The organism is Telluria sp. RB2R28 (assembly GCF_059685835.1).
On the sequence record NZ_JCASIK010000008.1, the window covers coordinates 115343 to 172749 of the forward strand.

Sequence of the window (57407 nt, forward strand, 5' to 3'; positions counted from 1 at the left end):
GGCGGCGGGACGGATGTGCGACAGGTCCGAGCGCAGCGTCCAGGCGCCGACGGTGATGCCGTCTTCCCCGACCGGGGCGCCGCCACGGCGCCGGAACAGGATCGCGGCGGCCTGCTGCACGGCCAGGTTGTAGTAGTCGCGCACCTGGGTCTGGCGGTCCTCGAAGGCGCGTTCGCCCGGCTGGCGCTCGGAAAAGAACAGATAGGCATAGGCATGGCGCGCCGTCTCCAGCCATGCTTCGAGCGGCGCGTGCGAGGTGGCCGCGTCGGGGCTGGCTGCGGCGAGCAGCGCCTGCTGGGCCCAGAGTTCGGCCAGCGCCGACAGTTGCCGCTCCGCGCGGATGCCCTGGGCGGCGGCCAGGGCGCCGATGCAGGCCGGCGCCGCCGCTTCCGAGCGCGCCTCCAGGCGCGCGCAAGGACCGGCGTCGAGCCCGGCCACCTTGACGGCTTCCAGGGCGGCCGCGCTTGGCACGCCGCTGGTCAGGATGTCGGCGCGCTTGGCGGCGGCGTATTCGGCGGGCTTGACCGCACGCACCGCGACGCGCGCTTCGAACTGCTGCAGGACCGAGCAGCCCCCGAGGAGGAGCACGGACAGCAGCGGCAGCAGTGGTAGCAGTGGTAGTAGCTGCAGCTGCAGCCGCAGCGGCGGCCGTCCGGGCGCTGGTGTGGAACGAAGATTCATTGCGGCTCCTGCGCCCCCGCGCCGGGAATCCCGGCGCGGATGGCTTGTGAAAAAGCGGTCGAGTAGGCGCCACCGGCAGCCTGCGCGCACGCTTTGATGTAGCCCGGCGCCCGTAGCCGGGGGGAGGGCAGCCTCGACGCCAGCGCGCCCTGCTCATAGGCATAGTCGGCGTAGTGCCCGCACAGCAGCAGGCGGCAGTCGAGCGGCAGGGCCGGCGCGATCTGGCATGCCGGGTCGAATATGATGATCGTGCAATTGCTGGTCATTGTATTAACATGCGGGACCCGTCCGCAGCGCGGTGGCGCCGTCAATCGCCATTGCCGCCAGCGGGCGGCGCTGCGCGTTCGCCCAAAAGTTGCTCTTTCAATAAGCGACGGTGCGCTTCGCGGATGGCGACGATGTCTTCGCTCAGGCCGTCCCCGCTGCCATGGATCAGCTGCAAGACCAGCGCGTGCAGCAGCGGCGACAAGGTCAGCTCGGTATGTTCGGCAAGGGTACAGCGCCGCACTTTTCCTTGGGCGACCAGGGCGTCGGTGACGCGCTTTTGTTCGGCACGCCGCGGATCGACGACATTGCGCCGCCATTGCCCCGCCAGATGGCGGACGCGCTGGCCTTCCGCAATCAGGATGCGAAAAACCGACTGGATGACCGGATCGTCAAGTTTCGCATAACTGCGGTCGATCCAGGCATCGATTGCCGCGCCGGAAATCGTTTCGCCTTCATCCATCCAGAGTCCCCACTCCGGCTCCAGCAAGTCCTGGAACAGGGTCACCAGGATCGCATCCTTGCTGTCGAAATGGGCGTACAGCCCCGCCTGGGACAGGCCGGCCCGCTGGGCGATCTTCTCGGTACTCGTAGCGCCGAAGCCGTTGGCGGCAAATTCGGCCAGCGCCGCATCGAGGATGAGGCGTTTGCGGACGGCCGGTGCGAGGCGCACCCGCTTCTTGGACGGTGTCGGCGGGGAGTCGGTCATGTAGTCGTTCCAAAAGTGTAAGAGAGCGTTGGCGAGCCGCCGCATTCAGCAAGATCCCGAGCGCGTCCAATTATAACGTTAGGTCTACCGGTAATATGGTAGAGTTCGACCCATTAACGATAGAATACTCGTTAATGAGGGCCCAACCCATCGTTTACTTCGGCTCGGCGATTCACGGGCGCGAACGCAGTGCGCCCGGCAGCCGCCGCGACAATAGGAAACCCCACATGGCGACACCGCAGTACCTGAAACCCCCTCCGAACTGGGAGGAGCACGAAAAACCCTCGATTCCCGGTTCGGCTTCGATGCCATGGCATCCGCCGCACACGCGCTTCGCCTACGCCTGCATTGCCGTACTCATCGGTATCACCGGCGGTGTCGGCAATGCGCTGGTCTCAGTCAATCTGGGCGCCATCCAGGGCTCGCTGGGACTGACACCGGCGCAAGGCGCCTGGCTGCCTGCCGCGTACGTGATGGCGAACGTGACCTCGAACCTGCTGGTGTATAAATTCCGCCAGCAGTTCGGCATGCGTGCATTCGCCGAAATCGGCCTCTCCCTTTACGCGCTGCTGGCCTTGCTGCACCTTGTGGTGGGCGGCTTCGAGATGGCTGTCGTCTTGCGCGCCGCCAGCGGCCTGGCCGGCGCCGCCACCAGTACCCTGGCCACCCTGTACATGCTGCAGGCGCTGCCCAAGCAGTACACCGGGAAGATGCTGGTGCTGGGGGTCGGCATCTCCCAGCTCGCCACGCCGCTGGCCTGGCTGATTTCGCCGACCCTGCTCGAATTTGGCCAGTGGCACAACCTGTACCGGTTCGAAGCGGGCCTGGCCTTGCTGTCGCTGGCGGCGGTGGTGGTGCTCAAGCTGCCGCCAGGCGTGCACATCAAGGTGTTCGAGAAACTCGATTTCCTGACCTTCGCGCTGATGGCGCCGGCGGTGGCGATGCTCGTCGCGGTGCTGGCGCAGGGCGTCAACCACTGGTGGTTCGATACCCCGTGGCTGGCATACATGCTGGTGGCGGCCGTCTTGCTGCTGAGTGTTGCGCTGTTGGTGGAACACCACCGGGGCAACCCCCTGGTGCAGACGCGCTGGCTGATGAAGGGGGCGACCTTGCGCTTCCTGGTGGGCGCCCTAGTCATTCGCCTCCTGACCGCCGAGCAGTCTTACGGCGCGGTCGGCATGCTGCGCAGCCTGGGCATGGGGCCTGAGCAGATGCAGCCGCTGTTTGCCGTGATCCTGGCCGGTACGCTGTGCGGCATTGCCGCCAGCGCACTCACGTTCGGGCCTAAAACACTGATTCCGCAGCTGATGCTGTCGATCTTGCTGCTTGGCCTTGCCGCTGGCCTCGACTACGGCCGTACCAACCTGGACCGGCCGCATGATTTCTTCGTCAGTCAATTCCTGGCATCCGTCGGGGCGGGAATCTTCATGGGTCCCCTGATCTTGATCGGGGTGATGCAGGCGCTCAAATTCGGCGCCGACCATATCGTCACGTTTGCCGTGATGCTGTCGATCACCCAGAGCCTGGGCGGCTTCGTCGGGGCCGCCGTGCTGGGCACCTATCAGGTACACCGCGCGCATACCTATTCGACCGCGCTGGTGTCGCACGTCAACCCGGCCGATGCGGTCGCCGGGCAGCGCTTGCGCCAGCAGCAGCAGATTTACCAGTCGACCATCGGCGACCCGGTGTTGCGCGCCGCGACCGGCATGTCGCAGTTGGCGCAGGCCAGCCGGCGCGAAGCGAATGTGCGCGCATTCAACGATGTGTTCGCGCTGTGCGGCGCCGCGGCCATGCTGTTCCTGGTCTGGAGCCTGGCGCTTGCAATCCGTGCGGCCCTGGCAAAAAAGAACGCTCCGACTTCTCCAACCCCGGCGTCAACGGGCGCCGCAATTTAAATCCATGAATAGCCCTGTCATTCCACCTCGCGCAGAAGCCCCTTCGGACAACCCGAATCCGCCGGTCCCCGGCGATTCGAGCGATAGCGCGCCGGCTTCCACCGAGGCGCCTCCGAAGTACATCAAACCCAAACGTTGGACCGTCTTGCTCATGGCCGGCGTCGCGCTGGCCGCGATTGTCCTGATTCTGTCCGCCTGGAACCTCGGTCCGTTCAAGACCGCGGTCGTGGAAACCGACAACGCCTATGTGCGCGGCGCCGTGACGGTGCTGGCGCCGCAGGTGAACGGCTATGTGGCCGAAGTGCTGGTCAAGGATTTCCAGCACGTCAAGGCGGGGCAAGTACTGGCCCGGATCGACGACCGCATCTACCGGCAACGGGTCGAACAGGCGGCGGCGCAGCGCGAGACAGCGGTCTCGGAACTGAACAACGCGACCCAGACCGAGGCCCAGAACGCCGCCTCGCTGGCCGCGGCGCGCGCCAACCTGGTGGCGGTGCGCGCCGAAGAGGCCCGTGCCAGGGCCGAGCTGGCGCGGGTCGAGGAACTCGCCGGGCGCGGCTCGGTGTCGCTCAACGAGCGCGACAAGATCCGGACCGCCGCGCGGCTGGCCACGGCCAACGTCCTGAAAGCACAAGCCGAAATCGATATCGCCGGGCAGACCGTCAAGTCCACGCAGGTGGCGCGCGGCGGGCTCGAAGCGCAAGTCAAGACCGCACAGGCGCAGTTGGCGCTGGCACAAATCGATCTCGACAATACGTTGATCAAGGCGCCGCGCGACGGCCAGGTGAGCGAAGCGTCGGTGCGCCTGGGGCAATATGTGACGGCCGGTTCGCAGCTGCTGTTCCTGGTGCCGGACAGCCTGTGGATCGTCGCCAACTTCAAGGAAAACCAGACCTGGAACATGCGCATCGGACAAACCGCCAGCTTCGCGGTCGACGCCTTCGAAGGCGCGGTGTTGACCGGCCGCGTCGAACAGATCGCGCCGGCGACCGGGTCCGAGTTCAGCGTGCTGCGCCCTGACAATGCCAGCGGCAACTTTACCAAGGTCGTGCAGCGCCTGCCGATCCGAATCGCGATCGACCCCGGCCAGCGGCTTGCCGAGCGCCTTCGTCCGGGTATGTCGGTGCTGATCAAGGTCGACACCGCGGCCGGCCGGGAGCGCGCCCAATGAACGCGCCCGGACACAGCGCCAGCGCACTCCAGCGTCTGGCGGTAACCGCGCTGGCGGTCGCCGCGCTTGCGGGCTGCGTGCCGGCCCAGCGGCCGGCGCCGGCGTTGTCTCAGTTCGCCGTTCCGGACGGCTGGCGCGATGGTCCCGCCGCGCCGCAGGCGGTCGATCCGCAATGGTGGCGCGGCTTTGGCGATCCCGCGTTGGACGCCCTAGTGCAGGCAGCCTTGACGCACAACAGCGATATCCTGGTGGCGGTGGCGCGGGTCGATGAAGCGCGCGCGCTGTCGCAGGTAGCGCAAGCGGCCGGCCGGCCGGCACTCGACGCCGTGCTGGGCGCCCAGGCCGACCGGGGTCCTGGCGCAGCCGGTCCCGCGACCACGCGTGCGGCGCAGGCCGAACTGCGGGCTAGCTGGGAAATCGACTTGTGGGGCCGCCTGAGCCAGCAGGAACGCGCGAGCGCCCTGCAGTATCAGGCGACCACGGCCGAACGCGACGGCGTGGCGCTCGGCGTCGCTGCCGCCACCGCCGAGGCGTATGTGGGCCTGCTGGCGCTGGACGCGCAGTTGGCCATTACCCGCGCCACGGCCACATCGCGCGCCGAGGCCTTGCGCCTGGCGCAAGACCAGGCCCGGATCGGCTATACCTCGCAGCTCCAGCTGACTCAGGCGCAGGCGGAATACGAAGCCGTAATGGCCGCCATTCCCGAGCTGGAGCTGGCATTGCGGCGCCAGGAAAACGGCGTGAGCCTGCTGGCCGGGGAGATGCCGGGCGCGGTGGCGCGCGCGGCGCGCCTGCAGCAGTTGCGCACGCCGCCACTGGCCGCGGCGCTGCCTTCCGACCTGCTGGCGCGCCGGCCCGATATCGCCCAGGCCGCACTACTGCTGGCCGCAAGCGACGCAAGCCTGGCGGCGCGCCGTGCCGAGTTCCTGCCGCAAGTGGCGCTCAGCGCCAGCCTCGGCAGCCTGTTCGCGAACGGCCTCGACTACGATCCGGTGACGTTGTGGAGCGTCGGCGGCAGCGTGCTGGCGCCCATCTTCTCGAGCGGTCGCCTGACGGCCCAGGTTGATGCCGCCACGGCGCGCCGTGACCAGGCAGCGTTTGCCTATCGCGGCACCGTGCTCGCGGCCTTTAACGAAGTCGAGGATGCGCTTGGCGCCGTGGCGCGCCTGGAGCAGAAGATGCAGCATGTCCAGCAGCGCCGCGCCATCCTGGAACGCTCGCTCGGATTCGCCCGCGACCGCTACGACGCCGGCTATGTCGCCTACCTGGAAGTACTGGACGCCCAGCGCAACCTGTATCAGGCCGAACTCGAGGAACTTGGGCTGCGCCAGAACCAGGCCGTGAACATGGTCGCGCTGTACCGGGCGCTGGGGGGCGGCTGGTCGGCGCCAGACAGCGCCGTGGCTGCGGGCATGCCGTAGCACGCCTATAAACCAACATCCTAGTAGGCCTCGATGGTAGTGCCTTGTCCGGGCTGGCCCTGGCGCGAGCCGCCGGCCTGGTGCCGGCCGTACCCGCCTCAGTGCGCCGGCCCACGCGTCAGGCGCGCTTCCGTCAGGTCGAGTTCGCGCACCAGTTCCCCCAGCACCACGTCGTCGATGTCGCGCGCGCGGCGCAGGCGGTACAGTTCGTCGCGCTCGGCGTGCAGTGCCGTCAGGCGCAGGCTGCGCTCGGCCTCGGCTTGCCGCCGGAAGTCGGCCACGCTTTTGGCCGACGCTTCTCCATAATCGAGCCGGCTGCGATACACGTCGAGGACGCGCATCGCCGCTTCGGCACGCATGGCGTCGGCGTGGGGATCGGCCAGCGGTTCGGCGACCAGCGCTTCGATATGGCGGATCGCCGCCTCGGCCGCGGCAATCTGCACGTTGCTGTCATGTTTGGCCGGGGCCGAGGTCGGCAGGTCGCCGCCCAGGCCACGCGCCAGCAGCGGCAGGCCGACGCTGGCGGCCAGCAGCGAGAGCAGGATCACGCCCATCGCCAGGGTGATGGCCAGGTCGCGCCCGGGGAAGGGCGTGCCGTCGGCCATCGCCAGCGGCAGTGTCAGGATACCGGCCAGCGTGATCGCGCCGCGCACCCCGGCCATGGCCGTTACCGCCATCAGGCGCAGTTCCGGCATGGCGTGCGTCTTGCCGTGGCGCGCTGCGTGAAAAACCGTCAGCTTCAGTGATAGCCAAACCCAGGTGAAGCGCAACGCGGCCAGCATGACCGTGATGACCGCTGCGTAGCCGAGCAGGCGCCAGGCGCTGCCGACCCCGGCCGCCGCCGCCACCTGCGGCGCACTGGCCAGCATGTGCGGCAACTGGGCGCCCAGCAGGACGAAAATGGTACCGTTCAGCGTGGCCTGCACCGTGTCCCAGACCGCGGTGCGCTGCATGCGGGTAGCGGCCAGCCGCGGACCGGCGAGCTCGCCGTAATGCATGCCGATGCCGGCCACCGCTGCGGCCAGGATGCCCGACACGTGCAGGTGTTCGGCGGCCAGGTAGGCGGCAAAAGGAATAAGCAGGCTGATCAGGATCTGCGTGGCCGGGTCTTCGCCCGCGCGCCGCACCAGCAGGCGGTTGAGACGGGAGACGGCCCAGATCACGGCCACGCCCACCAGCAGGCCGCCGCCGGCGACGGTAACGAAACTGAGCGAGGCCTGGGGCAGCGAGAAGACGCCTGTCAGAGCCGCGGTGACGGCGAAGCTGAAGCAGACCAGTCCACTCGCATCGTTGAGCAGCGATTCTCCTTCCAGGATGTGCATCAGGCGCGAAGGCAGCGGAGCATTCGCAGTCATGGCGCCTACCGCCACTGGATCGGTCGGCGACAGGATTGCGGCCAGCGCAAAGGCGACCGCCACCGGCAGCGCGGGAACCAGCCAGTGGACGAAGTATCCCAGACCGACGACGGTAAACGCGACCAGGCCGATGGCCAGCGCGAGGATGGGCTTCCAGTCGTGGAAGAAGGCGCCCTTGGGAATGCGCCAGCCGTCCAGGAACAGCAGCGGCGGGATGAACAGCAGCAAGAAGACGTGCGGATCGAAGGTGATGGCGACATTGAATCCGCTGGCGAGCAGGGCGCCGACCGGAATCTGGACAAGGGGCGCGGGGGCCTTGAACGGCAACAGCCGCACGATAAAGGCACTGGCAACGACGGCCAGCAGCAGCGCCAGGACGATGGTGATGATATGCATGAGAAACCTCCTGACGCGCATCATAACAATCCGTAGCGAAGCATGGGCTTCAGCAGCATCCTTCACCCGGCGCTACCCCGTTGCTGCCGGGTCGACCGGTCTGCAATGCACGCGCCTTAACGTTGATCAACCGGTCGGCAGTCTGCGTTGTGTATGTCGGCTTGGAAGCCTCAGACCTTATCGGGTTCTGTCAGCGCCGTTTCCTGTTGGCCATCATGCGGCTTGTCATGCAGTTTTGGTTCGGATACTTCTTCAGTACATTTACAGTAGTGCTTATGCGGCTTGAGGTTGGTAATCGGTTCCTTTGGTCAGCATTGCCCAAGCGATGCGCGGGGTCTTATTCGCTAACGCCACTGCGGCGATATTCGGGTGCCAGTGGCCGGATCGCGTGGGTTGATGTCAGGTTGGACATCGGCCAGGTTATTGAAGCCGACATACATGTCCACGGATTCCGTGAGTTTGTAATTGAACCGGAGGTCGACATAGGTCGCTGAATCGAGCTTGTTCAAGTCCGGGGACAAGTTGTTCGGTTCCAAGAACGCCTTTGTCGCCCTGCGGTAGCGAAGTTGCGAGAACACATCGAACCGCTTCGTCACGTTGTACGTCCCGTTGACTGAGATGCGCCATTTGGGAAAGAGCGGACGCTCCACGAATTTTTCGATAGCGCCGCTCGAGTTCTTGACGTCGTAGCGTTCCAAGTAGTTGGCGAAAAAGGAAAGGTTCAGGCCTGTCCGCGAGTAGTCGAGCCCTAGGTCAACGCCAGGTTCTGTCGCATTAATTTTTTTAGCAGAGTTGGCATACGACATGTGAACTCGTGCTCGTGATTCGACACGACCTGTTGTGGTCCAAATTTCAAGATTTTGCTTAATGCGACAGAACCTTGTTCGTAGGCCTTCGTTTTAGCGTTCGGACGCCAATGTCCAGCCCAAGGACAGACCCTGTACCTTCACCGCACAGCATTCTTCCCCGATCAATGCTGAAAGGTCGCGCAGGAGTGCATCGCATAAAGACATACCAAATCCAAATGAATGTTGGAGTGCCTGCTGTGACAGTCGACTTCTGGCCGAAATCGGACCTTCAGCCTAAGCAGTGTACGAGTGTCGTTAGCTGTTCGGCAAGGCCCTGGCAAAGAATCGGAAATGGTGGAACGAGAGTAGGGGATGGGTGTGAGGTATAGTTATCCACATTTTCTGTGGAAAACTTAGGTTCGTGGAGGGTACGACCCGGTCTGCATGCGGATGTTGTCGGAATGCCTGCGAAACGAGCAGGGTACTTAGGTAAGCGGGTTCTAAGCCAGTATGTCGTCCCAGTCATACGTTCGGCGGCCCGAGGTGCTGCTAAGCGCAACCCGACGCGTTGAGATCGACGCACAAATCTCGTTCATGTCTGATAGTGCTAGCCGACGGGTCTGATACCAGAGCCAGTAAAATACCTTGCCTCTACTCGACATTAGCAAAACTATTGTCGATTTAGAGTAGTTTTCCGCCACCAATAAGCCCAAGTTGTTGCGTCGCCTGGCAATTCCAGGCCAAGTTTCGATGAAACAGCAGTCACGTTTTCTCCCGTCGCCGCTTCTCTGCTGCATCCTCGTTTCGTGCGAACTGCTTCGCTGCTTCCTGTGCAATGCGGCGCTGGCGCGTCTTCGCATACAATTTCGTAGTCATGATATTGACGTGTCCGAGAACGTCCTGGACCACTTCCATTGGCACGTTGTCTTCGACGGCGTTGGTGGCGTAAGTGTGCCGGAAAGCATGCGGCGACGTTCGTTGTAGCTGAATGATTTCGTCCTGGGAAAACGCCGGCATTTCGTATAACGACAGCGCAGCAGCGAATGTGCGTACACGACGCAATGCGGCGTCGACGACATAATAAAGCGAGTTGACATGATAGCTGTTGCCCTGCTCGAGCTCGGCCAAGGCTTCTTCGGTTCCCATCTCCTTGGCGCGTTGTTCGCGTGCCTGCCTCTTTGCCTCGGCCTTCGCTACCGGCGTGACGATTGGTGCGATCAGGTAGCCGCGTCTGGTCGGGTCGTCGAAGTTAAGGTGTCGGTCGCACCAGTGCGCGCGCAGAGCCTCTTCAGTACGGCTATTGACCGGGACGTCGCGCTCGACCTTCCTCTTGCCTTCGACAGTGAGCATCCACACGCCGGCCGCATCTGGACTAGGGATGAAGTTGGCACGCAGGGCGCTGACGACTTCTGCTCTGCGCAAGCCGGAATCGCCCATCAGCAGCAACGCCGCCAGCGCGACTCGGTCTTGCCGGTTCGCTTCGACTTCCACCAGTCGCTGCAAGATTTCGACCACGGTTTCCCAGGTGTCGCGGCGCAACGCCCGGTCGATCTTCATCAGGTGTTTTCGCTTCGTGACTGCGGGATCCTTCACGGTCACCCACGGGTTGCCTCCCAGGTAGCGCACTTTGATTAACCAGTCGAAGGCGCTGCGCAGGATAACGACCGCCAGGCGTTGCGATTGCGGCTGCATGGGCTTTTCGTCGAACGGCCGCCAGCGCTCGGTGTTCCTGGGCGCACGCGGGCCGCAAAACCGAGGATCACGGTGCTCATGCAACGTCGGTGCTAAACTCTTGAACAGCAGTACCAGTAGTAGGAACGCCAAAAGAAGCGAGCCTCCGACAGTGCTGCTACGCTTAAGCAGTCCTCTCAAGCCGGTGGGGAACTGGATGTTGGAGCGGGCAATTAACAGCGATGGCAGCATGCCGAGCAAGCCGATCCTAGTTGCCATCTGCCAGCTAATCAGCTCAGCCGCTTCGCGGGTATCGGTTTCAAAGACGTTCTGGATCATCGCTTTATCGATCACGATACCGTAGGTCGCAATGAAGTGGCCTGTCGCGGAAGCCACCAGCACGAGGGCCATCAGCACCGGCTTAGCGACATAACGGAAGCTAACCAGTGTCAAGCAGGCATTGAAAAATAGGACGACGATTAGGAACGTGCCCACCAGCATGGGAAGGCTGGCCAGCGAGACGCCACCGACAGCGCGTGCCAACACGGCCCAGAACGTTACGTTGCCGAGGCTTGCTAGCAACAGCGCCACGACCAACACGAGCAGGGACGCATCGATACGTTTGGCAAATAATTTGTCCAATTCACGTCCTTGTTAATGGTGCAGCGGAGGCCACTGCAGTGCTTCAAGGATAGAAAGGACGACCTCAAGTCACTGTCAAAGCGACGTTAGGGTGGCGTGAACGGCATAGAAAAAGTAATCGTGATGCGACTGCTCCATGTGGCCGGGTTTCGTATACGCGCGACGCGTTCAAGTATTAGCAGAAGCCCTTGACCGGCGGCAGCCCTAGTCGGTGCCGACCAAAACCGCTCGATGGGATTTGCAGCGTGCCCTCGATCGAGCCCCTTCGAACGTAAGGACATTAGCTATATTTTGTTCATCTGGTATATGAACTTCTCCCAGTTGCCTAGGGAAGCACTGGTTTATTCTGGTGATGGAATTGGTAAGGTAAAAAAGCGGCCGGCATGGCTTCGGCGGTCGCAGCTGACCACAGCTATACCGGGTGGTATGTCGAGGATTTAGAACGAAGCAGGGTGTTTTAATACAGGCCAAGACCGCCGCCTTGAATAGATTAGTTCTCCCCTAGGGACGAAATGATCAATTGAGAATCTGGGCTACTCGGGTTTTCAGGTGGCGCGATAACTGCCCAGTTTCGATCTCGTTTTCAAACATCGAAACAGCCAGTCTTGCACCAACGTGGTCGCAAACCCAAGGCTGCGCGGTGTTGTTCGAAGCGGTCAGTGCCATTGTTCGATCAACGAGTCGGCGCGCCGTATCTTGGATATCGTTTGCGTTATCGACTGCATCGCCCTCCAGGCCAAAACCTTGCCCTGAATGCCACTGTCGAGGCAGTCTAGGCCGGCGAACAGAGCTGTGGTCTCGCCGTCGTTGCCAGCGAAGTGCGAAATTTGGTCCGGCGCTCGACACCGGTGGCCCGAAAAATCAAAGGATTTGTTGCAATCGCGAATGGCGCTGGGTCAATCAGGTAAACTGCGGTGCTCAAACCGAGCACAAACCGATATGCTGAGCTTCAAGAGATGATTTTTCGAGGGATGTCATCTTGATCTGCATCCATTGGTATTCGGCCTACCCGTAGAGTTATCGGCACATCGAGTTGATGATCGTAGAGCGTGGCATGCCAGCCGAGCATTTATTGATCAACGGATTGGCAATTCATTTCCTCCGGATCATCGAAGAGACTGGCAGCGGTAACCGCGGTCAGCAGACGATGACATTTGTGAAGGCGGGAAGTATTGGTGAATTTGCAAACCTGACGTATTCATGGCGGGCAGCTATCTATATGTCAGCTTGTCCGGGAATCTCAACACGACCGTGCTAGCCTGAGGTGATTGCGGCTGCATCCCGTTGCCTGATCTGATTGGAGTTCGTGCCAAGCCATTCCAGATCATATTCGCGCCTTTGCTCGGCGTGGAACTGTGGTTACTCCACCTATATTTGCCATAGAAAATTCAACTGGCATTGGACACTAGGGCTGCCACGCACAGCAATCTGGGATAGATGGCGTTGGTCATCCATGCCGGCAGCGGACTCACCCGGCCGGCCCTGCTCGACCGGGATTTTTTCGTCTTACAATGCATGGATGCATATCCTAATCGTAGAAGACAATTCCGATATCCTCGCAAATTTGTATGGCTTTCTAGAACCAAAGGGATATACGGTCGATTCCGCCCGTAATGGCTACGGCGGGCTCGCCCTCGCCTCTGAAAACCTGTATGACGTCATCATCTTGGATGTGATGCTTCCCGGGTTGAACGGCCTCGAACTGTGCCGGAAGCTGCGTTCCGAGCTCCGTGCATCGACACCGGTCTTGATGCTCACGGCGCGTGACAGCCTGCTCGACAAGGTTGCCGGCTTTGACAGTGGTGCAGACGACTACCTAGTCAAGCCTTATTCCTTGGTAGAGCTCGACGTTCGGCTGAGAGCCTTGGTGCGTCGTGCCGGCGGCTCGGTTCCGGTCAACCGCGCGCTGCGCTTTAACGGACTAGTCTTCGATCCCGATATGCTCGATGCTTCTCGCGACGGCAAGAAAATCGTGCTTACCAAGACAGGGTATGTCTTGCTACGCTGTCTGATGAGTGCCGCGCCGCGGATCGTGCCACGCGAAGTTCTCGAGCAAGCTATCTGGGGCGATAACCGCCCTGACAGCGATGCCTTGCGTACGCACATCCACGCGCTGCGCCAGGCGCTCGACAAACCTTTTGCTTTCCCCATGGTCCATACTGTTCCTGGAGTCCGCTACAGGCTTATTCTTCCCGATGCGCCAGGCTGATTCGTTAAGCAGGCCGATCGTCGCACTACCATCGATGTATTGCGCGACATCGCGGGAAGCGGGGCCTCGATATGGCGATGCTGTATTTCTCCGATCACGCAGATTCTCTCGGAGAAAACAACATGTACCGCCTCTGGTGACGAGCACTAGGTACTCGTCGTTCGCCTTAATTCACTCGAGGATATCTTTCTTCACCGGTACGTATCGGTAGGGCGCGCGATCAGCGGCCTCATCGCAGCTTTTACGTACCGACGAGGCATCGAGCAGAACCCAGCTGCGCCGATGGGCTTCGCCGAGAACCCGTTTCTTCGTCAGGTCGAAGCAGCGTATCGCTAGGTCGTCAGAGAGCAACAGCACACGCGTCGGATCGGCGCGCATCCAGCGCCACGCATTCCATTCCTGCCGGGGCAGAGGCGCCAGATAGCTGAAATGGACCAGGGGCCGTTCTGCGAACAACAGGAACTGTTCTTTGAACTCGAGCATGCCTACTTCCGTTTCGGGAGGAACGCGCCGTTCGAGTTCCTGCATGATTGTACGCGGCGTCCGATGTGTGTTTAGGATGGGCCATAGCCAGAAAGAGACGAACAGCCAGACCAACATGCTAGCCAGGGCGAGCTGTTCGAACAATGCACGTTTGCGCAACAGCCAGACGCTGCCAGACAGCGCCAGTCCAAGTACCAACAAGCCCGGAGCCAGCACCGCGACGGCGTCGGCATAGTCGTCCGCCCGGGAAGGCAGATGCTCTGGAGCAAGCAGCGCGACCGTCGCGAGCAGGATCAGGAGCAGACCCATGAGCGCTAGCGCCGCACGCAACAGAACAGTCGCCATGTGGCGCCCTTCTGCGGGTGCCTGTTCCCATACATAGGCGAGCGCCAAGGCGAACATCGGCAGCGCGGGAAGGATGTAGACCTCGCGCTTGCCGGGGCTGATAGAAAAGAAGAGCAACACTAGCGCAACCCAGCTCAGCAGTACGCGCAGTGCGGCGCTAGACGTCCAAAGCGTCCTAATGCGGCGCTGCTGCAGCAGGAACAGCGCCGCCAGCGGAAACCACATGCTCGGCGCCGCAATTGTCAGGTAGTAGTGCCAAGGCTTGATGTGATGCCAGGCATTTGCATAGCGTTCAGCAGTTTGCCTGAGCAGGATATTGTCGCGGTAGGCCAGTAGTTCCGGACTCTGGATGCGTTCGACTGCCATCCACATCGGCACCAGCCAAAGCGCCACAGTGGCCAGCAATAAGGCTGGCCCCAACCACGCGCGCCTGCACCAAGCCTGCTGCCCAGACACAGTGGCAGGGATGCGCCAGATCGCCAGCGGTATCAGCATCAGCACCGGCAGGAAACCAACACCCTTGGTCACGATGCCCAATGCCATGGCCACCCAGCTGGCGGCATACCAACCCCAGGCCGGACCGAGCAGAAAATGACGGAGCAGTCCGTAGCATCCGAGCGTGATCCAGAAGCAGACTGTCGCATCGATTTGCGCGCCCTTAGCCTGGAGCAGGAACTGTGGCGTGAACGCGAGGGCAAGCACTGCCGAACGCCCGACCTTCTCTCCCCACAAGCGGCGACCCAGGTCGAATACCAGCCACAGCGTGCCCAGCCCCGCTAGCGCACTGGGCATCAGGAAAGCGATTTTCAGCTGTCCGGTCAGTTGGTAGAAGATCGCGATCAGCCACATGAAAACTGGCGGCTTGTCCGGATAAAACTCGCCGCCGCGCGTGGGGAACAACCACTGGCCCGATTCCACCATTTCGCGGGCGACTTGGGCAAAGCGCGGCTCATCGGCAGGCCAAGGGTCGCGCAGGCCAATTCCGGCGAACAGTACTACGATCAGTAGGGCTGTGATCCACGGCCACCAGCTTGTGTCTTGCCTAGCATTGAGATTGGATTGGACTTGCATGCATTTGTCCTCGGATTTCTTGTAGCCGCTGCTTGAAGCCATGATGGTAGAGATAGAGCACGAGCGCCGTGGACAGCACCAGCATCAACAGGCTGATCCAGAGCTGCTGCTCGTCCTGCACCGCCAGGCCTGCGCCGACAAAACTGAACAGCAGCATTTGCGGCAGGTAGCCTAGAAGGCTGCCCCAGAACACTGCCGGTATGCTCAGCCTGGCCAAGGCCACTGCGATATTGGTCGCCAGGTTGCTGCCGATTGGCATCAGGCGCACCGTGCAAATCCACAGCCAAGTGTCCTGCGCGAGTAGCCGGCGGATGAAAACCACGTGTTCGCCGTGGCGCTTGAGCATGAGCTCCATGCCGATATTGCGCACCCAGTAGATCGCGAGCAAGGCGCCGAATCCCGTGAGGGCGGTGCTCAGCAGCGCACCTGCTAAGCCTTCCATCAGGTAACCGCAACTGAAGGCGAGCAGCTGGCGCGGACCACCGAGTGCAGTATAGACGACGCCGGTGATCACGAAGATAGGCCAAGCGACCGCCCAATGCCGCTCGAACAGCCGGTTCAATAGGTCCATTTCGGAGAATGATCCCCACCAATGGAAATGGAGCGAGGCAAAGCCCAGCGCTAGCAGGCAGGTCAGAAGCAGCGGCTTGAACAGCAGATTTAGTTCGGTTTTCACTGTCGTACTTCCATGCGTTCGATCAGCGGCAGCTTGCTGCGTCGGATTAGCCAGCTCACGCCCCACATGTCGACGATACCGACCCACAGCCGGTTCCATGCAGTGTATTTCGATACACCAGCGGTGCGGTGCCGATGGTGTACCGGCACTACCGCGATCGCGCCGCCTAGGCGCTTGACCATCGCCGGCACAAACCGATGCATGTGATCAAAGTAGGGCAGGCCAAGCCAAGTTTCGCGCGGTACCAGCTTGAGGCCGCAGCCAGTATCCGGTACGCCGTCGTCGAGTATAAGGCGGCGCACGGCATTGGCGATGCGGGACTGAACTATCTTCCAGCGCGTGTCACGCCGGTTCTTGCGGAAGCCCGCAATGCAGAAATGCCGGTGCTTCCCTTCTAACGTCAGCCCCTGCGCCACCAATGCCGGAATGTCAGCTGGGTCGTTTTGACCGTCACCGTCTATCGTGACGAGAAAATGCCCGGCAGCGTGATGCGCGGCTGTCCACAGCGCCGTGCTCTGCCCGGCACTTTGCGCGTGGCGGATTAGCCTCGCAGGCGTGCCTGATTGCTGGCAATGTTGCAGGAACACAGCACCGGTGTCGTCGGTGCTTCCGTCGTCGACCAGTACTACCTCGTGGGAAAAACGACCGGCGAGGACGCGATGAATCTCGTTCACCAGATCCCCGATGTTGCCAGCCTCATTCTTCGCTGGAATCAACACTGAAATAAGGAATGGCTGCTTGTGGTTTTTTTCATCACACATGTTATTTGATGGTCTATGGAGAGAATTTTGGTCGCAAGTCGATCAGCATATGGCTGAATCAATCTTATATTTACCATCAGTATTCTGCACTAGTTCCGTTAAAACTATGTTAAATCACATTGCGAACACCAACTATTGTGACTAGCGCCCCCGCGCCGCACAAAGGAGGACAAGTGAGGACAACGGCATGCCTTAACATCCGTTACTGAGTATTGCATTAACGCAACTATGACGATCGACATTATTTAAAATATTGCCAAGTTAGCAATAAATCTAACATGGCTTGGTGATGTGACCATTTCTGTACTGGCTTTGCTCGCTTTGAGCCGGATTGCGTACGTGCCTGATTGCTTGGTCTGTTGCTTACCATGCGAACGCATCAGACTCAACTGACGGCACCAGTCCGTTGCAGAAAAAATGCTACGGCTTGTGTAGTGAAAATTTCACTCGGCACGAGTCCGTGGGATGTAATGGCCACTCGTACGATGAAGTAAAAATAAGACTTCTCGAAGATATGAAGCAAAGTGCGATTTCTAGCGTTGCGCGCTCCCCTACGTTTCAGGCAAAAATGCCGATTAGCAGAAAGGGCTCGAGTGGCTTACAGAAACTACTCGCCCGAGGACCAGCCTCGACCCAAAGCGATCGCCCGAGAACTGATATTTCTCGAATGCTACACTGCAGTTTTATTAAGCATAAATGGTCTCCTTGTCGAAGTTCAGCGCTCGATCCTAAAGAAGATTTACTCCAAAACGTTTGACTACAAATGCGAACGTACCAAAACAGATCAACGTGATCAATGCACACGCCCCCAAGGCCCCCCAGAACCCAAAACGTTGCAGCAGCCATGGGAAGGCCAGGAACATCGGAAGGGTTGGTACAACATACCAGAACGTGTACCAAGCGTGATTCGCAAGCTTGGTGTCCGGCTGGTTTTCGAAATGGAGCCAGAAAAGGGTGAGCAGCGTGATCATCGGAAGGGCTGCGATGAACCCGCCAAAGCGATCGCTCCGCTTTGCGGCCTCCGAGACCAGCACGACAACTGCCGCGGTAATCATGTATTTTGTGATAAGCCACTTCATCATCTGTCCTTAAGCATCGTTTTTCAAGAACTTCGTCGACATCTTGCTCCGCTGGACGTTGATACGGCAACGGGCGTGGCGAGTACTTGACGGAGAAACGGACGGTGATGGCCTTCTTGTCCGAAAACATGATGACCGCGACCGCTTGCTGCCTGGTGCAAGTTTAACGTGCCCCTTCACGACCACCGTGATGTTCGCGCCTGCCCGAGCGGCAGTCCGTCTTTTCCGTGCCTTTCAACAAAGTTCAGGTACCGGCTGCGCCTGCTTCTGGGCTTCCGTATACTAAATCCTGGCTCTCTGCTTCATCCGTAACACTCCTTTTGCTTACCCTGAGTTTAGTGTGATGCGTCGACCGGTTGAATCCAAGACCCGAAGCAATGGGATGGACTCCTCCTCCCCCTGAGGGCACGTTAGTGCCAAACTGGAGTCTCCACAGAACCGGTTTGGAAGAAGGAGTCCGCCATGAAGCTTATCCGCGTTGGAGTCGATTTGGCAAAGAATGTCTTTCAACTGCACGGCGTAGACCGCTCGGAAAAGACGGTCTGGCGGCGCAAGCTGGTCCGTGGTGATTGGATCAAGAAACTGCTTAAAAGGATTGAGCCGGGTTGCGAGATTGGGATGGAAGCATGTAGCGGTGCACACTACTGGGCCAGGATGCTGCAGGCACAGGGATATACGGTGAAGTTAATCGCTCCGCAGTTCGTTAAACCCTACGTCAAGAGCAACAAGAACGACGCAAACGATGCAGAAGCGATCTGTGAGGCGATGAGTCGGCCGAGCATGCGTTTTGTGGCCATCAAAACCGTCGAGCAGCAAGACATCCAGGCCGTACACCGGGTGCGCTCAGGTTTGATGGATCAGCGCAAGGCCAAGGCATACCAGCTGCGCGGCTTAGCGTCTGAATATGGATTGGTGGCATCGAAAGAACTGCTGCACCTGAGGTCAGCAATCCCGCGCTGGCTTGAGGATCAGGAAAACGGTTTGACCGAACGTTTTCGCCGGCTCTTGCATGGGCTGTGGCGAGATCTGAAGGCACTCGATGAAAGAATTGAAGAACTCGATCGGGAGATTGAACAGATTGCTCGAAAAGACCCGGCTGCTATACGCTTGCAGCAAGTACGTGGTATCGGGCCGCTGACCGCAACGGCTCTGCTGGCTACAGTAGGTGACGCCAAGCAATTTGCTAGCGGGCGCGAGATGGCTGCTTCGTTTGGGCTCACGCCCAAACAGAACAGCTCAGCTGGAAAAGAGCGATTGCTCGGCATTAGCAAGCGCGGCGATGCTTATCTGCGCAGTTTGCTCGTGCATGGAGCCCGAGCGGTCATCCGAACCGCACAAGCGAAGACAGATCGATTGAGCATATGGGTAATCCGCATTGCCACGGCCCGCCACCCCAATATCGCCGCAGTGGCGTTAGCGAATAAGACTGCGCGCATCGCTTGGGCAATGCTGACCAAAGGGACCGATTACCAACCTCAAGCCGCGTAAGCACAGCTGTAGAAGTACTGAAGAAGTATCCGAACCACGATTGCATGACAAGCCGCATGATGGCCAACAGGTCGAACCGGCGCTGATGAAACCCGATAACGTCTGAGGCCTTCGAGCCCGTCGAAGCGATAGGGAGTCAGCGCGCGAATAGCCCATCAGGGTCCAGCGCCTGAAGCAGGTGCAGTAGTACGAGACCGGATATACGTGAGCAGTCGTACCTCACGGCCTGAAAACGGATTGTTTGCAAACGAGGAGGAGTCCATATACGGACGGTCGCCTGACACTGGTCGAGAGAAACATTTGGCGTGCCCTTGCACCATGAGTTGAAGATTGCAACAGCCAAGCAGTGTCCGGGAAAAAAGCCTTGTTGACGTTCCGAAATTTTAGGGTTACGAGGGGACCCAGGAAGTTACCACGCACGACTATGTCGCAACCGGATCGCGCAGCGCCTGCTCCAGCGATCCGAGTTCCTGATCACTGCTGCAGACGCTGGCGGATCGAAACGGTTTCCATCTTGGACGTTCGGATATCGCGACCTGGGGGCTGGCCGAATACGCGCCCATATTCGCGCGTGAATTGCTGGACGCTTTCATAGCCCACGGCGAACGCTGCCGTGGCGATCGCTGCGCCATCTGCCAGCATGGTTCGCCGCGCTTCAATGAGCCGCAACTGCTTCTGGAACTGAAGCGGTGACAGTGATGTGGCCGAACGAAAATGAACATGGAAAGCAGAGACGCTCATGCCCGCTGCGTCGGCAAGCTGCTCCATGCGCAGCGGTATCCTAAAATTTGAACGAATCATCTCCACTGCACGCGCAATGCGTCCTGCATGGCTGTCGGTAATGCCGAGGGCACGGATCGCTCCGCCATGCTGGCCAGACAGCAGCCAGTAGTGTAATTCGCGGATGTGTTGATCACGCAGTACGGGAAGCGCTACTGGACGATCAAGCAAACACAGCAAGCGACGAGCAGCGTCACTAACTTCTACCTCGGTCGGATCGACGCGGATCGGCATTCCAGCAAGGAAGGGCGTGGATCCAATGTCCTCAACCAAGGTGCTAATCACCGCAGGATTAAGTTCCACGACAATGGGGTAATACGGTCTGTCGAGAGAGGCGCTGGTAATTTGACTGACCGTGGGCACATCAGCCGTGATGATGAGGGATTCGGCCGCACCGAAATCGAAGTCGCGCGCTCCCACGCTGACGCGTTTGCTGCCCTGCAGGACCAACGCGACCAATGGTTTCGATATCGCATATTGGAGCGACGTGGGGGCCGTTTCACGCAGGAGTACCAGCCCGGGAATGGGCGTTCGGGCAACCCCGTCGGCATCCACGTGTGTGTCCGCATAAAGACTTGCCACTTTCAATAAGGTCTTATTCATTCCTTCAGCTTAGCGAAGGCGCCCGTGGATGACAATGGAGAGCGCATGAATATGCACGTGTTTGATCCGGAATTGGACGATTGGGCAAAAAATGCGGCCAATTGCGCAACTTGCTCGCCTGGTCGGACGCCATGATGAGCATCTCTTAATACTCGATCTGAAGGGATCTGCCGATGTCCACTATTTCACTCGTTACCGGTGCAAGCCGCGGCCTCGGCCGCAATACCGCTCTTAGTATCGCCGGCCGGGGCGGCGACGTGATCGTCACGTATCGTTCGGGCGAGCGCGAAGCAGAAGCTGTCGTCGCCGAAGTCGAAGCACTGGGCCGCAAGGCAACCGCTGTTCAACTGGATGTGACCGATATTGCGTCATTCAACCGATTTTCCGAACAGGTCCGCGCCGCACTCACGTCGATCTGGGGCCGTACCAATTTCGATCACCTTGTTAACAATGCCGGACAGGGCGATATGGCAAGTATTACCGACACGACGGAAGCCCAGTTCGACGCCCTGTTCGACACGCACGTGAAGGGCGTTTTCTTCCTGACCCAGGCGTTGCTGCCGCTGCTGTCCGATGGCGGACGTATCGTCAATTTCTCCTCGGGTCTGACCCGGGTGTCATTTGCCGGCTTTTCTGCTTACTCTGCGGCGAAGGGCGCTGTCGAAATTTTAACTTTGTATATGGCCAAGGAATTTGCCAGCCGCGGCATCACGGCGAACACCGTTGCGCCAGGCGCGATCGAGACCGACTTCCTCGGTGGCGCCGTGCGCGATCTGCCGGACCTCAACAAGCAATTCGCGGGCATGACGGCACTTGGACGCGTCGGCGTGCCCGACGATATCGGGCCGATGGTGGCAAGCTTACTCGGCCCGGACAACCGCTGGGTCACAGGCCAGCGCATCGAAGTATCGGGCGGCCAGACCATCTGACCGTTCAACAATAGAGACCAGACGCTGCTGCAAATGCAGCAGCGTCGCTTGTTCATCAGGAGAATGACGTGCCGAAAATGTTTATTCATGCTCCCGCAGGCACCTTCGATCCAGCCGCGTGCCAGCGTATTGCAGCAGCCTTGACCGACCTTGGGCTCGCATGCGAACAGTTGCCTGCGTCGCCGTTCGTGCGCAGCACAGTTTGGACCTACTTCAACCACTACTCAACCGATGCCGTTTTTATGGGCGGAGAACCCGCGACATGCAGGATCGTCACGCTTCAGATATATGTGATCGCGGGCGGCCTGGATATGACTGCAAAAAGCAGGTTCATTCAGGAAGCCACTGCAATACTGGGCAAAGACACGAGAACAGGAAACCTGGCGCCTGTCTATATTCTGATTAATGAAGTTGCTGAAAGTAACTGGGGTATTTTTGGTGCCAATGCCGATCTCGTTGCTTTGCGCGCTTCGCCACACGATGCACCTGCCATTTAGTAATCGGCGCGGGAAGCCAACGTGTTGTTTAAGCAAGGTCTCAACGTCTGGTTCTGGCCGAACTCGGACCTTCACCCGATGCAGTGTACGAGTGTCGTTAGCTGCTCGGCAAGGCCTTGGCAAAGAATCGAAAATGGTGGAACGAGAGTAGGGGATGGGTGTGCGGTATAGTTATCCACATTTTCTGTGGACAACTTAGGTTCGTGAAGGGCGCAAGCCGCTCTGCATGGGGATGTTGTCGGAATGCCTGCGAAACGGGCAGGGTGCTTAGGTGAACCGCTTCTAGGCCAGTATGTTGTCACAGTCATACGTTCCGCGGCCCAAGGTGCTGCTAGGCGCAACCCGACGTCTTCAGATCGACGCACAAATCTCGTTCATGTCTGCTAGTGCTAACCGTCGGGCTTGATGTCAGAGCTGGAAAAATACCTTGCCTCTACTCGACATTAGTAAACCTATTGTCGATTTCGAGTAGTTACCGCCACCAGTAAACCCAAGTTGTTGCGTCGCTTGGCACTTCTAGGCCAAGGTTCGATGAAACAGCAGTCACGTTCTATCCCGTCGCCGCTTCTCTGCTGCATCCTCGTTTCGTGCAAACTGCTTCGCTGCTTCCTGTGCGATGCGGCGTTGGCGCGTTTTCGCATACACTTTCGTAGTCATGATATTAACGTGTCCGAGGACGTCCTGGACCACTTCCATTGGCACGTTGTCTTCCACGGCGTTGGTGGCGTAAGTGTGCCGGAACGCATGCGGCGACGTTCGTTGTAGCTGAATGATTTCGCCCTGGGAAAACGCCGGCATCTCGTTTAACGACAGCGCAGCAGCGAAAGCGCGTACACGGCGCAATGCGGCGTCGACGACATAATAAAGCGAGTTGACGTGATAGCTGTTGCCCTGCTCGAGCTCGGCCAAGGCTTCTTCGGTTCCCATCTCATTGGCGCGTTGTTCGCGTGCCTGCCTCTTTGCCTCTGCCTTCGCTACCGGCGTGACGATCGGCGCGATCAGGTAGCCGCGTCTCGTCGGGTCGTCGAAGTCAAGGTCTCGGTCGCGCCAGTGCATGCGTAGAGCCGCTTCGGTGCGGCTGTTGACCGGGACCTCGCGCTCGACTTTCCTCTTGCCCTCGACGGTGAGCATCCACACGCCGGCCGCATCCGGACTGGGGATGAAGTTGGCACGCAGGGCGCTGACGACTTCTGCTCTTCGCAAGCCGGAATCACCCATCAGCAGTAACGCTGCCAGCGTGACCCGGTCTTGCCGGTTCGCTTCGACTTCCCCAAGTCGCTGCAAAATCTCGACCACGGTTTCCCAGGTGTCGCGGCGCAACGCCCGGTCGATCTTCATCAGGTGTTTTCGCTTCGTAACTGCGGGATCCTTCACGGTCACCCACGGGTTGCCTCCCAGGTAGCGCACTTTGATTAACCAGTCGAAGGCGCTGCGTAGGATGACGACCGCCAGGCGTTGTGATTGCGGCTTCATAGGCTTTTCGTCGAACGGCCGCCAGCGCTCGGTGTTCCTGGGCGCACGAGGGCCGCAAAACCGGGGATCGGGAACCGCTAGGAACGTTCGATAGGCCAAGCAGTCCTCCGCTAGCATTGAAGAAAGGGGCTTGCGGGCAACGAGCGCGCACCAAAGGAGCAGGCGCTCAAGCTCCTTGCGGTAGGAGCGCTGAGTCTCTGGGGAGTCGTCGTAGCGAGCCAGAAAGGTGTCGACGGCTTCGAGGTCGTCGCGGGCGGCGATGAAGCAGAACGCGGGCGCGCGATTGATGCCGTCTACGCCAGCCAGGTACGGGGGCAGCTGGAACGTGCCCAGCGGCGCAATCGGGTTTAGTGCGCGCGGGTCCAGGAGTGGGCGCACTGCGGACACGGCGTTTGCCGGCGCTCGCAACTGGTGTGCGTCGATCTGCCCGAGATGCTCGGGCCACTTGCTTAACCATCGCACGATCGCGTCTGCGCGACGGGCACCGATCCGCGGTAAGGCGCGCCACCAGCCGGCGCCGCGGCGTTCGATGCGATTGACCAGCTCGCCGATCGTCGTGATGCCTTCTTCCCGTAGCAGCCTTGAAATCGTCGGCCGGAACCACTGCCCAAGACGGTGGTCGCGATGCGGTCCTGGGTTAGTCGCTTCGGCTGCCTGTACCAAGATGCCAAGCTGAGAGGTCGAGATATCGCGAGTCAAACGTGCCGTCTGCAAGGTCTTCGCGAACTCAGGGTTTCGCTCGATCGAGCGCTCGACGATGTGGTCGCGCATCCGCTTTAGATGGCGTTCCAATCCGTTTTCGACCTCGGGACTATCGGACGCGTAATACAGGTCAGCGATACGCGCAACCGGGATTCCGCTGCAGTAGGCGCGCAATGCGGCGTAGTCAGTGCGGTTGTAGTCAATGTCGGGAAGCGCGATTTTGCTGTGCTGTGCCATCTGAATCTTGGTATGTGGGTCGGGGGTTATGACCGTCTGGCCAGCAGAGCTGTCTGTTCGAAAGCTATGTCGGTTGTGTTGTCAGCGCATGCCGACGCTGCGCGCATGTTGTCCGCAGCGTCATTGTTTCACGAATAGTTCTTCATAGTTATCAATCACTTGCGACAGACACAGGTCACCAGCAACTGTTTCACGTGAAATTTTTGACCAAAAGTGCTTACGTGATTATAACAATAATCACGTAAGGGAAGTGCCTAACCGCTACGAGAAAATGCGCAGTGTGCGAGCGCTCGTACCTAAAACTCCGTACTCGGGGTACCTAAACCTACCGACTCTGCGTATAAGCCCCGTTTTCGCCGTCGAGTCTATATGTTTAGGTAAATCTTCATGGCTTACTCATCACGTCAACAGCTTTAGGTACAACGGAAGTGTTTTTGGATACGGAATCGCGTCGGACGTTCAGTTATGACAGACGAAACAACTGGGTGCAGCTCGCGGATCGGCGTGTGGGAATCGGGCCGCTAGCGTCAGGCCTGGCCTATTTGTCTGGCTTGCTTCGTGCGGGTCGCCGCCGACGAGACGCTGCGCGTGCCGAACCCAACTCTTCTCTGGCCGATGCCGATTTCAGCGCCTTTTGCTCAAGCCGTCCACGAAGCTCGGTCACTCTGGCGCGCTCGGCGGCAAGCTGGCTGCCTAGCGACGCACTCTGGTTCGCGCTTTCCGCAGCTTGGCGGGCGGCTCGGTCGCGTTCGTCGGACAGTAGTTCAGTCTTTGCTATATAGCCGCCGAGCTCCTGACTTTGTCTCGCAAGCTGGAACTGCGCCGCTTGCACCTGGTTCTGCATTCCTTCGATTCGGGCGGCAGATGCCTTGCGCTCTGCATCGAGCTGCTTCTGTAATTTAGACGTCGTCGTGCGCTCACGGTCCAGGTCAAGCAGTGTACGTTTTTCCAAGTCGGTGTAGCGTCTTTCGGCTTGGACAACGCGCCCCGTTATTTTGTCGATCTCGGTCACGTGTGCTGTGGACATTGAATCGATGAGGCCTTGCAGCCGTTCGATTTCTGCCAGCGATTCGACAAGCCGCTTCCCCGTCTCCCGCTCGACTGCTGCCCTCGCGCCTAGTTCTTCTCGCTGTTGCGCAACTGTCGCCTCAGCCGACGCAATCTGAGCGCGAGCGTTCTCGAACTGTGATAACAGTTGGGCGAATTGGTTTTCCAGTGTCGCCTTCTCGGCCAGTGCCGCTTCGCGCTCGACGACCACGCTCTGCTGCAAGGCTGCGATTGATTCGTCAGCCGCCTGGCGGGCCAACGACCAGATTTCCCCGACCAGTTGGCCGGCTGAATGCTTGACCTGGTCCGGCAAGTCCGCGTGCTGTAGGTCGACCCTGGCCCGTTCCCTGAGGTCGCTCCAGAACCGCCTCAGTGCTTCGTTTGGCACAGACATGCTTCCCTTACGAACGAATTGGTAGAGCGCGTTCGTGGTCGGCGTTAGGCCGTATCTAAAGAACATGATGCTGCAGGCTTCCCGATACAGATCCGGTAATCCCCCCATTTTAGGGTTCTACGCGGATAACGGGGGAAGACGGGGTTGACGATCTGAGCAGATGGTGGCGGCGGAGGTTTGATGTTGGTAGATTGATAGTCGCCAAACAAGTCAATCTATCAAACCACCGCCATGCTCAATGCTATGTCGTCTCTCCCGTTTTGGGAAGGTCATATTGTCGATGCCGTCGAGGAACAGGAAGATGGGTCGCTGTTAATCATTCTTGATACCTGTCCGGCAAGTGATGCCGTCTGCGGGGCGTGTCGCCAGCCTTGTGCCCTAGTGCATGAGCGCCGAAGGCGTAAGGTGCGCGATCGCGACGTTCTGGACAAGCGTGTCTGGCTCGATGTGCCGGTGCGGCGACTGGACTGCCATCACTGCAATGCACGGGTGGCCGAGCACATTGTTTGGCTCGACCGCCGGTCGCGCATCACGCACCGCGTGCGCCTCTGGGTCGAGGCGCTGGCGCAGTTGCTTCCCATTGCCCATATAGCCCGGCTAACTGGCCTGCACTGGCATACCATCAAGGACATCGATCACCAGCGCTTGAAACACCTGCATGGTGACTTTTCGGCAGAAAGCGTACAGCGCCTGGTCATGGACGAATTCGCCCTGCACAAGGGACACCGGTATGCCACTGTCGCCCTCGATGCCGAGAGAATGCGGGTGTTGTGGGTTGGGGAAGGCAATAGCCGGGAAGCGATCCGACCATTCTTCGAGCTGCTGGGAGAGCAAGGCTGCCAGCGCATCAAAGCCGTCGCCATGGACATGAACACGGCCATGGACCTTGAAGTTCGCCAGCAATGTCCGAACACAGAAGTCGTCTATGACCTGTTTCACGTGGTAGCGCGCTTCGGCCGCGAAGTGGTCGATCGGGTTCGTGTCGACCAAGCCAACACCTTGCGCGCCGAACCAAAGGCCCGCCAGGTCATCAAGCGCAGTCGCTGGCTGTTACTACGCAACCGCGACAACCTTAAGGCCGAACAGGCCATCAAGCTCGAAGAACTGCTCGCTGCTAACCAGCCCTTGGCAACGGTCTACCTGCTCAAGACCGAACTGAAGGAAATCTGGTATTCGCCATCAGTTCGGGAAGGTGCTCGTCGATGGAAAACCTGGCTCAAGCTCGCCTTGGAAAGCCAGATCGCACCGTTGATCCAGTTTGCCAAACGCCTGGCTAAATACCGACGTGGCATCCTCGCTTCTGCTATCTATCCGATGAGTTCATCGATCCTGGAAGGCGTCAACAACCGCATCAAGGTCATTAAGCGCATGGCCTACGGATTTCGGGACGCATCATATTTCTTCTTGAAGATCAAGGATGCGTTCCCCGGTAAAGTGCGATGAACCATTTTTAGAGCACGCTAAAAGTAGAGGTTAAGCGGCAAGTGCCAGTTTCTGTTTTGGCGTGATACCGCCGAGCGCCATGTTAGGCCGTTCGTAATTGTAGGTCCACAGCCAGTTGGTGGCAAATTCCTGGATCTCGTCGAGGCTTTCAAACAGGTGATGGGCAAGCCAGTCATAGCGAACCGTCCTGTTGTAGCGTTCAACGTAAGCGTTTTGCTGGGGCTGCCCGGGCTGGATGAAATCAATGCGGATGCCTCGCTTGGCCGCCCACGCCAAGGTCACTGCGCTGATGTATTCAGGACCGTTGTCGCACCGGATCGCTGCCGGCTTGCCGCGCCATTCGATGATCCGGTCAAGTGAGCGTATCACGCGTTCGGACGGCAGCGAGAAGTCGACCTCGATGCCCAGTCCATCGCGGTTGAAGTCATCGATCACGTTGAACAGACGGATGCTGCGCCCATCGGCGAGTTGGTCGTGCATGAAGTCCATCGACCAGCTCTGGTTGATCGAGGTCGGTACCGCCAGCGGCAGCGGTTTTTCGCGCACCAGGCGATGACGCGGCTTGATGCGCAGGTTCAGCTCGAGCTCCCGGTAAATCCTGTAGACGCGCTTGTGATTCCATTTGAAGCCTTTAACGTTACGCAGATACAGGAAGCACAGCCCGAAGCCCCAGTTGCGCTGGTTGTTCGTTAGCCGCACGAGCCAGTCGGCAATCAGGACGTTTTCCGCGTCCAGCTTAGCCTTGTAGCGGTAACAGGTCTGGCTGATGCCAAAGGCGTGGCACGCCAGCTTGACTGTGGCTGACCGCTCCAACACGGCCCATTGCGCCATCTCCCGCCGCTGAGATGGCGCTACCATTTTTTTGTGAGTGCCTCCGCGATGATCTCGGCCTTGAGACGTTCTTCGACGTACATCTTCTTGAGGCGCCGGTTTTCCTCCTCCAGCTCCTTCATCCGTGCCATCAACGAGGCGTCCATGCCGCCGAACTTTGAGCGCCACTTGTAGAACGTGGCGTTGCTGATGCCGTGCTCGCGGCACAGTTCCGGTACCGGGCTGCCGGCTTCGGCTTGCTTGAGGATGGCAATGATCTGGCTGTCGGTAAAGCGGGACGTCTTCATGTAGAGCTTTCTGTATCTTAAGTAGAAAATTCTACTTCTGATCGCGCTCTTTTTGTGGGGGGATTATCGTGCGCGAATATTACGGCGCCCGCGTGGCCAACAAGGTGGCGCGCACCATGGTTATACCTCCTCACCGCGAGGGCGGCCAAGCCCAGTTCATTGAACAACCGGTAGCCGCGTCCACCCAGGATGCGCAGCTCAACATCCTGCTCGACTACCTTCGCCACAACCTCGACCGGACACACAGCATCGACGACTTGGCAGAGCGCATCGCCATGAGCCGTCGCACCTTTACCCGCCATTTCAGCAAGGCAACCGGCATGACGCTGGTCGAATGGCTGGTCAATGAACGCCTTCACCAGACGCGCGAACTTCTGGAAACGACATCGCTGTCGATCGACAGGATTGCGAGTATGGCCGGGTTCCAGACGCCAACCTCATTTCGCCAACACTTTAAAAAGCGGTTTCAGGTCAGTCCCAGAGACTGGCGAAAGACATTCAGTGCTATGACATAGCGAGATGTGCTGTCCGATAAGCACATGCTAGTTCAACTATTCTTCAGGGCTACGTTGAACAGACGCCCACGTCAAAGGTCTGCTTTGAATCCAAGGTCGAAAGCGGTCGGTCGAATAGGTCGAAGAAGCCCGGAGGTTGTGTGCAACTTTATCTTTGCAAGAACGCCGACATGTTTCGAATTCATGCAATTCGTGTCAAACTCTATTTTGGTGGCGTCGGCCGAGAAATTCGCAAGTTGTTGTTTTTGATAAAGAAGTTGTGTCAAACTTTATTATTCGTGCACACCTATGCGGACTTGGTGCGCTAGCAATGTCGTTGCGTTATATGCTTGATGTGCCATTCGTACGGCGCCGTTTTGTAGGCGTTGCCGGCGCTCAGCGCCGTTATCGCACGGCTGGTTTCGATGCGACGGATATTCGATCGAGCTGTCCGCGCAGCTCAAGGACCGTCGCGTGCCCTGCGGCAAGCGCCATGTGCAGCTCAGCTCTCTGCAGTTCACTCCTTGGAGCTGATTTTGCTAAACGGTCACGTTCATCAGCGAGCAGTTCGAACAATGCCATGCAAGTGCCAAGCTCCTGACCCTGCCGCGTAAGCTGGAGCTGTGACGCCTGAACCTGAGCTTTTATATCTTCGATCCGGGCTGCAGAAGCGCGGTGCTCGGCTCCGGGTTACTTTTGCAATTTGATCACTACTGTCCGCTCACGGTCTAGATCCTCAGTCTTTGCTGATAAGCACTCTCACTCCTGCTCTGCTTTCCGATCAGTACTCTCGGTCGCTCGGAAGCGGATAGTAAAACGGCTTCCACCGCCTTTTCTTGATTCGTACTCGAACGAGGCGTTCAAGTAATCGCAAATGCGCGTCACAAGCGACAGACCAAGTCCAGTACCAAGGGACCCGCTTGACGGGGCAAGACGATTCCCGTGCCCTAACGTACTTTTGACTGCCTCTGGAAGACCCGGGCCCGTATCTTGGACAGTCAAGTGGTTCTCTCCAAGGATGACCGTCACTTCCCCCTGCTCAGTGTATTCGCAGGCATTTCGAACGAGATTGGCAACGGCTGACCTACAAAGTTCGACAGGCGCGCGCATGATAAGTGGGGCGTCGCCAACACATATAAGTCGAACAGGTTTGCCGGCAACAAGAGATTGATAAGTCACAACCTCCGCATATGCTACTTCACCAACCGAAACAGGTTCAAAATTGCTCAGTTCGGGAACACGCGCGAGCAGAAGCATCACGTTAATGCATTCGGCGGCATCTTTGGCGGCCTTGAAGACACGCAAAGCCGCCGCTCGCCTACGTTCGTCATTCTCACCTTCTAGAAGGATCTCAGTAGAACCAGTGATTACCATGAGTGGTGTACGAAGTTCGTGACTCACATCTCCGGTGAAGAAACGCTCACGATCAAGCACTCTGCGTAGTTCAACAGTATGCGCCTCAAGCGCTCTAGCGAGAAACCCTAACTCGTCTTTGCGCTCCGTAAGCGGCAGAACCCTAGCACCTCGCGCGACAGCAGTTGCTAATTCGCTGATCGGAGAAACGATGCGGCGTGCCACAAATCTTCCCAGGCCTGCAGCTGAGAGAACGCAGCAAGCAAAGAACGCAGCAAAGGTAGAGTAGACGACCAGTTCCACTTCTTCATAATCACTGCCATGGTCTACGACAACATATGGGCCGAACGCGTCGGCTCCCGCTAGTACGTGCAAGCTTTCTTGTCCACTTGCCGAGTCGGAGATCCCTGGCGGTAGCCCGCGCAGCGATGTGGGGATGTCATCACCTCGGTGAAAGCGAAGCCCAGCCGGCAGATCGACTTCTATTCCAGCAATTTCGCGCGGCAAAGCCCACTTCTCCACTTCTGCAAGCCGGTTATCAACGAGATGGACTTCTATTCCTTCTACAGCAACGGCAACGAGTATGGAAAAGCAACCGGCGAGAACAAAGCCGAAAAGCGTGAAGGCGGAGAGTATGCGTCGACTTAACAGGACATCGTTACGCATCTGGAAGCACCAATCTGTACCCAACGGCTGGAACCGTTACTAGCATCGGGAACTCGAACGGCTTATCGATAGCTTGGCGCAAAAAGTGGATGTGGGTTCGAAGTGAATCACTTTCCGGTCGATTCTCGCCCCACACGACATGCTCTAACGTCTCACGGGTTACAACACGAGGTGCGGCCACCATCAGCGCGCGAAGCATGACGTAACCGATTCGGGTCAACGCAATCCTAACACCATCACGCGATACCTCGTGAAGCTCCGGGTCGAACGACAAGGCTCCGAAACGTAGAGCCCGGTCGATTCCATGGGCACCGGTAGCTCGACGTATCATTGCCCTCAACCGCATGTCCAACTCGGCAACTGAGAAAGGTTTAATGAGATAATCATCTGCGCCGCTCTCGAACCCAGATGCCTTATCAGCTAGACTATCTCTCGCAGTCAGCATCAAGATTGGAGTGCTAAGCTTGAACTCGTAGCGTAATTTCTGGCAAACCTCGATCCCACTAATTCCCGGCAACATGACATCAAGGACAATCGCGTCATATTCGTTTTCTGAAATAAGGGCTAGACCGCCATAGCCGTTGCGCGCTGAGTCAAGCGTGTAGCCTTTAGGCTCAAGAAACCCGTAAAGGGTTGCAAGGATTTCTGAATTGTCTTCTACTATTAACACTCGCATGTTTGCTCTCACAATAGTTTATCGTGACTTCGATATTACTCAGGACACGATTCTGTCAAGTCGCAATCACATTGCGACGGTGGTCGACCTGTTCGATTAGAATATGAATCACCTGGAAATGAAGTGCATGCGATCGATTTGCGAATTGTCGCCCACGTTCGCAACTGAATTCACTTTCTTAGTCTTCAAGCTTAGATTTAGGCGCACCTGTCAACGCCATCACAAGTTCACAGCGGCTTCCGACTCATCGCTACCATTGGTTGTTGAGGTGTAGTGCGCCAATATTGCGAACAACCACAAGGCGGCGGCATCGAGCGAAACGCTGCCTAATAAAATCGCATCGATTGCAGTCCAAGTCGCTATAAAAGCACGGCAAGCAAAATCTTTGCGAGAAACATTGGATCGCGACCAGCGCAATTGCAAATCTGGAGTCATGGATTACAGGGCCTATATTTCATCGGCTCGGAGTGATGGGGCATTAGCTGCCGTTAATTGCACTGGAAGTCAGCTCGCGCCCGCGTACCCGATTGCGCCATCGCAATATCCGCTTTAGTGGTGCACTATGGAGCCAGCTAAGTACATTGCGCCGAAGATCCTTTTACAACCACGACCGTGCTAACCGCGTTCGCTTAACTACAAAGCGTGTCGTAATTTAAGACCTAGAAACGAATGTCGACATAGTCAAATCCTGTGAAGGGTTTAACCTGCTTATTCTCAGCGGTGGTCAGGTTGCACCGCGCCATTGCGGGCGCTCAGGGCGAGAAAGAGAGAGGGAAGTGAATGCAGCATCATTGGCGACTGGAAAGACGCGGTTCGCGACACGAACTGGCATGGCCTGCTCGAGTGCAGCCGGCGTGGATATTGCGTGGTTGCATGACGAGCAGTGAGAGTGCGCGCTTACGACTTTCTTTGAACCAGTTGCATTGCCTGGTTCGATCGAAACGACTCCGTCGCCTCGGTCGGCCTGATGCTGATGATGGCCGGAATGCTGCGCAACTAGACCCGTCTCTTGTATGCAATAAGCACTAACTGCACTCCAGCTGAACTGCAGTGCAAACATGAGGAGTAAAACCTGAACGAGCCTGCGAGTCATGGCGTGAAGTATAGCATTGACCCATGAGAAACACGGTCTGTTTTGTCCTCAAACTGCGCCATTAAATGAAGCATTTCGGCGATCAGGAATTGATTTTACGAACACACGGGTTGAAGATATCTAACGCTGGATTAATGGTGGCGCTATTGATATCTAACATGCCTAACACAGAGTGAAAAAAATTGTCGTGCGTGAACTCCTGCTGACGTCGCGCGTTAAGACACTGCTGATCTATCCGAAAGCGCCTACTGAAGGCGGAAGACATCCACATTATCATTGGCACATGGGTTTGCTCACGCGGTGCGATCAGATAAGGTGCGCCATGCAAATACATATTTCGTTCGCCAAGCGATTCTCCGTGATCGGATACGTAGAGCATCGCAGTGTCTACAACGCCAACGTTAGCCGCCGCTTCAAGTTGGGCGATCGTTCGGCTGAGGATGTAATCTGTGTAGAGAATGGTATTGTCATAGGCAGCAACGATCTCTTCTCGCGTGCATTGCTGGAAATCGGTCGTCGTACAGGCAGGACCAAATTTCGCGAAACGCTCAGGGTACCGCAGCGAATAAGCCGGTCCGTGACTACCTTTCTGATGCAGGACCAACACCGTGTCCTTAGTGATTTTACCAATAAATTCAGGGAAGTCTGCGAGCAGGCGCTCATCGTAACACTCCTCTGTTGAACAATGTACTGCTCCCGGTTCGGGAATTGAAAGATCCTGATACTCAACCCTATCACATACGCCTTTGCATCCGGAATTATTACTGCGCCAAATGACTCTCATCCCAGCATGCGACAAGACATCCAGTAGTCCCTCCTGCCCGCGGGCCTTTAGCGCATCATAATCGCTACGCCCCAATGTGGAAAACAAGCACGGGAGAGAGACGGCAGTCGCCGTGCCACAAGATTGGACATTGGTGAAATTAATGAGTCCTTTCTGGCGCGACAGTAGCGGATTAGTATCATTAGCGTAACCGTTCAACGAGAAGCTCGAGGCTCGGGCGGTTTCTCCCACTACGATCACCAAAACTACTGGCTTTCGCCCCTCGATCCACGTTCGACCTTTAATTGCATCCCGTCCGAGCGGCTTCACTATGATAGGGGTGCGCAATCGAGTGCTGGCATAGGCTTGGGTCGCCTGAATTAGGTTCATCGGAGTCAGTCTATACCGCAATTCATGGTACTGGCGGAAGGTAGGCGCCAAGCTCTTGAACGTTAAGATTAGCAACAAGATGGCAACGCAGATCACACCAGTGAATAGCGTGAGACGCGTCATCATTCCGCTACTGCCTCCAGGATAAATGATCTTTGTGCCGGCAAACCAAACCGAAGGAATGATACCGAAAACGGTAACGTAGACGAACATCCTCCAATTTAACAGCTCTGTCGCCTCCTTGAAGTCGGTCTCAAATACATTTTGGATCATCGTTTTATCTATAGAAATACCATATTGATGTATAAAATAACTAATGCCGGAAGAAATAACGATAGCCGCAATAACGACGGGCTTGAAAATTCGACTAAAGCTGAATAAAGTCAGAATTCCAATGAAAAATAGAACCAGAATAGCGAACATTCCAAGTAGCAGCGGAACGCGGGCAAAATCGATGCCATCGATGTACTCGATATAACCGACCCAGAACCCCGAGTTCGAGAATATCGAAAGATACACAGCAGCAATTACAATTGTCGAAAATACACTAAAATGCTTCTTGAAAATCTGCGTCACTTGATTACCCTTGATGAGTCAGTGCCCCGTTAGGCAACATAATTCATTCAGAATAGATTTTTAACCGTATCGCTAAGGTGAAAATGATGTTAAGTTCCTGATAAACGGAGGATGAAAAAATGACAATGGCATCAAATATTTCTTTGTCGTTGGGCGTTCTCAAACTAAGTGGCAAACGCATTACAATAATTGTGATAGCACGACTGGTACAAACAAGATCGCCCAAGTCAGCACAGCTAGCAATATCGTAGTGAACACGGCCGCGCTGCCCAGATCCTTCGCACGCCCTGATAGAACATGGTAGTCGAGCGACACTCTGTCGACCACAGCCTCAACAGCGGAGTTGAGCAACTCTACTATCAGAACAAGCAGCAAAACAGTTGTCAGCGCAACTTTTTCGATTGTTGAAACTGGTGCACATAAAGCAATTACTATTCCCGGACAAACTACCACCATCTCCTGGCGGAACGCATGCTCGTTTCGCCACGCTGTTCGAAGCCCCTTTATTGAGTAGCCAAATGCAGCTGTCACCCGTTTAGCGCCGCCGACGCTCTTGTATTGGCTCGAGTAATCTTCGTCGATTTTCATAACGATTTCGTTTAATATGATTTTTTTATGATTCAATAACATAGAAAGCTCACGATATTGCTACGAGCTCCCAAATCGCCTAACTTGCAAATGCTCTCATCAAGCCCGTAAAATCAGAGTTAAGAGGAGCAAAAAAGCGTTAAAAAAGAAAAAATAGGTATGTTACGCTTAGGAGGCGGACCGGTCGCCGCAGCGCGACCGGCGTGAGGGGCTTATCTGGCACTGCGACGTAATCCGAGCTGTTTTGCGGTCAGGTGAATTGCCCAAAGAATTCGCAAGCAGTCGATTATTGTGTAGAGTGACTACATAGCAGTATGTGCCGAAACTCAGTGGGCGATGCTGGATCAGTCCAATGGATCACACCTGCATATTCATGATGTTGGTATAAGCAGTCACTACCTGATTCCGTACCTGAAGAGTCCCCTGAAAGGCAATGCTCGATTTTTGCATCGCTATCATAGTGTCCGCTAAGCTGATCGAGTTGTCACCTAGTGTAAGACGCTGCCCGAGCTCCCGGGCCTCTGCAGAACGGTCGCTCACGGCCTGCAATGTCTTTTCCAGGGTCTGCGCGAAGTCAATTTTGACTGCCGGCTTGCTGCCTAACGCAGATGAATAAGTTACAATTTCTTGCAATAATATTGGCTTGCGTGACCCCGCCCTCAGTTGCTCCAACATAGCCTGAGTCGCGCTGCCGTCTATACTATCAATACTATTGATCGCCATAGGCCCTCCACGTTTTAAAGAAATCCGTCATCCTGACAGGAGATATGAGCTTTGCTTTCGCAATTTTGAATATCGTAGCGATTAGCCTGTTAAGCGCTCGTTAAATGCATGTCAAACCACACGTCGCGCACCGTGGGACAATGTCAAGCACGTCATTCACATGTTCGAGAATAGGATGAAACACGACAACCATAGGATTTCTTTAGAGGAACGTTGGCCGGTAAAAAAGACTAATGTTGGAATGGAAAGCGCTCCTTATTTCTTTTTGATATTTAATTAAACCATTGGTTCCTGTCCTCGCTGCCATACCCGCGATAGGCGTTGAGTAGGCTCTCACCTTGCGCTGAAAGCTGATTTTTAGTTACAGTCATCGCAGCTTTCAGGTAGCCTAAATGGACACAGTTCTAATTGAATCAATACATCTGTCGGCGAAGTACCTTTTTTACCTAAACAAAAAGAAGAAAAGCCTCGTGTCAAGCCTGACAAGGTACCTATTCTGCTAGGGACAGATATGATATCGATCTGAGAAATTTATTTCCGAGTGGTTTTATCCGGTTGTTTCAATTTAGATCCTGTATGGTACCCGCATGCCGGTCAAAATATACTCAAACTACATTAATAGTTCGCTGGATAAAGCTCTCGTTCGATCAGCTCTATCAAAATATGAATGATCTTTATGTGCATTTCCTGAGTCCGATCGGCAAACGCCCTAGATGGACAACTGATACAGACGTCACATAGGTCCTCCAAGGGCGATCCAGAAGCCCCGGTTAATGCGATGACCTGCATGCCGAGTTTCTGAGCCATCTGGGCTGCTACTAGGATCGAAGCACTTTTCCCGCTAGTACTTATCGCAAGCAAGACATCGCCAGGACGGCCATGAGATTGGATGTACCGGCTGAACACATTTTCATACCCGTAGTCGTTCGCGACGCACGTGATGTGAGTGGGGTCGCTGATTGCAGTTGCGGCAATCCCCGGGCGATCGTGACGGAACCGCCCTGTTAGCTCTTCCGCGAAATGCATTGCGTCGCACATTGATCCGCCATTACCGCACGAAAATGCCCTTCCGTTACTACGAAAAGCTGTCACCAACAAATGAGCCGCGGCGGCGACACTCTGGAGCTTGCTTTGATCATTTACAAACTGATCGAGCACCTGCTGCGCTTCGGTCAGGCCATTTTTGATATGTTCAATCATGTAAATTCCTATACTTTCAATGACTTGTGCGTGACTCAAAACTGTGTGCTCCTGTCGCCTGTTCACAAGGTGCACGCTCAACTTGGACGGTGGAATGGTGAATGTCGAATTTGTCTGCAACAGCACGACGTACCCCGGCCAACACAGTGTCGTCGTCAGCTTGATCGGGATTGCGTACGACGTGCACGGTCAAGCTCACCTTGCCGCTCGTGATGGCCCACACGTGCAGGTCGTGGATGGTAACGACACCGGACACCGCCAAAATCGTTTTCTCCACATCAGCAAGGACGATTTCCTCAGGCACGCCCTCAAGCAACACATTCAAGCTTGCTTTTAACAGCACCCAAGTACGCGGCAGTACCCAAAAGCCGATCGCCACGGCAATCACGGAATCAATCCACGCGGCTCCAGTCCAGCGGATCAGAAGCGCACCGATGATTACACCGATCGATCCCAACATGTCACTCCACACCTCAAGATAAGCGCCTTTGACATTCAGGCTGGAGTCCTTGCCAGCAGAGAGAAGCCGCATGCTGATCAAGTTGATGATTAGGCCAAGTACAGCCACGATTAGCATGGTCCCAGAGGCGATTTCGGGCGGATCTTGCAGACGTTTCCACGCTTCGAACAAAATGTACATTGCTACCATGAACAGCAGGATCGCATTCGTGGCAGCGGCCAGAATTTCGAAGCGATAGTAGCCAAAGCTGCGCTGTGTATCGGCCGGCCGGCGCCCGATTTGAATTGCCGCCAGTGATATAGCCAGTGCTGCAGCATCGGTGAACATGTGCGCCGCATCAGAGATCAACGCCAAGCTATTGGTCATAATTCCGGCGATGAGCTCGGCGACCAAGAACGTTGACGTCAGGCCAAGCGCGATCCACAAGCGACTTGTGTTTTGCGTGGGTGAGACGGTGTGGGAGTGTGAATGACCCGAACCCATGGTTTCTCCTTAATTCGTTACGTCGTTAATTTTAAGATCGAGACCGGCATCTGGACTCGAGGATCGGATATCAATGTGATCCGACCGCGATCTGTACAAGCATAGCTCTTCTCTAATCCAACAACCGACTCAGTTGCACTACCTGCGGTGCCAGCACAGCGAATATCATAATAACCATCAAGCCCACACCGACAATGCCATCGGCATTCTGGAACCCTGCTGCGATCGCCAATACAGTGAGAAGCGGCGCAATAAATGGAAGTGCTGCCAGAGCGGCATTAACCAAAACGATCGCGCCCTTTTGGGCGCTGCTATACCGGTAGTAAAACCCACGTAGCACACCAACCAAAAATGCGCATAATGCGCCCGGCAACAACTCGAGTGGCACCAAAGTTGATGCATGATTCAAGGCATGCACTGCGCCGCCAGCAAGAAATGGAGTGAGTAACACAAGGACGCTGACTACGGCAAAACGCACTACAGCGCTTTGAGCTGCCTTGCCCATTTTGCTCCGCTCCCCCTCAAGATTCCCGCTGTTCAGCGTCATAATGGCAAGCTGATACGACGCGCCTGCAGCTAAAGAAAAACTTTCCCAAAAGAAAGCTCCGTACATAGTCAAGATGACCACCACAATGCTCGATCCCAGGACTACGTGAGATACGGCGGTATCGAGACCGCTTGGTGTCATGCGCATAAACAAAATCTCCCAAACGCGGCAGAGCGACGCGCCCCGCCCGTCTCAATGAACAAGACCCAACGGCGCGGATAGCCTGTCAAATATCGATTGTCGATCGTCGACTGGCATCTGCGGGACGGCGCGTTGACGGGACCGTCCCGGCGCATCTTCTGCTCAACGGTTCAGACCGGGGTTACTACACGACTTTCACGTAGAGGGCCCTCAGCATCCTTTCGATGCGCCATGCGATACAGGAGCGGCAATACCAGCAGAGTAAGTACTGTCGAGGACAAAATGCCGCCAATCACTACTGTAGCCAGCGGGCGCTGAACCTCGGCTCCCGTACCGGTAGCGATCGCCATCGGCACAAACCCGAGCGATGCCACCAATGCCGTCATCAGCACCGGGCGGAGGCGCGTAAGCGCGCCATGCGTTATGGCTTCATCGAGCGACATGCCGTCTTCACGCAGCGACCGGATGAACGAGATCATTACCAGTCCGTTTAGCACTGCCACTCCGGACAAGGCAATAAAACCGATCGCTGCCGTGATAGAGAGCGGAATGTCTCGCAGTGCCAAGGCCGCAATCCCCCCGGTCAAGGCAAAAGGAATGCCGGTAAACACCAGCAGTCCATCTTTCACGTTCCGGAACATCATGAAAAGCAGTATGAACACCAAGAACAGTGCAAGAGGCACGACGATCTGCAGGCGCTGGGTCGCCGATTTCAGTTGCTCGAACGTACCGCCCCACGTGGTCCAGTAACCGGCCGGGATGCGCACGCTCTTGGCCAGCGCCTCCTCTGCTTCCGGTACGAAGCTACCAATATCGCGCCCGCGTACGTTGGCACTGATCACGATACGTCGCTTGCCGTCTTCGCGACTGATTTGGTTTGGGCCTGGCGCAATGTCGAGTGTCGCTAATTCACCTAAAGGAATGAAGTTCGTACCGGCGGCGCTAGAGCCCGAGCGAGCCGGTAGTGCGATCGGAAGCCGGCGCAACGCATCAAGGTCTGTTCGCTGTACCTCCGGCAGCCGCACAACGATCGCAAAACGGCGATCGCCTTCGAACATGGTGCCGGCCTCGCGGCCACCGGTTGCCGCCGAGATGGTTGCCTGAACGTCAGTAATGTTTAGGCCATAGCGCGCTGCCTTGTCACGGTCGATATTGACCGTCAGCATTGGCAAACCGGTGGTCTGCTCTACTTTCACCTCAGCCGCGCCCGGCACGCGTTGCAGTACTGCAGCGATTTGGGCACCAGTCGATGCCAGCACGTCCATATCGTCCCCGTACAGCTTTACAGCCACATCGCTACGCACGCCTGATATCAGCTCGTTGAAACGCAGCTGGATAGGTTGCGAGAACTCATACGCGTTACCCGTATATTTTTCCGCCTCTTTCTGGATCGCTTCCACCAGCTCGGCGTGGCTGCGCTTGGGCTTGGGCCAGTCAGACTCCGGTTTAAGCATGATGTAGCCATCAGAAATATTTTGCGGCATGGGGTCAGATGCGATCTCGGCTGTCCCGGTGCGAGCAAAGACACGTTCAATTTCAGGGAACCTCGCTTTCAGTCCTACTTCCAGCTTCTTTTGCATGTCCACAGACTGAGTCAGGCTAGTCGCTGGAATGCGTAAAGCCTGAATCGCAATATCCCCCTCATTCAGGTTCGGAATAAATTCACTACCCAGGCGCGTTGCCAGAAGCCCAGAGAGCATCACGATCACGATTGAGGCGGTCAGTACTATCGGCCCGTTGCGCAGGACAATACGCAGCGCCGGTTCATATGCGTTGCGCGCCATCGTCATCAAACGATTCTCTTTTTCCGCCACTCGCTTTCCGATAAACAGGGCTACCGCAGCAGGTACAAAAGTGATCGACAGGATCATGGCACCCAGCAGTGCGATGACCACAGCAAAAGCCATCGGATGGAACATCTTCCCCTCTACCCCGCTCAGCGCGAAGATCGGGAGGTATACCACCATGATGATCAATTGACCGAACAGGAGCGGTCGGCGCGCCTCTTTGGCAGCAGCAAAGACTTCCCGAAAACGCTCCTGCAAAGTCAGCTCGCGCTTGTTCTGTTCCTGTGCATGCGCCAGGCGCCGGACACAATTTTCAACGATCACTACGGCGCCGTCGATGATGATGCCGAAGTCGAGTGCGCCAAGGCTCATCAGGTTCGCACTAACGCGGTATGTAACCATCCCTGTAAATGTGAATAGCATCGACAGAGGGATGACCATCGCTGTAATGATGGCCGCGCGAATGTTGCCCAAGAAGATGAACAAAATCACGACGACCAGGATTGCGCCCTCCAGCAAGTTCTTGCGCACTGTGGAAATCGCTTTATCGACCAGTACCGTGCGGTCATACACAGGAACGGCTTTGACGCCGGCAGGCAGGGTCTTATTGATCTCCACCATCTTGTCTGCGACCAATTGCGAGACCTGCCGGCTGTTCTCACCGATGAGCATGAATACGGTACCGAGCACAACTTCGACACCGTTGTCGGTCGCGGCACCCGTGCGTAATTCGCGTCCAACAGCGACGTCAGCGACATCGCGAATACGCACCGCGACCCCATCCTCGTTCTTCAAGACTGTGTTTCGGATATCGTCGATAGTGCGTACTTGGCCAGGCGCGCGAATCAGGAGCTGCTCGCCCGATCGCTCGATGTAACCTGCGCCCGTATTGTCGTTGTTGCGCTCGACTGCTGTGGCGACATCAGCCAGAGTGACCCCGTAAGAGCTGAGGCGGTTCGGATCGGGGGTGATATGGTATTCCTTGGCGTAGCCACCGATCGAGTTAATCTCGGTAACGCCTGGTACCTGACGCAGTTGCGGCTTGATGATCCAGTCCTGTACTTCGCGCAGGTCCGTCGGAGTATAGGGTGTGCCGTCAGGCTTTTTTGCCCCTGCTTCAGTCTCGACCGTCCATAAGTAGATTTCGCCCAAGCCGGTGGAAATCGGACCCATAACCGGTGTCGCACCTTCAGGCAGTCCCTCCCGCGCTTCTTGCAGTCGTTGGTTGACCAGCTGACGCGCGAAATAAATGTCAGTACCGTCGTTGAAGATGACGGTCACCTGCGACAGCCCGTAACGCGACAGCGAGCGTGTTTGCTGTAATCCAGGCAGGCCGGCCATCACAGTCTCGACAGGATAGGTGATGCGCTGCTCGACCTCGAGCGGCGAGTAGCCTGGCGCCGATGTATTGATCTGGACCTGCACATTGGTGATGTCGGGTACTGCGTCAATCGGCAGGCGCTGATAGTTGTAGACGCCGATCGCCGCCATGGCGAAGACCAGGCCCATGACGAGCCAACGGCTGTCAATGGCAAAACGTATGATGCGTTCAAACATGGAATCCCCTTTTAATGGCCGTGCTCGGCGCTACCCTTGCCGAGTTCGGCCTTGAGTACAAAGCTTCCGCCGTTGACATAGCGCGTACCTGGGCGCAAGCCTTCGAGGATTTCGACTCCTTTGCCGTCGATGGTGCCGGTCACGACCGGCTGTGCGCGAAAGCCGCCTTCAACGGCTACGAAGACAACGGTCTTGTCTTCGACCGTCTGGATGGCGTCGACAGGCACAGCAACTGCGGCCTGTCTTGTTCCTTGCACCAGCATGACGTCGACGAACAGACCTGGACGCCAGGCGCCGCCCGGGTTGGCGATAACTACGCGCGCAGTCGCAGTGCGCGTCTGTGCCCCGACCAACGAACCCACGTAGCTCACTTTCCCAACAGCAGTCAGGTCTGAGCCAGTGGCTGTGACGGTCGCGGATGCGCCGCTGCGCACACTCCCCAAATCTTTTGGCGTGACAGCGACGTCTACCCAGACCCGCGACAAGTCAGTCAGTACGAGCACATTGGTGTTTTCCTGCACCGCTTCGCCCAGAGTGATGTGCTTCTCCACGACGACAGCGTCAAACGGTGCACGCAATTCGTAACGGTTCAATGCGCCACCTGCGCCTGAAACTTCGAGCGCTGCCAGTTTCGAGCGGGCAGTCTGCAGGGCCAGCTCAGCCTCACGCAATGCCTGCTCCGCCTGTTGGTAGTCCTGCTGGGCAGAAATGCGGTCCTGCCACAGTTTTTTCTCACGCTCGTAGACGGTTTTTGCCATCCCGAGCCTGACCTGCGCTGCATTAGCAGCGCTTCGCAGGTCGGCCAGATCAGGGCTGGAGATCACAGCAAGCACTTGTCCCTTCTTGACTGTTTGCCCCAGCTGCGCGGGAATAGATTCGGCCACCCCGCTCAAGCGCGGCACGACGTGCGCCGTCAGGTCGTCGTTGACACGAACTTCGCCAGGAAGCTTCACCATGTTATTGATCGTGGCCGGCCCGGCAATTAAGGTCGTGATCCCCGCCTTCTCAGCCTGCGTGACCGACAGCTTGACCAACCCTTCGTCGTCATGCTTTTCTTCTGAACCCTCTTTTTCTTCTGAACCCTCTTTGCTGGCGGTGCGGCTTTCTTTGGCTCCTTCTGTTTTCTCGGTCTCGGCGTGGCCATGGGCATCTTCGCCTGCGCCGACTTCGCCACCGTTCTTGTTCCAGAACAGTATTGTCATCGCCAAGACGGCGCCAATGGCCAAGATCGCGGCGATGATCGGCAGACTTTTCTTCTGGTGATTGCTTAGTGATTTCATTGCATGTGTTCCTTGAAAATAGCTGTGCCGTAAGGGCCAGCTGTGGGCGCGACACGTTCAATATCCGTGGCTGCCCTATAGCGCTCCGAAAGGCCGCGCAGATAGAGCGTGCGCGCCTGAATCAATGCGCGTTGGGTGTCAAGTACGTCGAGGAACCCAAATTTGCCGAGCTCAAAACCGATCACGGCGGCGTCGTACGCTTGTTGTGCCGCCGGCACCATTTCAGTCTTGAGGCTATCGAGTTGTAACTGCGCGACTTCGGCACGTTGGCGTGCATCGGCGAGTTCTTGGTACAGGCGTAGGCGTTCAGCTTCCAGCTCGTCGCGTGCTTGGTCCACGCGTCTAAGGGCAGCGAGCATGTTGCCTTGGTTACGATTAAACAAGGGCAGCGGTATGGAAACGCCAAATACTGCTTCACTGCCCCCGCGCTCGCGATCACGCTGAGTTCCCACCGTGACTGATAAATCCGGTATCCGTGCCGAACGTTCAATGGTCACCTGCGCGTTTTGCCGACCCACTTGCGCCTCGGCTTGTCGCAGTTGCGGCGATGCACTCATGCGTTGCTCGAGTTCTGCCATGGCAGGAATGGCGGCGAACTCGATGGCCGGCATCTGCAAAGGCTGTTCGACGGCACGCGAAATCCCCATCAGCGCAGCGAGCCGGCGCCGAGCTGAAGCCCGGTCGGCCATCGCCTGAGTAAGTTCCATGCGCACGGCCGACTCTGCCACGCTGGAGCGGGTCTGCTCGACCGGCGATATCTTGCCTGCGGTGACACGACGACTTGCGGCATTTGTCGCGCGCCGGGCAATCTCCAATGCTGCTTCGGCGAGGACAACGCGCTCCTGCGCAGTCAATGCTTCCATATAGGCCGCCATGACGTCCGCGCGCAGCGTAGCGCGTCGAACATCTAGTGACCGGGCAGCTAGCAACTGCTCCTGTTCGGCGGCAGCGACACGCGCCCCACGTTTGCCGCCAAGCTCGATAGTCTGGGTAATTTGTGCTGTCTCGACTCGAGAACGACGGTCGGTCCCTTCGGTCGACAGGGACAGCTCCGGATTCGGCAGAACACCGGCCTGGATGCGGCCGCCCTCGGCGATCCCTATTGCGTGCGATGATGCGCGCAGACTGGGGTTATTAGCATACGCCGCGCGAATAGCCTGTTGGAGAGTCAATGGGAGCTGCACAGTATCGGCAACCCCCGGCGGTATAGTTCGGTCGCGCAGTACTTCCGACTGCGCTGTTTGAGCGTAAAGAGGGGCCGACTGCGCAAGCAGCAAGAGCGCCCCCAGGATCATAGATCTGTATTGCATGGATAACTCCGAGGTGAAAGAATCGAAAGCTATCCGGCGACTGCGCAAGCGCCGACCTTGCGCCAAAGCGCACGATCGGAAACAGCGAGGATTACCTGGAAATAAAAGGGATTGCCGCCGGACTTAAATGGCGGCAGCCCACTGGGGGCGCTCAGGAGGAACCTGGGGAACTGAGGCGAATTTGACGTTAATACTGGTTGGCGCAATGCCTGCCGTAAGCAGATACTGCGTAACAGGTGCGGCCGCAGGAGCCAACACAGCATGAGCACAAGACGAACAGTGCGAGTGCTGAGCAATCTTTTTGGTCGAGGCAGGCTTGCCATCATCAGCAGCTTTCGCTAGCTGATCGTGGGCATCGGCCTTGTGTTGGTGATGTCCGAGGTGCTGCGCCGCGCGCCCGGTCTCATGCATGCAATAGGCGCTGATCGCACTCCAGGTGAACTGGAATGCGAGCATCATCAGCAAGCAAGTGAGAAATCGGCGGGTCATGGGCGGCAGTATAACATCGTGCACTGTTAATGGTTGCGCTCATGCAGGTTTATGCGCAATAAACGCATGCCATTAAAAATGACGAGCAGGCTTGCGCCCACGTCGGCGAAAACGGCCATCCAGAGAGTCGCCCAACCAACGATTGCGAGTATCAAAAACACGATCTTAATCAGAAGGGCGGCGCCGATATTTTGCCTTAGGATGGTCCCGGTAGCGCGGCTAAGGACAATAAACTGCGGCACTTTGCGAAGGTCGTCTTCCAGCAGAGCGACATCGGCCGTCTCGATCGCAGTATCAGTGCCCGCTGCGCCCATGGCGAAACCGATGCTCGAGCGTGCCAAGGCTGGCGCATCGTTAATGCCATCACCAACCATCCCTACGCTTCCATGGCGTGCCAGTTCCTCGTCGATGACAGAGAGTTTTTCTTCCGGCAGCAAACCGCCTCTGGCATCGTCGATTCCAACCTGTCGCGCAATGGACGCTGTTGCAGCAACGTTGTCGCCACTGAGCATCACGGTGTGAATCCCGAGGCGATGGAGACGCTCGATGGCCTCAATGCTTGTTGGGCGGATCGTGTCGGCCACGGCTATGATCGCAAGGACACGTTGCCCGTTGATCAGGGCGACAGCGGTCTTGCCCTCGCCTTCCAGTTTTGCGATCAAACTGCTAGCCTGTTCGTTTGTAATTCCTAGTTCGTCCAACAGTCTCGTGTTACCAAGGTGATACAGAACGCCGTCGATACGCCCTTGCGTTCCACGCCCACCAAGGGCCTTGAAGCTCTCTACCTCAGCCAGTTGCGTGCCTGCCAACTCATCATGCCAATGGCGACTGATGGCACTGGAGACCGGGTGGTCCGAGCGTGCGGCGAGCGACGCGGCAAAGTACAACGCGGCCTCATCGGGATCATCGACAGGAACGACGTCGGTGAGCGAAGGTTTCCCACGCGTGATGGTGCCCGTCTTGTCGAGCGCGATGTAACGCAACTTCGCGCCCTGCTCCAGGTAGACACCGCCCTTGATCAGCACTCCCGCTCGAGCGGCGCGCGCCAGGCCGCTCACCACCGTCACCGGTGTTGAAATGACCAGTGCGCATGGACAGGCGATGACGAGCAATACCAGCGCTTTATAAATCCAGTCCATCCACTCTCCGCCAGCAAACAGAGGCGGCAAGATTGCTACGAGCAATGCGACGAAAAATACAACTGGGGTATAAACGGTGGCGAAGCGATCAACGAACCGCTGGGTCGGAGCCCGTTTTCCCTGGGCTTCCTGCACAGTTCGAATGATGCGCGCCAGAGTCGAGTTGCTATGTAACGAGGTGACCTGGTATTCGAATGAGCCGCTCTCATTGATCGTCCCGGCAAATACCTTGTCCCCTGCGACCTTCGCGACCGGCATGCTTTCCCCGGTGATGGGTGCTTGATTGACGGTAGACTCACCGGCGGTGACCTGGCCATCCATGCCGACACGCTCACCTGGCGCAACGCGTGCAAGAGCGCCGACATTGACACCGGCGGCATCGCGCTCTGCCCATACGCCATTGTTACCGCGAACAGTGACACGATCGGGCGTCAATGCCATCAGACCTTGGATGGCATTGCGTGCGCGATCAAGAGCATGAGACTCGATCAATTCGGCCAGTGAGAACAAGACCATCACCATTGCGGCCTCCGGCCACTGCCCAATAAGCACGGCGCCAGTGACCGCGATCGACATCAGTGCGTTGATGTTCAGGTTCCGATGCCGTAGCGCGGCCCACCCTTTGCGATAAACGTCCGGCCCGGTGAGCGCGATGGCTAGCACCGCAAGCACAATTACCAAAAGTGAGTTCTCGTCTCCGGTCGTCCATGCGATAACTTCGGCACTAACCGCCGCTGCCAAGCCAAGCAAAAGTTTGATGAACGGAGCGCGCGACGGCGCGGCGGGGGTGACTTGGTCCGCTCGGGTTTCACTGGGCTTCGAAGAATCCGGCTGATCCGAATCCTGGATGCGAATGGGTTCCGGAAGTGCCATTGGCACCGGCATCATGGCAAGTGCGCGGATCGCCACAAGAATGGGCTCAGGAGCAGGCAGCGTGTGGGTGACCCTCAATTGGCGTTGCATCAGGTTAAAGTCGAGCGCTACGACGCCAGGCAGTTTGGCGAGTGCATGGCGAAGGAGACGTTCTTCCGTGGGGCAGCACATCTGCGCGATGTGGATCGTCACTTCGTGCGGAGCGTCCTCTATCGTCACTTCGTTAGCAAGCGACGCTGCAGGCGGTTTGATTTCGCAACAGGATTTCGACTGGCATTTCGACATGGTCGTCTCTCAGATTGGTGTATAGTCGCCATTTAAATCCCTGAAGCGGGTACAGGGTCAAGCACTATTTGCGTAAAGGGACCGATATCATGAAAATAGGCGAACTGGCCCAACGCTCTGGGTGCCTGGTGGAAACCATCCGATATTACGAACAAATTGGGTTGCTGGCCCCGCCCGCTCGCAGCGCAAACAACTATCGATCCTATGGGCATGCGCACGCTGAACGCCTAGACTTCATCAGGCATTGCCGCGCTCTGGATATGCCACTAGACGAGATTCGTAAGCTCCTCGACCTTCGGGACTTCCCCGAGCAGGACTGCGCCGAGGTCAACGCTTTGCTGGATCAGCATATTGCAGAGGTAAGTGCACGGATTGCGGCGCTGACGATGCTCGACGAGCAATTGAGGCGCTTGCGCAGCAGATGCAACAGCACGGATGCAACTCGCTCGTGCGCGATACTCAACGCACTCGGAGGCGTCTGAATCAAAGTAGCTGAAACCGCAAACGACGTTGTATGCATGTGTCGACGTGTCGAGGTGCTGTTGCAGAAATCGACCCGTGCAGCCTTCGAGCATGGTATAGGTAAGCTTATGGCATGAGTGCCCCAAAATAACCGAAACACCGAACAACCCACTGGAAACTCTGCAACACGGCGGTGAAGGCGTCCGGCTCCCTGCTCATTTCACAGCACAAGGACATGTGGTGCCGGCCGTGCCAGCGGCAAACGGGGCCGCAGCTGAAAATACAGCAAAACGGCGATGCAGCTCTCCTCGACAAATAAAAGGCTTGTTCAGCCTTCCCCTGCGCCAAAAGATGGGCCCCGACCTGAGTCAATGCCAAAGCCCGAAACGCTATCCCGGCGACCCGTCACCTTGGCAGGAGGCCCGCGCACCGCGGCTGTACGTGCCTCTGTCGAGATAAATCATTTGTTCGCTTTAACAGCGGTGTCATCACTACACGTGGCCGTGACTTGCCGGTTCCCAAGATCAGCGAGCGATCGAGATGATTCTCGGCGCGTTTCGCCAGAGTCAGTGTCGCTATGTGACGGTGTTTAGGTACTTTTTTTTCAGTGCGCGCTGAGTGAGTATTGTTAGGTACAGGGTCGCGTAAATCGAGCGCAACCAGATACCTAAAACTTCGTCATTGATTTAACGTCGTTTCAAATCAAAGACTTAGTACCGAGCTCAGTTAGTAGATTTAGGTAAGAGCACTTGCGTTTCACCCTGCCGTGTTCGAAAACTGACTTTACGCGCTGATTGATCTGCCTGGCGCAGCATTGCGGCCACGCCCCCAGCGCCAACGAAAGAGCACCACCTTGGCCCGAATACCGTTCCAGATGTCCGACGAGCAAGCGAGTAAGCTGCTGCTGTTTGTCTCGCCGCTCAAAGAGAAATATCCACCTGGTCGCCCGTCGAACAGGCCATTCGTGCATGAGTTCATTCGGGCTGTCCATACAGCGACTGGGCGGACGTTCAGTCCAGCGATTTACCGGCGCCTGCTTAATGCTTACGCGCCTGATTACAAGCCATCGACCAATACGCTTGCGCTCGAAAAAGAAGCCGTTGAACGGGAGATCTCAGGTGCGGCGGCGCCGGCGTCGGTTCCCGATGCAGCGGCCCCGAGCTGGCTAGCGCCAACCGGCGACATTGATGGCTTGATAAGGGGTGCGGTTGAGGATGTGTTGGCACGTCAGCTCGGCGCCGTAGGAAAAGCAGTCCAGGGAGAGCAGCAAATGGCTCAAACCTACATTGCCGACCTTTGCAACCGCCTTGCGGCCTCAGACCGGGCGTTGGCAGAAACGCGAGGGCTCGCTGCCAAGCTGGCTGCCGACCTCCAGGTGTCGACGGAGCGTGTAGCTGATGCGACCGCGAGGCTGCATCAGGCCGAAGCGTCGGCGCAGGCGCTGCGCGAGGCTCATGGTGCAGCAATGCAGGCAGTGGCTGACGAGCTTGCCGAGATACGGAAGTTCGCCATGCGCTCCATTGATGACGTGCGTGGGGAAACCCGGGCGGAGCGTGACCGCCGGAGCCAGCTTGAAGAACTGCTGAAAACGAATGAACGATTGATGGAAGTGTTTCGCCAGGCCGCCTATCAGCGCGGCGGCGCGATTCCTCCTGAACTGCGCACGGAGCAAAAACGATGAAGAACGACCTGATTGTTCAGCCAAACGCCCTCCCCACCCGCCCGATCGACTCTACGCCGCATATCTTGGGCGCCGTGGTCGACGACTGGCACGCAATCGAGGTCTGGCTCGCAACGGTGGCGTCCAACAGCCGCAATGGGAAGACATCCACGGTTGCCACATATCGCTTCCACCTTGCGAAGCTGCGGTGGTTCTGCGAAAAGGTGCTCGGCCGCCCGCCTTCGACATGGAGCATGCAAGACGTTGAGGCGTTCCGCGATTTCCTCAAGGAGGTGCCGCCGCGGTACCTTCCCGCGAATAAGGGCGAACCGAACCACACTCCCTTTAAGTCGCAGCCTTCAGTTAGCTCGCAAAGCGACATCATGCGGTTCACGAAGGCGATGTTCGGAGCCTTGCAGGCGAGCGGATATCTCCAGCGCGACCCAATGGCCATGACAAAGGCTCCAGCAGCCCGGCGCCTGAACGTGTCGCGAGCGATTCATCTTGATGTGTACGACACGGTCCTTCATGTGATGGACGAGCAGGATCGCTCATGCTTGACTGACCGACGCCGGCATTTGCGTGATCGCTTTATCCTCGTATGTCTGCGCGAAGCGGGATTGCGTGCGACGGAAATTGTCGGAGCAAAGATGGGCGCGTTCACGCAGTTGGCAGATCCTGCGAACCGCAAGACGTACTGGGTGTTCACTGTGTCCGGTGAAAACGCTAAAGGAGGCAAGGAACGCCCAGTACCGGTGACAAGCCTGTTGATGGACGCACTGATCGCCTACCGCCTCTCGTTCGCCCTGCCCCCCTATCCTTCGCACGGAGATTCAACGCCCCTGCTGCTGTCGCCCCGCACGAAGAAAATAGAGCTTAAGGGAGGCGCGATTACACGTGCGGCCGACAAACGCTTCTTCGGCGCTTGGGCAAGCGTAACCACGCGCCAAGGCCTCAACAAGATCATCAAGGCTCGCCTGTCCGATGCTGCCGCGGTCATCCAATCCCGAGGGGATCGCGCTACAGCTGATCGGCTCAGGGAAGCATCTGCGCATTGGCTGCGCCACACGTTTGCCACGGCCGCACTCCTGAAAGGGCAAGATATTCGTACCGTCGCCTCTATGCTCGGCCATAGCAGCGTCGAGACGACGATGAACTATACGCGCCAGGGTGCGCTTGACGTAGTGCGTGCGAGCGAAAAGGTCGACTTTGGCGCTATTGCGCAGGTTCAATCGCCGGCAATTTTTGACGACATAGAATCCGTCCCAAAGTAGTAGCCAGGCCGTTATCGAAAATGCGTAAATCGGCGCACCAGGATGTGTAAGCTGGCCCTAATACTCACCAGAAAGATGTTAATAAATCATGGCTGCCACAAGACAAGACCGCGAAAAGGCGGTAAAGCGAGCGTTGGCTAATTCCGCGTTGGAAGGCTTGAAGCCCGATTCGGAATTCACTGCGTTACTCAATCGGTATATCGACGGTGAAATTTCACTAGATAGTGCTCTTGAGTACACCAGGACGCAATACAACAGGCACCCGGTCTAGATTGTTGTGTTCACGACTACTATTATGTTCATCTGCTCGATGGGCTCGATAATTTAACAGGGAAAGAAATGGCGAAGAAATTTCAGATGGTGTGTGGGCTTTGGGTGAACCCCGACTTTTCGCAGGTGCTCGCGGGCCGAGCGCAGCCGCCGCGGGTTAACCATTCGGATGTGGACTTTGCCGCTCTCCATGCTGCGATCTGCGAGCTATTTCCTTATGGTCCGCCAGTGCATATCCAGCTGCCAAACGACACGATCGACCAGGTCGCCGTCCACGTGCGCGCAAGTGGAAAGCACAGCGCCTCAATGCGATGCGAAGATTTCGGCGCTGCACTTCTCAGCTGCGCGAAAAAGGACAACGACGAGATCGTCGACGTTCGCGCTTCATGGGCTCCACTACATGAGCTGCCGGATCGCGCTTTCGCCCCGCCACCAGTTATCTTGCCGTTCGTTGTAACCGCTGAAGACTTCGAAGATGCAATGGTCTGGCATGCGAGCACTAGGCCAAGGATTGGACTGCCAGCGTTCGATATCATGGATGAGATGTCGAACCCGGGGAAAGAGCGAGAAGAGAACGGCACTTTGCCGGTCGAATTCCGGGCAGCTCTGCAGCGAATCTTTGGCACGCCGTATGACCCGATGACCGTTCTTGACCGCATGGCCATTGACAAGGCGCCGCGTTGATATGACTTAGGCTAGGGCACCAATGCCTAAAATGCAGGCACGCCGATAGAACCCGCATGCCTGCTGCTTTTCATGTCTGGATTGAAGGTGTTCTCCACACGGATTGTGGATATCCTGACGATGCGTGCATGTTCAACAGCGGCTATCTCGGTCAACCCGTTGAAGCTTTTCTTCTTACTCCGGCCTTCAATCCAGGATCGGGTCGTCTGAGAGCCACATTAGCGCACCGTCTCGCTCAGTGCCGCCAATAGCCGTCCACGTCCTGCCGCTCTCATCAACGGCGATGCACCCCGGTTGCCAATGGTTTGGGTTGCGCAGCTTGTCAACCCAGGCATCGGCGGTACCTTTGAAAATAATTACTACGCCCCCGCGGCCGGCATAGCCCTTTTCCTCCCGCCAGCGCTGTGCCTCTTCGATCGGTGGCTTGACGGATTCGGCACCGAAGGTCACGCCGCCGTCCCATTCGAGAAAGACCTTGGCGCCGCACGAACTGCACTCATGCGGGGCGCCGTCGTGCGCATCGCCGGGCAGATACACTTCGCCTTCGTGCCGGCATTGAGCACATTTGTACAGGTACAGCACGTGGGCCTCATCCATGGGTGTCTTCGATCATGATGTGTGTGTCATTTTCCGAAATAAATACGACTAATCTCCATGGCCCTCGAATTCGCTCTGCTGCACGAGGCTATTTTCCGTGATTTCAGCTTCGCCGACCTAGGGGCCAGGGAGAGTTCACGAGTGTTAGCAGCTCAGGGTCGAACTCAGCGATGGCAGCGTGCGAATGTGGAACCGACCTAAAGTCATCTATCGCGTTGAGAATGAGGTTTCTCGCCTCATGTTTCAAATCCGCCTCAAAAAAGATGTCATCAACTGCGGCCACTTTCTTTCGTGTGTCTCCTGCGTGCTTAAGCGCGTTGTACACAAACGCGTCGAATCCAATGTAACGCTTTACCTGGGCCTCCCAGGCCTTCGCGTCGAAGGGCTCGCCGGAACGCATCTCCGTCAGTTTGGTTGCTAGCTCCGCGCTCGCTCGTTGGCTGGATTTACCACCCCTCTCTTCAACTATTGGATAGCAGACGTTCACCACTGCACCCGCCAGCAGAATGCACTTCACGTAGTCGGCGTCCGTTGTTGCCGTTTCAAAATCCTTGGCCGCATTGAGTAAGAGCTGCCCCGCGATATGCAATTTATTGTGCTCTGCCATGGTTCCTTTTTCCTCGTTGGCCAGGCACAGTACCCGACCCTCTCATTGACGACGCCAGCTCGTGGCTGGCATCGGTACCGCTGGGTTTTCCGAGGGTTACTGACGCTTTACCAGCACATAGATGAATCCTGCCACGCTGACCATCGTGGCAAAAATCCCCATTAAATTTGGCAACACATTTGCCGAGGGAAGCCCGATCTGGACCGATGCCGTAGCGAGTTCATTCCAGTTGAAATAGGTGGCAATCGCGATGAAGATGCCGAGCATTCCGAGTGCGGGGCCAGGGGATAACTGATTTGCGAAGAAGTCGCTCATGTTTTGCCTAATTCCTAGATTTTTTTGTCAGCTTCCGGCTGGCTATCGGGCGCGTGGCGCGCTTTCGGATGTTTGCCGGCACCGTGCCAGCTCTCACTGCACCAGGCCCGTCATGCGGGCCGTGGATGCTGCTGTGCGGATTTTCTTGGTTAATTCCAGCCAAGTAGTTTAGTCAAGCCCGCGATGACCAAAGCGAGCAGTACTGCGCCGATCACTCTGGCCACTGCGTGTTCGTGCAATTGCTTTACAACCGGACGGCTCTGTACTGCCATGAGCGCGGCTTGGACTGGCGCGATAAGAGTGTTCGGCTCCTTCAACTTTGGGAGAATGAAGGCTAGGTGGCGTCGGACAGCTTCTTGCTCTTGCGCTGGCAAGGCCGTGTCGTATGCCTTCGCAATGCTCGCTGCTGTGGACGAACAATAATGTTTGACACAAGCTCCCCTATGAAAGTGGGCGATTTCGATATGCAGCGCGTCAAAACAATGTTTGACACAAGCACCGGTCGAAGCCTGCCTAGTTCAAAGTTTGCAACAATAAAGTTTGACACAACGCCCAGAGCGTTTCGGTCCCACGTGACCGGCTGCTATCGACCCGAAGCGGCCATTGATGGCTCAGGAGAAGGATGGTGCTGCGTTGAACCGATTGTCAACATTGGTTGCAGCATAGAATCGGCTCGTTTCCGCTCGCGGGTACTGCGAGACTCGAACCGTTTGGAGGTGCCGGCATTTTTCAAGTAGAGCAAGCAATTTGTCCGGTGGGCAGACACCGAAAAGCTCCAGATGTGCTAGCCCGGGGATTGCCGCCAATGGTTCAAGCGATTGGATGGTGGTCGTCTTCCGTGATGCGTCCCAACTTGGAAGAGTTGACAAGGATAATGACGTCAGCTGCGTTAGTCTGGCTAATGGCGCGATATCAAAAATCTTAGGCATATGCAGCACGCTCAAAAAGCGCAGCTTTTCAAGCCTTGCGAGGAATTCAAAGGACTCATCAGGAAAACCAGCGATCACCAGTTCTTCCAAGTCACATAGTTCTGCCAGTGATCCAAGGCTCCTGTATTTGCAGAACCAAACCTTCGCACTATGTACAGATTCAGGATCGGCGACTTGTGGAAATATCCGGGAAGGATCCCGCATCAATTCCAGGTGTACTCCAGACATGCCATCCTTCCATTTTAATGCGTTAGCGTTACCGAAAGTTCGCTTCTGGCCGGTTGCAGACCTACAGGTTACGTCTGCTTCCAACCCAAACCGGACGTTCACTCCGGCGAACGCGCTATCTATCGATCCTGTTTCTTTTTCTGAGTAAGCGACGATAAGCCTGCTCCTGCCAAACCAACAAACAAGCCAACGAACAGTGCGCGACCCCAGTCAAATTCATGGGCGGCACTTAGAAGACCTGTAAAAAGCAGCGTGCCCACTGCCGTACCAAGTCCAAGACTAACAAAGTACTTCATAACATTTCCTTTTCGTGCAATTTGCATGGGGTAATTGTCCGCTTGTGGCCGAACCCGGCCGTTCAGGCCAGCATAGCAGGTTGCCAGGTTGAAAATCCAACGGCGGTCGCGACAGGCCGGAATCGACGACCCTAAACAGTCATTCCAAAGCAGCATTCAGGACAGCTAAAACCTTGGCTCCTGGATACGAATGGCGCTCCGGATAAGCATGTCGGTGGTAGCTCCAGTAACTTGTGATTCGGCGTCCAAGTGTCGCCAGATATGAAGAATTCTCCAATGCGAAAGCCCGCAGCGTGGCAGGATTGTGCTCGCCAATGGCGTTAGCGACGTCCTCTATAATCTCGACAACGTATTCGCCAGCAAGCTGAAGAACATACGGCGTGAGCCAGGGCGCTTCGTTTTTAACCAATTCCCGAAGACATTCTTGACGTAAATAGCCGTCGTAATGGCGCGTCCCCAAGCACAGGAGTGTTAGCCTAGCTGCAGCCTGCAACTCCCTTAGTTGCCGACGTAATAGGTCAGGATCGTAGTAGACCCGATAAGGTATGCGAAGCGCTTCGCCCTCCACGTTGACCATGAACGCATGTCTGGGCGGATGCCACTCGCCGATAGTCACGGAGGCAACAGCGTCACGCACGGCAGAGCGCAGCCTTGACGGGAATGCCGTAGCTTCATCACATCTGGCTTCACAACGGACGAGAAACATCAGAATCCTTCATCAATACTGCTGGCTAAAATCATCTCACTGCTGTGCTTCCAAAGGGCCGCTTTTGGCCGAAAGCTGCGTATTCAACAACTGCTGTCGGTTGAGCTAGCACGGAGAAATATACCTGTGTACCGTTGAAATTAGATTCTGAAGTCTGCCAGTTGCTTGCCGCCAGCGATGCCTTCTGCGATCCATTTCGGCTGGCGTCCACGGCCCGACCAAGTTTGACCTTTTTCAGCTGGATTGTGGTACTGCGGCTCTACCTTTTGCCCTTTCCCGTTCGACGACTTTTTCGAATTTACTGCGAGCAATTCCTCGACTGTCACGCCTACGTCCTGTGCAATCGATAGAATTTGCTGACGTGCTTTTGCTAAGTCGCCTTGTTGGCGGTTCTTGATTTCTTGGCCGATGCCATGCTGGAGTTCCTTCAGTTCGCTAAGGCTGTAGCTTGACAGGTCGATCTTAGTCATTTTGTTTCCTTTTCAGTAAGTTATAACGTTCTGGTGCCGATTCTACTACGTGCTCATTAATTCACATGTCTTACGAAGCACCGTCAGCGGTCTTCTAAAGGGCCTGAACAAAGCATGCGGAATGATTTGAGTTATCTGCCCTACTACCTTGAGCAAACGATCAGGTTGACAGAATACCCCCCGACATCGGCCGGCGGCAGTAAGTCTAAGCCTCAGTTTGCTCGGAAATTTCAAGTGCGTCATCAACTTCGATGCCAAGGTATCGAACTGTGCTTTCGAGCTTGGTATGCCCTAGCAGAAGCTGAACCGCACGAAGGTTCTTGGTCCTTCGATAGATGAGTGTCGCTTTCGTTCGACGCATGGTGTGGGTGCCGTATGCTGCGACATCAAGCCCTATTGAAGTAATCCACCGTCTGACAATGCGAGCGTACTGGCGCGTGGACAAATGCGGCGACCGCTTGACTCTGCTTGGGAAGAGGAACGCGTTGTTAGAAAGCTTGGCTCGGTCAATCCATGCCAACAGCGACTGCCTTGTCATGTCAGTGACTTCAAACTGTACTGGACGGTGCGTTTTACGCTGCATGACTATCGCACGATGCATGATGCTACGTCCCTGTGCGATGTCGCTAACTTTCAAGCTCAGCAGGTCACAGCCGCGCAATTTGCTGTCGATTGCCAAGTTGAATAGGGCAAGATCCCTGACTTGTTCAGTCAACTGTAGGCGAATTCGGATGGCCCATATCTCTTTCAATTTCAATGGACTTTTCTGGCCAACCAGTTTCCCCTTATTCCAGGCAGCTTGAGAAGCCGACGTCTGCATGCACGGTTTCATGAGGTCCTCCTTAGGAATCGGACCTTATTTTGGCGTACTCTTGCTGTAGTTACGGACGGAGTCGGATGGCGTCACCCAACCCATTGCGGACCTTCAAGTACGGTGTAATGGAAAATCGTTCAACAACCGTCACCCCTCCTGGGGTGACACTGGAAGCCAGTAGCTTTGATTGATAGCAAAGTGAACCGATTTTCCTGGGTTGACTGGTCTCGGGTAATTTGGACCCTCATCAGGAGTGCACGGGCAAGGCGTTGACTTTCTGCCGGGAAGACCGATAATCGTTCTCATGAAAATCCCACCGCTCACCCTGAGGATCGGGGACTACCCACAACTGGCTCTGCTTGCCTGGAGCCGGCGGCCGGACGATGTCATCACGGCAGAAGAGGCTTTCGGGCTCTACGAGAGCAACTGGCGTTTCGTCGACCACAAACAGCTGGATGACCAGGAGCGCGAGCTGATCGATGGCCTGACGGAGACCTGTGGCCATGGGCTGATGAATGTTTAAGCGCGACCACCATAATCGCATTCAGCTCCTGCTGGCCGCCCTCGACGCCGACTTCCTCTCCCAGAACAAGTGCTTCTTCGGCGGCGGTACCGCGATCGTGCTTGCTTTGAACGAATACCGGGAATCAGTCGACATCGACTTTCTCTGCGCTTCTCAAGAAGGCTATCGCGAGCTGCGCAATACAATCCATGACACGTCCTTAGGCGCTATCTTCTCCCGGCCGGTGCAGTTAGCGCGCGAGGTACGCGCGGACCGGTACGGCATACGCACATTTCTGCGCATCGACGACGTGCCAGTGAAGTTCGAGATCGTCAGCGAGGGACGTATCCAGATTGAAGGTGAGATGAACACGGCGACAGGTGTGCCGACCC

53 protein-coding genes and 2 pseudogenes (2 of these 55 running past the window's edge) are annotated in these 57407 nt (G+C 57.0%); 17 read left to right on the top strand and 38 right to left on the bottom strand.

Annotated features, from left to right (window positions below):
• The 3 genes in view from AC56LV_RS22705 to AC56LV_RS22715 are tightly spaced (at most 41 nt apart) and all read right to left on the bottom strand, a layout consistent with a single transcriptional unit that may run on beyond the window.
• Window positions 1-681 carry the start of an esterase/lipase family protein gene (locus tag AC56LV_RS22705; protein ID WP_499560996.1) on the bottom strand. 1362 nt of this gene lie to the left of the window's left edge, so only the first 681 of its 2043 coding nucleotides appear in the window; it begins with the start codon at window positions 679-681; the stop codon falls past the left edge of the window.
• Window positions 678-947, bottom strand: a complete 270-nt coding sequence (locus AC56LV_RS22710; protein WP_499560998.1) for a hypothetical protein — start codon at window positions 945-947, stop codon at window positions 678-680. The genes AC56LV_RS22705 and AC56LV_RS22710 overlap by 4 nt, the downstream gene beginning before the upstream one ends.
• Before the next feature lie 41 nt (window positions 948-988).
• Window positions 989-1699, bottom strand: a complete 711-nt coding sequence (locus AC56LV_RS22715; protein WP_499561000.1) for a TetR/AcrR family transcriptional regulator — start codon at window positions 1697-1699, stop codon at window positions 989-991.
• 182 nt (window positions 1700-1881) lie between these two features.
• Between AC56LV_RS22715 and AC56LV_RS22720 the strand changes: the two genes are divergently transcribed.
• The 3 genes from AC56LV_RS22720 to AC56LV_RS22730 are packed head-to-tail and all read left to right on the top strand — an operon-like array spanning window position 1882 to window position 6141.
• Window positions 1882-3549, top strand: coding sequence for an MFS transporter (locus tag AC56LV_RS22720; RefSeq protein WP_499561002.1), 1668 nt, complete (start codon window positions 1882-1884; stop codon window positions 3547-3549).
• A 4-nt stretch (window positions 3550-3553) separates the two neighbouring features.
• Window positions 3554-4720 (top strand): HlyD family secretion protein, encoded by a 1167-nt coding sequence (locus AC56LV_RS22725; RefSeq protein WP_499561004.1) that lies wholly within the window; start codon window positions 3554-3556, stop codon window positions 4718-4720.
• Window positions 4717-6141 (top strand): efflux transporter outer membrane subunit, encoded by a 1425-nt coding sequence (locus AC56LV_RS22730; protein ID WP_499561006.1) that lies wholly within the window; start codon window positions 4717-4719, stop codon window positions 6139-6141. Before AC56LV_RS22725 ends, AC56LV_RS22730 begins: the two co-directional genes overlap by 4 nt.
• A gap of 98 nt (window positions 6142-6239) precedes the next feature.
• Here AC56LV_RS22730 and AC56LV_RS22735 read toward each other — a convergent pair whose 3' ends face one another.
• The 4 genes and pseudogenes from AC56LV_RS22735 to AC56LV_RS22750 all read right to left on the bottom strand — a co-directional run bounded on the left by AC56LV_RS22735 (window position 6240) and on the right by AC56LV_RS22750 (window position 10993).
• Window positions 6240-7892 carry a Na+/H+ antiporter gene (locus AC56LV_RS22735; RefSeq protein ID WP_499561008.1) on the bottom strand — a complete coding sequence of 551 codons (1653 nt, stop codon included), beginning with the start codon at window positions 7890-7892 and terminating at the stop codon, window positions 6240-6242.
• 273 nt (window positions 7893-8165) lie between these two features.
• Window positions 8166-8276: pseudogene (locus AC56LV_RS22740) on the bottom strand (IS110 family transposase); the annotation flags it as partial.
• Window positions 8237-8698, bottom strand: coding sequence for a TonB-dependent receptor domain-containing protein (locus AC56LV_RS22745; protein WP_499561010.1), 462 nt, complete (start codon window positions 8696-8698; stop codon window positions 8237-8239). The gene AC56LV_RS22745 and the pseudogene AC56LV_RS22740, both read right to left, overlap by 40 nt.
• Window positions 8699-9442: 744 nt before the next feature.
• Complete coding sequence (locus AC56LV_RS22750; protein ID WP_499561012.1) at window positions 9443-10993, bottom strand: phosphoethanolamine transferase domain-containing protein; 1551 nt, start codon at window positions 10991-10993, stop codon at window positions 9443-9445.
• Between the two features lie 1519 nt (window positions 10994-12512).
• On the opposite strand from AC56LV_RS22750, the gene AC56LV_RS22755 reads away from it, so the two are divergent.
• Window positions 12513-13202 (top strand): response regulator transcription factor, encoded by a 690-nt coding sequence (locus AC56LV_RS22755; RefSeq protein WP_499561014.1) that lies wholly within the window; start codon window positions 12513-12515, stop codon window positions 13200-13202.
• Window positions 13203-13373: 171 nt separating this feature from the next.
• On the opposite strand, the gene AC56LV_RS22760 is transcribed toward AC56LV_RS22755, so the two are convergent.
• The 4 genes from AC56LV_RS22760 to AC56LV_RS22775 all read right to left on the bottom strand — a co-directional run bounded on the left by AC56LV_RS22760 (window position 13374) and on the right by AC56LV_RS22775 (window position 17617).
• Window positions 13374-15101 (bottom strand): ArnT family glycosyltransferase, encoded by a 1728-nt coding sequence (locus AC56LV_RS22760; RefSeq protein WP_499561016.1) that lies wholly within the window; start codon window positions 15099-15101, stop codon window positions 13374-13376.
• Entirely contained in the window at window positions 15073-15777 is a 705-nt protein-coding gene (locus tag AC56LV_RS22765; protein WP_499561018.1) for a TVP38/TMEM64 family protein, read from the bottom strand. The genes AC56LV_RS22760 and AC56LV_RS22765 overlap by 29 nt, the downstream gene beginning before the upstream one ends.
• Window positions 15774-16538, bottom strand: coding sequence for a glycosyltransferase family 2 protein (locus AC56LV_RS22770; RefSeq protein ID WP_499561020.1), 765 nt, complete (start codon window positions 16536-16538; stop codon window positions 15774-15776). The genes AC56LV_RS22765 and AC56LV_RS22770 overlap by 4 nt, the downstream gene beginning before the upstream one ends.
• A 728-nt stretch (window positions 16539-17266) precedes the next feature.
• Window positions 17267-17617: a DUF3147 family protein gene (locus tag AC56LV_RS22775; protein ID WP_499561022.1), complete on the bottom strand. Its 351-nt coding sequence runs from the start codon at window positions 17615-17617 to the stop codon at window positions 17267-17269.
• Between the two features lie 462 nt (window positions 17618-18079).
• On the opposite strand from AC56LV_RS22775, the gene AC56LV_RS22780 reads away from it, so the two are divergent.
• Window positions 18080-19105 (top strand): IS110 family RNA-guided transposase, encoded by a 1026-nt coding sequence (locus tag AC56LV_RS22780; protein ID WP_499561024.1) that lies wholly within the window; start codon window positions 18080-18082, stop codon window positions 19103-19105.
• Between the two features lie 474 nt (window positions 19106-19579).
• Here the strand turns inward: AC56LV_RS22780 and AC56LV_RS22785 are convergent, their stop codons facing one another.
• Window positions 19580-20488 (bottom strand): AraC family transcriptional regulator, encoded by a 909-nt coding sequence (locus AC56LV_RS22785; protein WP_499561026.1) that lies wholly within the window; start codon window positions 20486-20488, stop codon window positions 19580-19582.
• 173 nt (window positions 20489-20661) lie between these two features.
• On the opposite strand from AC56LV_RS22785, the gene AC56LV_RS22790 reads away from it, so the two are divergent.
• Both AC56LV_RS22790 and AC56LV_RS22795 read left to right on the top strand, forming a co-directional pair.
• Window positions 20662-21417 (top strand): SDR family NAD(P)-dependent oxidoreductase, encoded by a 756-nt coding sequence (locus AC56LV_RS22790; RefSeq protein ID WP_499561028.1) that lies wholly within the window; start codon window positions 20662-20664, stop codon window positions 21415-21417.
• Between the two features lie 77 nt (window positions 21418-21494).
• Window positions 21495-21914: a tautomerase family protein gene (locus AC56LV_RS22795; protein ID WP_499561104.1), complete on the top strand. Its 420-nt coding sequence runs from the start codon at window positions 21495-21497 to the stop codon at window positions 21912-21914.
• Between the two features lie 543 nt (window positions 21915-22457).
• Here AC56LV_RS22795 and AC56LV_RS22800 read toward each other — a convergent pair.
• A complete protein-coding gene (locus AC56LV_RS22800) occupies window positions 22458-24326 on the bottom strand; it encodes a site-specific integrase (RefSeq protein WP_499561030.1) in 1869 nt (622 codons plus the stop codon).
• A gap of 538 nt (window positions 24327-24864) precedes the next feature.
• A complete protein-coding gene (locus AC56LV_RS22805; RefSeq protein ID WP_499561032.1) occupies window positions 24865-25875 on the bottom strand; it encodes a DNA-binding protein in 1011 nt (336 codons plus the stop codon).
• Between the two features lie 135 nt (window positions 25876-26010).
• Between AC56LV_RS22805 and AC56LV_RS22810 the strand changes: the two genes are divergently transcribed.
• On the top strand, window positions 26011-27210 hold the full coding sequence (locus tag AC56LV_RS22810) for an ISL3 family transposase (RefSeq protein ID WP_499561106.1): 1200 nt from the start codon (window positions 26011-26013) through the stop codon (window positions 27208-27210).
• A gap of 30 nt (window positions 27211-27240) precedes the next feature.
• Here AC56LV_RS22810 and AC56LV_RS22815 read toward each other — a convergent pair.
• Window positions 27241-28328 (bottom strand): IS3 family transposase gene (locus AC56LV_RS22815; protein WP_499561034.1). Its coding sequence is split into 2 segments (ribosomal slippage): window positions 27241-28076 and window positions 28076-28328, totalling 1089 coding nucleotides; the frame shifts between segments, so codons are not numbered across the junction.
• Window positions 28329-28396: 68 nt separating this feature from the next.
• Between AC56LV_RS22815 and AC56LV_RS22820 the strand changes: the two genes are divergently transcribed.
• Window positions 28397-28843, top strand: a complete 447-nt coding sequence (locus AC56LV_RS22820) for a helix-turn-helix domain-containing protein (RefSeq protein WP_499561036.1) — start codon at window positions 28397-28399, stop codon at window positions 28841-28843.
• 384 nt (window positions 28844-29227) lie between these two features.
• Here AC56LV_RS22820 and AC56LV_RS22825 read toward each other — a convergent pair whose 3' ends face one another.
• From AC56LV_RS22825 to AC56LV_RS22895, 15 genes are all read right to left on the bottom strand, one after another.
• Entirely contained in the window at window positions 29228-29404 is a 177-nt protein-coding gene (locus tag AC56LV_RS22825) for a hypothetical protein (RefSeq protein ID WP_499561038.1), read from the bottom strand.
• A 177-nt stretch (window positions 29405-29581) separates the two neighbouring features.
• Window positions 29582-30841: a sensor histidine kinase gene (locus AC56LV_RS22830; protein WP_499561040.1), complete on the bottom strand. Its 1260-nt coding sequence runs from the start codon at window positions 30839-30841 to the stop codon at window positions 29582-29584.
• Window positions 30834-31517 carry a response regulator transcription factor gene (locus AC56LV_RS22835; protein WP_499561042.1) on the bottom strand — a complete coding sequence of 228 codons (684 nt, stop codon included), beginning with the start codon at window positions 31515-31517 and terminating at the stop codon, window positions 30834-30836. The genes AC56LV_RS22830 and AC56LV_RS22835 overlap by 8 nt, the downstream gene beginning before the upstream one ends.
• 219 nt (window positions 31518-31736) lie before the next feature.
• A complete protein-coding gene (locus AC56LV_RS22840) occupies window positions 31737-31952 on the bottom strand; it encodes a hypothetical protein (RefSeq protein WP_499561044.1) in 216 nt (71 codons plus the stop codon).
• A 740-nt stretch (window positions 31953-32692) separates the two neighbouring features.
• Complete coding sequence (locus AC56LV_RS22845) at window positions 32693-34339, bottom strand: phosphoethanolamine transferase (RefSeq protein WP_499561046.1); 1647 nt, start codon at window positions 34337-34339, stop codon at window positions 32693-32695.
• A gap of 180 nt (window positions 34340-34519) precedes the next feature.
• The gene (locus AC56LV_RS22850; protein ID WP_499561048.1) at window positions 34520-34927 is read right to left on the bottom strand and encodes a diacylglycerol kinase; all 408 of its coding nucleotides are present in this window, start codon (window positions 34925-34927) and stop codon (window positions 34520-34522) included.
• A gap of 357 nt (window positions 34928-35284) precedes the next feature.
• Window positions 35285-35650 (bottom strand): flagellar hook-basal body complex protein FliE, encoded by a 366-nt coding sequence (gene fliE / locus AC56LV_RS22855; RefSeq protein ID WP_499561050.1) that lies wholly within the window; start codon window positions 35648-35650, stop codon window positions 35285-35287.
• A 615-nt stretch (window positions 35651-36265) separates the two neighbouring features.
• Window positions 36266-36850, bottom strand: a complete 585-nt coding sequence (locus AC56LV_RS22860; protein ID WP_499561052.1) for an SIS domain-containing protein — start codon at window positions 36848-36850, stop codon at window positions 36266-36268.
• Window positions 36851-36866: 16 nt separating this feature from the next.
• The gene (locus AC56LV_RS22865; RefSeq protein WP_499561054.1) at window positions 36867-37793 is read right to left on the bottom strand and encodes a cation diffusion facilitator family transporter; all 927 of its coding nucleotides are present in this window, start codon (window positions 37791-37793) and stop codon (window positions 36867-36869) included.
• Window positions 37794-37905: 112 nt separating this feature from the next.
• The gene (locus AC56LV_RS22870) at window positions 37906-38487 is read right to left on the bottom strand and encodes a hypothetical protein (RefSeq protein WP_499561056.1); all 582 of its coding nucleotides are present in this window, start codon (window positions 38485-38487) and stop codon (window positions 37906-37908) included.
• A gap of 164 nt (window positions 38488-38651) precedes the next feature.
• Window positions 38652-41825 (bottom strand): CusA/CzcA family heavy metal efflux RND transporter, encoded by a 3174-nt coding sequence (locus AC56LV_RS22875; RefSeq protein WP_499561058.1) that lies wholly within the window; start codon window positions 41823-41825, stop codon window positions 38652-38654.
• Window positions 41826-41836: 11 nt separating this feature from the next.
• Window positions 41837-43105, bottom strand: coding sequence for an efflux RND transporter periplasmic adaptor subunit (locus tag AC56LV_RS22880; RefSeq protein ID WP_499561060.1), 1269 nt, complete (start codon window positions 43103-43105; stop codon window positions 41837-41839).
• Window positions 43102-44277, bottom strand: a complete 1176-nt coding sequence (locus AC56LV_RS22885; protein ID WP_499561062.1) for a TolC family protein — start codon at window positions 44275-44277, stop codon at window positions 43102-43104. The genes AC56LV_RS22880 and AC56LV_RS22885 overlap by 4 nt, the downstream gene beginning before the upstream one ends.
• Before the next feature lie 261 nt (window positions 44278-44538).
• A complete protein-coding gene (locus tag AC56LV_RS22890; RefSeq protein ID WP_499561064.1) occupies window positions 44539-44874 on the bottom strand; it encodes a cation efflux protein, CzcI family in 336 nt (111 codons plus the stop codon).
• A 56-nt stretch (window positions 44875-44930) separates the two neighbouring features.
• The gene (locus tag AC56LV_RS22895) at window positions 44931-47201 is read right to left on the bottom strand and encodes a heavy metal translocating P-type ATPase (protein ID WP_499561066.1); all 2271 of its coding nucleotides are present in this window, start codon (window positions 47199-47201) and stop codon (window positions 44931-44933) included.
• Between the two features lie 89 nt (window positions 47202-47290).
• Here AC56LV_RS22895 and cadR point away from each other — a divergent pair, with 89 nt between their 5' ends.
• From cadR to AC56LV_RS22925, 6 genes and pseudogenes are all read left to right on the top strand, one after another.
• The gene (cadR, locus tag AC56LV_RS22900; protein ID WP_499561068.1) at window positions 47291-47683 is read left to right on the top strand and encodes a Cd(II)/Pb(II)-responsive transcriptional regulator; all 393 of its coding nucleotides are present in this window, start codon (window positions 47291-47293) and stop codon (window positions 47681-47683) included.
• A 173-nt stretch (window positions 47684-47856) separates the two neighbouring features.
• Window positions 47857-48020 (top strand): annotated as a pseudogene (locus tag AC56LV_RS22905) (transposase); the annotation flags it as partial.
• Between the two features lie 517 nt (window positions 48021-48537).
• Window positions 48538-49344 (top strand): hypothetical protein, encoded by an 807-nt coding sequence (locus AC56LV_RS22910; protein ID WP_499561070.1) that lies wholly within the window; start codon window positions 48538-48540, stop codon window positions 49342-49344.
• A complete protein-coding gene (locus tag AC56LV_RS22915) occupies window positions 49341-50597 on the top strand; it encodes a tyrosine-type recombinase/integrase (RefSeq protein WP_499561072.1) in 1257 nt (418 codons plus the stop codon). The genes AC56LV_RS22910 and AC56LV_RS22915 overlap by 4 nt, the downstream gene beginning before the upstream one ends.
• Window positions 50598-50685: 88 nt before the next feature.
• The gene (locus tag AC56LV_RS22920; RefSeq protein ID WP_499561074.1) at window positions 50686-50868 is read left to right on the top strand and encodes an antitoxin VbhA family protein; all 183 of its coding nucleotides are present in this window, start codon (window positions 50686-50688) and stop codon (window positions 50866-50868) included.
• Between the two features lie 68 nt (window positions 50869-50936).
• Entirely contained in the window at window positions 50937-51551 is a 615-nt protein-coding gene (locus tag AC56LV_RS22925; protein WP_499561076.1) for a hypothetical protein, read from the top strand.
• Window positions 51552-51737: 186 nt separating this feature from the next.
• Here AC56LV_RS22925 and AC56LV_RS22930 read toward each other — a convergent pair whose 3' ends face one another.
• From AC56LV_RS22930 to AC56LV_RS22965, 8 genes are all read right to left on the bottom strand, one after another.
• A complete protein-coding gene (locus AC56LV_RS22930) occupies window positions 51738-52148 on the bottom strand; it encodes an FmdB family zinc ribbon protein (protein ID WP_499561078.1) in 411 nt (136 codons plus the stop codon).
• A 103-nt stretch (window positions 52149-52251) separates the two neighbouring features.
• On the bottom strand, window positions 52252-52755 hold the full coding sequence (locus tag AC56LV_RS22935; RefSeq protein ID WP_499561080.1) for a hypothetical protein: 504 nt from the start codon (window positions 52753-52755) through the stop codon (window positions 52252-52254).
• Between the two features lie 96 nt (window positions 52756-52851).
• Entirely contained in the window at window positions 52852-53070 is a 219-nt protein-coding gene (locus tag AC56LV_RS22940) for a hypothetical protein (RefSeq protein WP_499561082.1), read from the bottom strand.
• A gap of 611 nt (window positions 53071-53681) precedes the next feature.
• The gene (locus AC56LV_RS22945; protein WP_499561084.1) at window positions 53682-54227 is read right to left on the bottom strand and encodes a hypothetical protein; all 546 of its coding nucleotides are present in this window, start codon (window positions 54225-54227) and stop codon (window positions 53682-53684) included.
• 119 nt (window positions 54228-54346) lie between these two features.
• Window positions 54347-54523 carry a hypothetical protein gene (locus AC56LV_RS22950; RefSeq protein WP_499561086.1) on the bottom strand — a complete coding sequence of 59 codons (177 nt, stop codon included), beginning with the start codon at window positions 54521-54523 and terminating at the stop codon, window positions 54347-54349.
• Between the two features lie 139 nt (window positions 54524-54662).
• Window positions 54663-55229 carry a hypothetical protein gene (locus AC56LV_RS22955; RefSeq protein WP_499561088.1) on the bottom strand — a complete coding sequence of 189 codons (567 nt, stop codon included), beginning with the start codon at window positions 55227-55229 and terminating at the stop codon, window positions 54663-54665.
• Window positions 55230-55369: 140 nt separating this feature from the next.
• The gene (locus AC56LV_RS22960; RefSeq protein WP_499561090.1) at window positions 55370-55699 is read right to left on the bottom strand and encodes an H-NS histone family protein; all 330 of its coding nucleotides are present in this window, start codon (window positions 55697-55699) and stop codon (window positions 55370-55372) included.
• Between the two features lie 205 nt (window positions 55700-55904).
• Window positions 55905-56531 carry a tyrosine-type recombinase/integrase gene (locus tag AC56LV_RS22965; protein ID WP_499561092.1) on the bottom strand — a complete coding sequence of 209 codons (627 nt, stop codon included), beginning with the start codon at window positions 56529-56531 and terminating at the stop codon, window positions 55905-55907.
• 286 nt (window positions 56532-56817) lie between these two features.
• Here AC56LV_RS22965 and AC56LV_RS22970 point away from each other — a divergent pair, with 286 nt between their 5' ends.
• Both AC56LV_RS22970 and AC56LV_RS22975 read left to right on the top strand, forming a co-directional pair.
• Entirely contained in the window at window positions 56818-57036 is a 219-nt protein-coding gene (locus AC56LV_RS22970; protein WP_499561093.1) for a hypothetical protein, read from the top strand.
• On the top strand, window positions 57029-57407 hold the 5' portion of the coding sequence (locus tag AC56LV_RS22975; RefSeq protein WP_499561095.1) for a nucleotidyl transferase AbiEii/AbiGii toxin family protein. The gene runs 314 nt beyond the window's last position; 379 of the gene's 693 nt are visible here — the first part of the coding sequence; it begins with the start codon at window positions 57029-57031; its stop codon lies beyond the right edge, outside the window. Before AC56LV_RS22970 ends, AC56LV_RS22975 begins: the two co-directional genes overlap by 8 nt.

Coding starts and splice junctions, on each gene's coding strand:
- AC56LV_RS22725 (WP_499561004.1), top strand. CDS start 3,554: ATGAATAGCCCTGTCATTCCACCTCGCGCAGAAGCCCCTTCGGACAAC.
- AC56LV_RS22880 (WP_499561060.1), bottom strand. CDS start 43,105: ATGAAATCACTAAGCAATCACCAGAAGAAAAGTCTGCCGATCATCGCC.
- AC56LV_RS22775 (WP_499561022.1), bottom strand. CDS start 17,617: ATGAAGTGGCTTATCACAAAATACATGATTACCGCGGCAGTTGTCGTG.
- AC56LV_RS22860 (WP_499561052.1), bottom strand. CDS start 36,850: ATGATTGAACATATCAAAAATGGCCTGACCGAAGCGCAGCAGGTGCTC.
- AC56LV_RS22710 (WP_499560998.1), bottom strand. CDS start 947: ATGACCAGCAATTGCACGATCATCATATTCGACCCGGCATGCCAGATC.
- AC56LV_RS22945 (WP_499561084.1), bottom strand. CDS start 54,227: ATGTCTGGAGTACACCTGGAATTGATGCGGGATCCTTCCCGGATATTT.
- AC56LV_RS22795 (WP_499561104.1), top strand. CDS start 21,495: ATGTTTATTCATGCTCCCGCAGGCACCTTCGATCCAGCCGCGTGCCAG.
- AC56LV_RS22715 (WP_499561000.1), bottom strand. CDS start 1,699: ATGCGGCGGCTCGCCAACGCTCTCTTACACTTTTGGAACGACTACATG.
- AC56LV_RS22760 (WP_499561016.1), bottom strand. CDS start 15,101: ATGCAAGTCCAATCCAATCTCAATGCTAGGCAAGACACAAGCTGGTGG.
- AC56LV_RS22825 (WP_499561038.1), bottom strand. CDS start 29,404: ATGGCATTGTTCGAACTGCTCGCTGATGAACGTGACCGTTTAGCAAAA.
- AC56LV_RS22865 (WP_499561054.1), bottom strand. CDS start 37,793: ATGGGTTCGGGTCATTCACACTCCCACACCGTCTCACCCACGCAAAAC.
- AC56LV_RS22925 (WP_499561076.1), top strand. CDS start 50,937: ATGGCGAAGAAATTTCAGATGGTGTGTGGGCTTTGGGTGAACCCCGAC.
- AC56LV_RS22835 (WP_499561042.1), bottom strand. CDS start 31,517: ATGCGAGTGTTAATAGTAGAAGACAATTCAGAAATCCTTGCAACCCTT.
- AC56LV_RS22915 (WP_499561072.1), top strand. CDS start 49,341: ATGAAGAACGACCTGATTGTTCAGCCAAACGCCCTCCCCACCCGCCCG.
- AC56LV_RS22805 (WP_499561032.1), bottom strand. CDS start 25,875: ATGGGGGGATTACCGGATCTGTATCGGGAAGCCTGCAGCATCATGTTC.
- AC56LV_RS22735 (WP_499561008.1), bottom strand. CDS start 7,892: ATGCATATCATCACCATCGTCCTGGCGCTGCTGCTGGCCGTCGTTGCC.
- AC56LV_RS22935 (WP_499561080.1), bottom strand. CDS start 52,755: ATGGCAGAGCACAATAAATTGCATATCGCGGGGCAGCTCTTACTCAAT.
- AC56LV_RS22930 (WP_499561078.1), bottom strand. CDS start 52,148: ATGGATGAGGCCCACGTGCTGTACCTGTACAAATGTGCTCAATGCCGG.
- AC56LV_RS22770 (WP_499561020.1), bottom strand. CDS start 16,538: ATGTGTGATGAAAAAAACCACAAGCAGCCATTCCTTATTTCAGTGTTG.
- AC56LV_RS22920 (WP_499561074.1), top strand. CDS start 50,686: ATGGCTGCCACAAGACAAGACCGCGAAAAGGCGGTAAAGCGAGCGTTG.
- AC56LV_RS22850 (WP_499561048.1), bottom strand. CDS start 34,927: ATGAAAATCGACGAAGATTACTCGAGCCAATACAAGAGCGTCGGCGGC.
- AC56LV_RS22810 (WP_499561106.1), top strand. CDS start 26,011: ATGTCGTCTCTCCCGTTTTGGGAAGGTCATATTGTCGATGCCGTCGAG.
- AC56LV_RS22960 (WP_499561090.1), bottom strand. CDS start 55,699: ATGACTAAGATCGACCTGTCAAGCTACAGCCTTAGCGAACTGAAGGAA.
- AC56LV_RS22840 (WP_499561044.1), bottom strand. CDS start 31,952: ATGACTCCAGATTTGCAATTGCGCTGGTCGCGATCCAATGTTTCTCGC.
- AC56LV_RS22965 (WP_499561092.1), bottom strand. CDS start 56,531: ATGAAACCGTGCATGCAGACGTCGGCTTCTCAAGCTGCCTGGAATAAG.
- AC56LV_RS22970 (WP_499561093.1), top strand. CDS start 56,818: ATGAAAATCCCACCGCTCACCCTGAGGATCGGGGACTACCCACAACTG.
- AC56LV_RS22755 (WP_499561014.1), top strand. CDS start 12,513: ATGCATATCCTAATCGTAGAAGACAATTCCGATATCCTCGCAAATTTG.
- AC56LV_RS22950 (WP_499561086.1), bottom strand. CDS start 54,523: ATGAAGTACTTTGTTAGTCTTGGACTTGGTACGGCAGTGGGCACGCTG.
- AC56LV_RS22780 (WP_499561024.1), top strand. CDS start 18,080: ATGAAGCTTATCCGCGTTGGAGTCGATTTGGCAAAGAATGTCTTTCAA.
- AC56LV_RS22790 (WP_499561028.1), top strand. CDS start 20,662: ATGTCCACTATTTCACTCGTTACCGGTGCAAGCCGCGGCCTCGGCCGC.
- AC56LV_RS22785 (WP_499561026.1), bottom strand. CDS start 20,488: ATGAATAAGACCTTATTGAAAGTGGCAAGTCTTTATGCGGACACACAC.
- AC56LV_RS22890 (WP_499561064.1), bottom strand. CDS start 44,874: ATGATGCTCGCATTCCAGTTCACCTGGAGTGCGATCAGCGCCTATTGC.
- AC56LV_RS22895 (WP_499561066.1), bottom strand. CDS start 47,201: ATGTCGAAATGCCAGTCGAAATCCTGTTGCGAAATCAAACCGCCTGCA.
- fliE (WP_499561050.1), bottom strand. CDS start 35,650: ATGGCGATCAATAGTATTGATAGTATAGACGGCAGCGCGACTCAGGCT.
- AC56LV_RS22830 (WP_499561040.1), bottom strand. CDS start 30,841: ATGCGTAACGATGTCCTGTTAAGTCGACGCATACTCTCCGCCTTCACG.
- AC56LV_RS22800 (WP_499561030.1), bottom strand. CDS start 24,326: ATGGCACAGCACAGCAAAATCGCGCTTCCCGACATTGACTACAACCGC.
- cadR (WP_499561068.1), top strand. CDS start 47,291: ATGAAAATAGGCGAACTGGCCCAACGCTCTGGGTGCCTGGTGGAAACC.
- AC56LV_RS22910 (WP_499561070.1), top strand. CDS start 48,538: ATGTCCGACGAGCAAGCGAGTAAGCTGCTGCTGTTTGTCTCGCCGCTC.
- AC56LV_RS22730 (WP_499561006.1), top strand. CDS start 4,717: ATGAACGCGCCCGGACACAGCGCCAGCGCACTCCAGCGTCTGGCGGTA.
- AC56LV_RS22940 (WP_499561082.1), bottom strand. CDS start 53,070: ATGAGCGACTTCTTCGCAAATCAGTTATCCCCTGGCCCCGCACTCGGA.
- AC56LV_RS22720 (WP_499561002.1), top strand. CDS start 1,882: ATGGCGACACCGCAGTACCTGAAACCCCCTCCGAACTGGGAGGAGCAC.
- AC56LV_RS22870 (WP_499561056.1), bottom strand. CDS start 38,487: ATGCGCATGACACCAAGCGGTCTCGATACCGCCGTATCTCACGTAGTC.
- AC56LV_RS22745 (WP_499561010.1), bottom strand. CDS start 8,698: ATGTCGTATGCCAACTCTGCTAAAAAAATTAATGCGACAGAACCTGGC.
- AC56LV_RS22875 (WP_499561058.1), bottom strand. CDS start 41,825: ATGTTTGAACGCATCATACGTTTTGCCATTGACAGCCGTTGGCTCGTC.
- AC56LV_RS22955 (WP_499561088.1), bottom strand. CDS start 55,229: ATGTTTCTCGTCCGTTGTGAAGCCAGATGTGATGAAGCTACGGCATTC.